Origin of the sequence: Nocardioides luteus (assembly GCF_014648595.1) — a bacterium.
Classification (GTDB): domain Bacteria; phylum Actinomycetota; class Actinomycetes; order Propionibacteriales; family Nocardioidaceae; genus Nocardioides; species Nocardioides luteus.
The window spans coordinates 37,161-81,956 of record NZ_BMRK01000019.1 but is presented as its reverse complement, the minus strand read 5'-3'; the positions used below and the strand labels follow the sequence as shown (position 1 = coordinate 81,956).

43 protein-coding genes are annotated in these 44,796 nt (G+C 69.6%); 24 read left to right on the top strand and 19 right to left on the bottom strand.

The window, feature by feature from the left end; translation table 11 throughout:
* Nucleotides 1-192: 192 nt before the first annotated feature.
* Genes map through IEY81_RS19775 form a run of 3 tightly spaced genes read right to left on the bottom strand, consistent with a single transcriptional unit; the run spans nt 193 to nt 2,688 of the window.
* The gene (map, locus tag IEY81_RS19785) at nt 193-960 is read right to left on the bottom strand and encodes a type I methionyl aminopeptidase (protein ID WP_189120207.1); all 768 of its coding nucleotides are present in this window, start codon (nt 958-960) and stop codon (nt 193-195) included.
* Nucleotides 961-997: 37 nt separating this feature from the next.
* A complete protein-coding gene (locus tag IEY81_RS19780; protein ID WP_229788015.1) occupies nt 998-2,248 on the bottom strand; it encodes an RNA polymerase sigma factor in 1,251 nt (416 codons plus the stop codon).
* Nucleotides 2,245-2,688 (bottom strand): YciI family protein, encoded by a 444-nt coding sequence (locus tag IEY81_RS19775; RefSeq protein ID WP_189120206.1) that lies wholly within the window; start codon nt 2,686-2,688, stop codon nt 2,245-2,247. The genes IEY81_RS19780 and IEY81_RS19775 overlap by 4 nt, the downstream gene beginning before the upstream one ends.
* Nucleotides 2,689-2,955: 267 nt before the next feature.
* Here IEY81_RS19775 and IEY81_RS19770 point away from each other — a divergent pair, with 267 nt between their 5' ends.
* Together IEY81_RS19770 and IEY81_RS19765 are read left to right on the top strand one after the other, a co-directional pair.
* The gene (locus IEY81_RS19770) at nt 2,956-3,807 is read left to right on the top strand and encodes an oxidoreductase (protein ID WP_189120205.1); all 852 of its coding nucleotides are present in this window, start codon (nt 2,956-2,958) and stop codon (nt 3,805-3,807) included.
* Between the two features lie 45 nt (nt 3,808-3,852).
* On the top strand, nt 3,853-4,470 hold the full coding sequence (locus tag IEY81_RS19765) for a TetR/AcrR family transcriptional regulator (RefSeq protein ID WP_189120204.1): 618 nt from the start codon (nt 3,853-3,855) through the stop codon (nt 4,468-4,470).
* A 12-nt stretch (nt 4,471-4,482) separates the two neighbouring features.
* Here the strand turns inward: IEY81_RS19765 and IEY81_RS24330 are convergent, their stop codons facing one another.
* Genes IEY81_RS24330 through IEY81_RS19750 form a run of 4 tightly spaced genes read right to left on the bottom strand, consistent with a single transcriptional unit; the run spans nt 4,483 to nt 6,888 of the window.
* Nucleotides 4,483-4,830 carry a type 2 periplasmic-binding domain-containing protein gene (locus IEY81_RS24330; protein WP_229788014.1) on the bottom strand — a complete coding sequence of 116 codons (348 nt, stop codon included), beginning with the start codon at nt 4,828-4,830 and terminating at the stop codon, nt 4,483-4,485.
* Nucleotides 4,827-5,210, bottom strand: a complete 384-nt coding sequence (locus IEY81_RS24325) for a transporter substrate-binding domain-containing protein (protein ID WP_229788013.1) — start codon at nt 5,208-5,210, stop codon at nt 4,827-4,829. The genes IEY81_RS24330 and IEY81_RS24325 overlap by 4 nt, the downstream gene beginning before the upstream one ends.
* On the bottom strand, nt 5,203-6,153 hold the full coding sequence (locus IEY81_RS19755; protein WP_189120203.1) for a D-2-hydroxyacid dehydrogenase family protein: 951 nt from the start codon (nt 6,151-6,153) through the stop codon (nt 5,203-5,205). Before IEY81_RS19755 ends, IEY81_RS24325 begins: the two co-directional genes overlap by 8 nt.
* A gap of 9 nt (nt 6,154-6,162) precedes the next feature.
* Nucleotides 6,163-6,888: a hypothetical protein gene (locus tag IEY81_RS19750; RefSeq protein WP_189120202.1), complete on the bottom strand. Its 726-nt coding sequence runs from the start codon at nt 6,886-6,888 to the stop codon at nt 6,163-6,165.
* Between the two features lie 119 nt (nt 6,889-7,007).
* Here IEY81_RS19750 and IEY81_RS19745 point away from each other — a divergent pair, with 119 nt between their 5' ends.
* The gene (locus IEY81_RS19745; RefSeq protein WP_189120201.1) at nt 7,008-7,640 is read left to right on the top strand and encodes a ClpP family protease; all 633 of its coding nucleotides are present in this window, start codon (nt 7,008-7,010) and stop codon (nt 7,638-7,640) included.
* The gene (locus IEY81_RS19740; RefSeq protein ID WP_189120200.1) at nt 7,637-8,251 is read left to right on the top strand and encodes a ClpP family protease; all 615 of its coding nucleotides are present in this window, start codon (nt 7,637-7,639) and stop codon (nt 8,249-8,251) included. Before IEY81_RS19745 ends, IEY81_RS19740 begins: the two co-directional genes overlap by 4 nt.
* Nucleotides 8,252-8,260: 9 nt before the next feature.
* Here the strand turns inward: IEY81_RS19740 and IEY81_RS19735 are convergent, their stop codons facing one another.
* Entirely contained in the window at nt 8,261-8,581 is a 321-nt protein-coding gene (locus tag IEY81_RS19735; RefSeq protein WP_189120199.1) for a helix-turn-helix domain-containing protein, read from the bottom strand.
* Between the two features lie 262 nt (nt 8,582-8,843).
* Between IEY81_RS19735 and IEY81_RS19730 the strand changes: the two genes are divergently transcribed.
* Together IEY81_RS19730 and IEY81_RS19725 are read left to right on the top strand one after the other, a co-directional pair.
* Nucleotides 8,844-9,314: a hypothetical protein gene (locus IEY81_RS19730; RefSeq protein WP_189120198.1), complete on the top strand. Its 471-nt coding sequence runs from the start codon at nt 8,844-8,846 to the stop codon at nt 9,312-9,314.
* Nucleotides 9,315-9,417: 103 nt separating this feature from the next.
* Entirely contained in the window at nt 9,418-9,915 is a 498-nt protein-coding gene (locus IEY81_RS19725) for a hypothetical protein (RefSeq protein ID WP_189120197.1), read from the top strand.
* 4 nt (nt 9,916-9,919) lie between these two features.
* Here the strand turns inward: IEY81_RS19725 and IEY81_RS19720 are convergent, their stop codons facing one another.
* Nucleotides 9,920-10,603 carry an MBL fold metallo-hydrolase gene (locus IEY81_RS19720; protein WP_189120196.1) on the bottom strand — a complete coding sequence of 228 codons (684 nt, stop codon included), beginning with the start codon at nt 10,601-10,603 and terminating at the stop codon, nt 9,920-9,922.
* Nucleotides 10,604-10,752: 149 nt separating this feature from the next.
* Here IEY81_RS19720 and uvrA point away from each other — a divergent pair, with 149 nt between their 5' ends.
* Entirely contained in the window at nt 10,753-13,719 is a 2,967-nt protein-coding gene (uvrA, locus tag IEY81_RS19715) for an excinuclease ABC subunit UvrA (protein WP_189120195.1), read from the top strand.
* Between the two features lie 22 nt (nt 13,720-13,741).
* On the top strand, nt 13,742-14,161 hold the full coding sequence (locus tag IEY81_RS19710) for a Rieske (2Fe-2S) protein (protein WP_189120194.1): 420 nt from the start codon (nt 13,742-13,744) through the stop codon (nt 14,159-14,161).
* A 194-nt stretch (nt 14,162-14,355) separates the two neighbouring features.
* Here IEY81_RS19710 and IEY81_RS19705 read toward each other — a convergent pair whose 3' ends face one another.
* Nucleotides 14,356-15,639, bottom strand: a complete 1,284-nt coding sequence (locus IEY81_RS19705) for a tetratricopeptide repeat protein (RefSeq protein WP_189120193.1) — start codon at nt 15,637-15,639, stop codon at nt 14,356-14,358.
* 60 nt (nt 15,640-15,699) lie between these two features.
* On the bottom strand, nt 15,700-16,752 hold the full coding sequence (locus IEY81_RS19700) for a LacI family DNA-binding transcriptional regulator (RefSeq protein WP_229788012.1): 1,053 nt from the start codon (nt 16,750-16,752) through the stop codon (nt 15,700-15,702).
* Nucleotides 16,753-16,931: 179 nt separating this feature from the next.
* On the opposite strand from IEY81_RS19700, the gene IEY81_RS19695 reads away from it, so the two are divergent.
* The 12 genes from IEY81_RS19695 to IEY81_RS19640 all read left to right on the top strand — a co-directional run bounded on the left by IEY81_RS19695 (nt 16,932) and on the right by IEY81_RS19640 (nt 32,430).
* Entirely contained in the window at nt 16,932-20,936 is a 4,005-nt protein-coding gene (locus IEY81_RS19695; protein WP_189120192.1) for a GH92 family glycosyl hydrolase, read from the top strand.
* A 57-nt stretch (nt 20,937-20,993) separates the two neighbouring features.
* Nucleotides 20,994-22,967, top strand: coding sequence for an excinuclease ABC subunit UvrC (uvrC, locus tag IEY81_RS19690; RefSeq protein ID WP_189120191.1), 1,974 nt, complete (start codon nt 20,994-20,996; stop codon nt 22,965-22,967).
* A gap of 3 nt (nt 22,968-22,970) precedes the next feature.
* Entirely contained in the window at nt 22,971-23,837 is an 867-nt protein-coding gene (gene rapZ, locus IEY81_RS19685; protein WP_189120190.1) for an RNase adapter RapZ, read from the top strand.
* A gap of 2 nt (nt 23,838-23,839) precedes the next feature.
* Nucleotides 23,840-24,820, top strand: coding sequence for a gluconeogenesis factor YvcK family protein (locus IEY81_RS19680; RefSeq protein WP_189120189.1), 981 nt, complete (start codon nt 23,840-23,842; stop codon nt 24,818-24,820).
* Between the two features lie 83 nt (nt 24,821-24,903).
* A complete protein-coding gene (gene whiA, locus IEY81_RS19675; protein ID WP_045547796.1) occupies nt 24,904-25,890 on the top strand; it encodes a DNA-binding protein WhiA in 987 nt (328 codons plus the stop codon).
* A 194-nt stretch (nt 25,891-26,084) separates the two neighbouring features.
* A complete protein-coding gene (gene gap, locus IEY81_RS19670; protein ID WP_189120188.1) occupies nt 26,085-27,083 on the top strand; it encodes a type I glyceraldehyde-3-phosphate dehydrogenase in 999 nt (332 codons plus the stop codon).
* A gap of 38 nt (nt 27,084-27,121) precedes the next feature.
* Nucleotides 27,122-28,345, top strand: a complete 1,224-nt coding sequence (locus IEY81_RS19665) for a phosphoglycerate kinase (RefSeq protein WP_189120187.1) — start codon at nt 27,122-27,124, stop codon at nt 28,343-28,345.
* Complete coding sequence (gene tpiA / locus IEY81_RS19660; protein WP_189120186.1) at nt 28,345-29,163, top strand: triose-phosphate isomerase; 819 nt, start codon at nt 28,345-28,347, stop codon at nt 29,161-29,163. The genes IEY81_RS19665 and tpiA overlap by 1 nt, the downstream gene beginning before the upstream one ends.
* A gap of 30 nt (nt 29,164-29,193) precedes the next feature.
* Entirely contained in the window at nt 29,194-29,424 is a 231-nt protein-coding gene (gene secG / locus IEY81_RS19655; RefSeq protein ID WP_141780171.1) for a preprotein translocase subunit SecG, read from the top strand.
* 131 nt (nt 29,425-29,555) lie between these two features.
* A complete protein-coding gene (locus tag IEY81_RS19650) occupies nt 29,556-29,915 on the top strand; it encodes an RNA polymerase-binding protein RbpA (RefSeq protein WP_008357153.1) in 360 nt (119 codons plus the stop codon).
* A gap of 164 nt (nt 29,916-30,079) precedes the next feature.
* Nucleotides 30,080-31,258, top strand: a complete 1,179-nt coding sequence (locus IEY81_RS19645) for an endonuclease (protein ID WP_189120185.1) — start codon at nt 30,080-30,082, stop codon at nt 31,256-31,258.
* A gap of 203 nt (nt 31,259-31,461) precedes the next feature.
* A complete protein-coding gene (locus IEY81_RS19640; RefSeq protein WP_189120184.1) occupies nt 31,462-32,430 on the top strand; it encodes a type IV toxin-antitoxin system AbiEi family antitoxin domain-containing protein in 969 nt (322 codons plus the stop codon).
* A gap of 133 nt (nt 32,431-32,563) precedes the next feature.
* On the opposite strand, the gene pgl is transcribed toward IEY81_RS19640, so the two are convergent.
* Genes pgl through tkt form a run of 4 tightly spaced genes read right to left on the bottom strand, consistent with a single transcriptional unit; the run spans nt 32,564 to nt 38,186 of the window.
* Nucleotides 32,564-33,301 (bottom strand): 6-phosphogluconolactonase, encoded by a 738-nt coding sequence (gene pgl, locus IEY81_RS19635; protein ID WP_189120183.1) that lies wholly within the window; start codon nt 33,299-33,301, stop codon nt 32,564-32,566.
* Nucleotides 33,298-34,968, bottom strand: coding sequence for a glucose-6-phosphate isomerase (pgi, locus tag IEY81_RS19630; RefSeq protein WP_189120182.1), 1,671 nt, complete (start codon nt 34,966-34,968; stop codon nt 33,298-33,300). The genes pgl and pgi overlap by 4 nt, the downstream gene beginning before the upstream one ends.
* A complete protein-coding gene (gene tal / locus IEY81_RS19625) occupies nt 34,965-36,071 on the bottom strand; it encodes a transaldolase (protein WP_189120181.1) in 1,107 nt (368 codons plus the stop codon). The genes pgi and tal overlap by 4 nt, the downstream gene beginning before the upstream one ends.
* Before the next feature lie 3 nt (nt 36,072-36,074).
* A complete protein-coding gene (gene tkt, locus IEY81_RS19620; RefSeq protein ID WP_268244512.1) occupies nt 36,075-38,186 on the bottom strand; it encodes a transketolase in 2,112 nt (703 codons plus the stop codon).
* Between the two features lie 171 nt (nt 38,187-38,357).
* On the opposite strand from tkt, the gene IEY81_RS19615 reads away from it, so the two are divergent.
* Nucleotides 38,358-39,296, top strand: a complete 939-nt coding sequence (locus tag IEY81_RS19615; protein WP_189120179.1) for a heme o synthase — start codon at nt 38,358-38,360, stop codon at nt 39,294-39,296.
* Nucleotides 39,297-39,524: 228 nt separating this feature from the next.
* Here IEY81_RS19615 and IEY81_RS19610 read toward each other — a convergent pair whose 3' ends face one another.
* Genes IEY81_RS19610 through IEY81_RS19600 form a run of 3 tightly spaced genes read right to left on the bottom strand, consistent with a single transcriptional unit; the run spans nt 39,525 to nt 42,179 of the window.
* Nucleotides 39,525-40,451, bottom strand: a complete 927-nt coding sequence (locus IEY81_RS19610) for a COX15/CtaA family protein (protein WP_189120178.1) — start codon at nt 40,449-40,451, stop codon at nt 39,525-39,527.
* Nucleotides 40,448-41,239 (bottom strand): ABC transporter permease, encoded by a 792-nt coding sequence (locus IEY81_RS19605; RefSeq protein WP_189120177.1) that lies wholly within the window; start codon nt 41,237-41,239, stop codon nt 40,448-40,450. The genes IEY81_RS19610 and IEY81_RS19605 overlap by 4 nt, the downstream gene beginning before the upstream one ends.
* The gene (locus IEY81_RS19600; protein WP_229788011.1) at nt 41,232-42,179 is read right to left on the bottom strand and encodes an ABC transporter ATP-binding protein; all 948 of its coding nucleotides are present in this window, start codon (nt 42,177-42,179) and stop codon (nt 41,232-41,234) included. The genes IEY81_RS19605 and IEY81_RS19600 overlap by 8 nt, the downstream gene beginning before the upstream one ends.
* Before the next feature lie 255 nt (nt 42,180-42,434).
* On the opposite strand from IEY81_RS19600, the gene IEY81_RS19595 reads away from it, so the two are divergent.
* Together IEY81_RS19595 and IEY81_RS19590 are read left to right on the top strand one after the other, a co-directional pair.
* Nucleotides 42,435-43,061 carry a VOC family protein gene (locus IEY81_RS19595; RefSeq protein ID WP_189120176.1) on the top strand — a complete coding sequence of 209 codons (627 nt, stop codon included), beginning with the start codon at nt 42,435-42,437 and terminating at the stop codon, nt 43,059-43,061.
* On the top strand, nt 43,042-43,512 hold the full coding sequence (locus IEY81_RS19590; protein ID WP_189120175.1) for a PPOX class F420-dependent oxidoreductase: 471 nt from the start codon (nt 43,042-43,044) through the stop codon (nt 43,510-43,512). Before IEY81_RS19595 ends, IEY81_RS19590 begins: the two co-directional genes overlap by 20 nt.
* A gap of 50 nt (nt 43,513-43,562) precedes the next feature.
* Here the strand turns inward: IEY81_RS19590 and IEY81_RS19585 are convergent, their stop codons facing one another.
* Entirely contained in the window at nt 43,563-44,168 is a 606-nt protein-coding gene (locus IEY81_RS19585; RefSeq protein WP_189120174.1) for a methyltransferase domain-containing protein, read from the bottom strand.
* Between the two features lie 111 nt (nt 44,169-44,279).
* Between IEY81_RS19585 and IEY81_RS19580 the strand changes: the two genes are divergently transcribed.
* A complete protein-coding gene (locus tag IEY81_RS19580; protein WP_189120173.1) occupies nt 44,280-44,657 on the top strand; it encodes a hypothetical protein in 378 nt (125 codons plus the stop codon).
* Nucleotides 44,658-44,796: the final 139 nt, after the last annotated feature.

Below are 44,796 nucleotides of genomic sequence, written 5' to 3'. Positions count from 1 at the left end.
CGTCGGCCGAGACGGCAGGTACGTCGGCCGAGACGGCAGGTACGTCGGTCGAGACGGCAGCGGGCTGCCATCTCGACCGACCGAAGCGACGTCTCGGCCGACCAAGGTGCCATCTCGGACGACAGAACTGACGTCTCGGCCGTCACAGGTGCCGTTTCGGCCACCATAACTGACGGCTCGGCGGGGGAGTGATCAGTCGCGGGCGGTGAGGATGAGGGGGCCGTCGTCGGTGACCGCGACGGTGTGCTCCATGTGGGCTCCGCGGGAGCCGTCGACGCTCCGGAGGGTCCAGCCGTCCTTGTCGGTGTAGATCTCGTCGGTGGTGTGCAGGAACCACGGCTCGATCGCGATGACCAGGCCGGGCTGCAGCTTGAAGCCGCGGCCGGGGCGGCCGTCGTTGGCGATGTGGGGGTCGCCGTGCATGGTGCGGCCGACGCCGTGGCCACCGAACTGGGTGTTGATCTTGAGGCCCTTCTCGCGCGCGACGCTGGCGATCGCGTGGGAGATGTCGCCGACCTTGTTGCCGACCCGGGCGGCGTCGATGCCGGCGGCGAGCGCCTGGGTGGTGGTCTCGATGAGGTCGAGGTCCTCCTGGCGCGGGGTGCCGACGACCACGGAGAGGGCGGAGTCGGCGACCCACCCGTCGACGCTGGCGGCGAAGTCGACGCTGAGCAGGTCGCCGTCGGCGAGCTTGTAGTCGAAGGGCAGGCCGTGCAGCACGCCGTCGTTGACCGAGGTGCACAGCACCTTGCCGAACGGCATCGCGCCGAAGCTCGGGTGGTAGTCGATGTAGCACGACTCCGCGCCGCGGTCCTTGATCATCTTGTGCGCGAGCTCGTCCAGCTCGAGCAGGTTCACACCCACGGCGGCGTGCTCGCGGAGAGCTGTCAGGACATCGGCCACGAAGCGGCCGGCAGGCTTCATCTGCTCGATCTGGGTCGGCGTGCGCAGTTCGATCACAGAGACAGCCTAGCCAGAGAACGGTTCTCAGTAGGCATCAGCAGCGCGCATCGCGCAGCGCCGCGGCCTTCGAGATCAGGAAGCGCCGCTCGGCGAGGTTGGTGGCCCGCGCCGCGGCCAGGTCGTACGCAGCGGCAGCACCGTCCAGGTCGCCCGCGAGCTCCAGCAGGTGGGCGCGCACGGCCGGCAGCCGGGGATGGTCGGCGAAGCCGGCATCCCCGTCAGCAGCGCGGTCGCGGACCAGTCCGTCGATCAGCGCGAGCGCGGGGACCGGGCCGTCGGCGTACCCGACCGCCACCGCCTTGTTGAGCGTCACGATCGGCCCGGGAGCCACCTTCTCCAGCAGCCCGTAGAGCGCGGCGATCTGCAGCCAGTCGGTCTCCTCCGCGGAGGCGGCGCGGTTGTGCAGCGCGGCGATGGCGGCCTGGATCTGGTAGGTGCCGGGACGCCCGGTGCCGACGATCGAGTCGACCAGCGAGATGCCCTCCCGGCTCGTCTCGCGACGCCACAGGCTGCGGTCCTGGTCGGCGAGCGGCACCACCGCACCGTGAGCGTCGACTCGGGCAGGCCGGCGGGCGTCGAGGAGCAGCATCAGAGCCAGCAGCCCACCGAGCTCACCATGGGCGCTCCCGGTCATCCGGGCGAGCGCGCGGTGGGCCATCCGGGTCAGCCGGATCGCCTCCGCGCACAGGTCGACCCGCTGCAGGTGCTCACCCTCGGACGCGACGTACCCCTCGTTGAAGAGCAGATAGAGCACCTTCAGCATCGCCGGGATCCGGGCGGCGAGGTCGGCGGTGCCGTCGATGCCGAGCGAGCGGCCCTTGAGCGTCGCCTTCGCCCGCGAGATCCGCTGCGCCATCGTCTTCTCCGGGACGAGGTAGGCGCGCGCGATCTCCCGGGTGGTGAGCCCGCCGACAGCCCGCAGGGTCAGCGCGACCGCCGACGCCGGAGTGAGGCTGGGGTGGCAGCACAGCAGCAGGACGTCGAGCGAGTCGTCGGCTGCGTACGTCTCCTGCCCGTCGGGCTCGGCGAGCCGGTCGGCCCGCTCGCGGTCCCGCCGGCGTGCCTCGCTGCGCTTGGCGTCGACGAGCCGGCGCACGGCGGTGGTGATCAGCCAGCCGCGGGGCTGCTCGGGTACGCCGCGCTCCGTCCAGATGCGCAGCGCCTCGATCAGGGCCTCCTGGACGGCGTCCTCGGCGGCGTCGAAGTCGCCACAGCGCCGGGTGACCACGGCGACGACCTGCGGCGTGAGGTCACGCAGCAGGTCGTCGGGGATCGACGCGCTCACTCGATGTTCGCCTCGCCGAAGGCGATGGTGTCCTCGAGCGCGGAGCCGTCGATGCCGTGGTACATCCGCCGCACCTGGATCGGCTGCTGGATCGCCCGACCGCCGGCGCCGGGCGCAGCGGAGTAGAGCCCGGCGATCTCCAGGGCGCGCTCCTCGGTCTCGGCATCGACGATCATGTAGCCGGCGACCCACTCCTTGAACTCCTGGAACGGACCGTCGGTCACGGTCTTGTCGGTGCCGTCGGAGGTCACCACGAACGCCTGGTCTGGTGGCGTCAGCGCCTCCACGGCCACCAGCTCGCCGGACTCGGTCAGCGCCTTGTTGAGCGCCTCGTAGTAGCTCATGTGAGCCTGCACCTCGTCCGGCTTCCAGCCGGCCATCCCGCCGGGAGTCTCGTCGTTGCCGCTCTGGTAGTCGAGGATCATCAGGTAGCGAGGCATGTCTTCACCTTTCCACTTCGAGCGCTCCTGGTGAGCGCCATTCGTGAAGGGAACGGAGCCGGAGGCCGGATAACTACACGCTCCGGCGACATTTTTCGACGTTGGTTTCTCGCCGCGCTGAAGGCCTACGACGAGCAGCTGCGAACCGATGCCGAGACCGCCGGGGCGGTGTCGGTGACCCGGCTCGCGTGCCTCCGCAACGGCTTACTTGACACAGCGTCGATTTTAAGTCGACACTGTGTCAAGTAAGAGACCAGTGGAGGAACGATGAAGACATTTCTGATCACCGGCGTGAGCAGCGGGCTGGGGCGCGCGTTCGCGACCGCAGCGTTGGACGCCGGCCACCGTGTCGTCGGCACGGTGCGTAGGAGCAGTGACGCGACCGACTTCGAGGCGCTCGCCGCCGACCGCGCCCACGCGCGCCTGCTCGACGTCACCGACGACGACGCGGTCGGCGCCACGATCGCCGACGTCGAGTCCACCGTCGGACCGATCGACGTGGTGATCGCGAACGCCGGCTACGGCGTCGAGGGTGTCTTCGAGGAGACGCCGCTGGCGGAGATGCGAGCGCAGTTCGCCACCAACGTCTTCGGTGTCGCGGCGACCCTGCAGGCAGCGCTGCCCTACATGCGGAAGCGTCGCAGCGGTCATCTGATGGTGGTGACCTCGATGGCCGGTCTGATGGCCGTCCCGGGGATGTCCGCCTACTGCGCCAGCAAGTTCGCGGTCGAGGGCATGCTGGAGAGCCTGCGCAAGGAGGTCGCCTCCTTCGGGATCCACGTCACCGCGATCGAGCCGGGCTCCTTCCGCACCGACTGGGCAGGCCGCTCGATGACCCGCGCGGAGCGCACCATCTCCGACTACGACGACCTGTTCGAGCCGATCCGGGCTGCGCGGCTGAAGGCCGACGGCAATCAGCTCGGCAACCCGGTCAAGGCGGCCGAGGCGGTGCTGGCGATACTGGAGGAGCCGCAGCCGCCGGCCCACCTGGTGCTGGGCTCCGACGCGCTGAGGCTGATCGGCGCGGCGCGTACGGCCGTCGACGACGACATCCGGCAGTGGGAGGAACTCTCCCGGAGCACGGACTTCGCCGACGGCGCCCAGCTCGCCGCCACGTAGGCCACCACCTAGGCCACCTCGCAGAAACGACAGTCAGGGGAGACGGTGACCAAGTCCTGGCCCTCGCGCCGAACGGCGCCGGCGGTACGCAAGGGGGACCTGCGCGAGCAGCAGATCCTGGACTCCGCCGAGGAGCTGCTGGCCACGACCGGCTATGCCGACGTCACGGTCGGTGACATCGCCGAGGCGGCCGGGATCACCCGCGGGGCGCTCTACTTCTACTTCGGCTCCAAGCAGGAGGTGCTCGCGGCGCTGGTCGCGCGCACCGCGCAGGTGCTGCGGGAGAAGTCGGCCGGTGCCGCGCGTGACGAGAGCCGGTCGGTCGAGGAGTCCATCAGCGTCGCGCTGGAGGTCACCGCCCAACTCTGGCGTGAGCACGGGCTGGTGATGCGCATGGCCGTGGACCTGGCCTCGACGGTCCCGGCCATCGACCAGGTCTGGGCCGAGGCCGCCGAGGTCTCCATCGAGGCGATCGCCGACGTCCTGCAGCGCGGCGGGGTCCCGGCCGGTACGGCCCCCACCGATGCACAGGCGCTGGCCCGGGCGCTGTGCTGGATGATCGAGCGCAGCTTCTACCAGGCGTCCAAGATCTCGACGGGTGCGCTCGACGAGGCCAGGCAGACCTGCACCGCGATCTGGCTGCAGGCCGCGACCCCGCGCTGAGCGGCGTCCGCGCTAGACGCGGCGCGGGGTCGCGACGGTGGCGTCCTGCCCGGATCGGGCCAGCGACTCGGCGATCCGTCCGTCCGACTTCAGCTCCTCGACCAGGTCCTGAAGGAAGTCCACCGTCTCCGGGCTGTGGTCCCGACCGGTCGCCACGGCCTGGCGGATCTGCATGAAGCGCGGCTCGAGCAGTCGTAGCCCGGGATCGGCGGTGACGTGCCGGGTCAGCGGCTGCCGGATCCCGGCGGCGACCTCGAGCCCGTGCTCGCGGAAGACGTCGATGCCGTCGGTGCCGCGGACCACCTCGGCGTTCCGCAGGCTGCGGGTCAGGAACAGGTCGTAGGCCGAGCCCTCCTTCACCCCGACACGTACGCTACGCCGGGACGGTCGACGTCGTCGGCGCTGCGGATCGGGGAGTCGGCGGGGACGGCGTAGACGCCTTCGATGAGGACGTACGGCTCGGTGAACTCGACCTCGGCCGCCCGCGCGGGCTCGACGGCGAGGAACGCGATGTCGGCGGCGCCGGTGCGCAGCGCCTCGAAGGACTTCCGCGCGGCGTCGAAGCACTGGAGCGAGACCGGGACGCCGAGGCGCCGCGCGACCTCTCGGGCGATGTCCACGGTGACGCCCGCCGGAGCGTCGAGGGTGCCTTGGGCGAGGACGGGGTTGCCGAGGTTGATCGAGGCGCGCAGCGTGCCGGTCGGGGCCAGCTCGGCAGCCCGGGGGAGCGGGTCAGGCATCGGACTCCTTCGGCGTGAGGGTGCGGACCGGGTCCCCGGCCAGCCAGGCGGCGATGTCCTCGACCGCGCCGCCGTAGAAGCGGCGGTAGTTGTCCTCGGTGACGTAGCCGAGGTGAGGCGTCGTGACCACGTTCGGGAGATGGCGGAGCACGTCGTCGGCCGGGAGCGGCTCGACGTCGAAGACGTCCAGGCCGGCGCCGGCGATCGTGCCGGAGCCGAGGTGAGCGACCAGCGCGTCGGTGTCGACGAGCCCGGCGCGGGAGGTGTTGACCAGGTGGGCGGTGGGCTTCATCGAGGCCAGCTCGGCGTGTCCGACGACGTGTCGGGTGGCCTCGGAGAGGACCAGGTGGAGCGAGACGATGTCACTGGTCGCGAAGAGCGTCGCCTTGTCGACCGCCCGCACCCCGACGGGCTCGGCGCGCTCGGCGGTGAGATGGGGGCTCCAGGCGATCACGTCCATCCCGAACGCCTGCCCCACGGCCGCGACCCGGCTGCCGATCTTGCCGAGCCCGACCAGGCCGAGGGTGCGTCCGTGCAGGTCGGTTCCGACGGTCCGCTGCCAGCCGTGGCCGGTGGTCTCGGTCACGAGATGGCGGGTCAGCGCGTGGATCAGCGCCCAGGTCAGCTCGACCGGCGGGTGCGGGCTCGACTCGGTGCCGCAGACCGTGACCTGCTGCCGTGCGGCGGCCGCCAGGTCGATCGAGGCGTTGCGCATCCCGGTCGTGACCAGCAGCTTCAGTGCCGACAGCCGCTCCAAGACGGCGGCCGGGAACGGCGTACGCTCCCGCATCGCGACCACGATCTCGACTCCGTCGAGCGCCTCGACGAGCGCGTCCGGTTCGAGGTGGCCGGTCAGCGAGGTGACCTCCACTCCATCGAGCGAGTCCCATGCGGCGTACGTCGTCGCCACGTCCTGATAGTCGTCCAGAATCACGCAGCGCACGACCGCAACCTATCGGCTCGGCCTACCGTTCGGCCTGCCGCGCCACAGCAGGTGACCGGGCACGAGGTCGAGGAACGTGGTGAGGTCGGCGAGACGAGCGTCCAGCTGGTCCGCTCGCGCCGGCCCGTCAACGACCATGACCAACCAGGTGCCGTCGAACTGGTAGCGCGCTCCGGTGCGGAGCAGGTGCGCGCGCATCTCGTCGTGAAGCACCGCCGTGGAGAAAGACCTGCGGGTCGTCTCCACGGCGTAGGCGCGCTCGAACGGGCCCGCGGTGCGGGAGCGCAGCCGGGACAGCGGGCCCGCCGGCCGGGGCACGGGTCGGAGGTGGAGCCACGGGTGGAGGTGGTCGAGATCGAACGCGACCACGTGGAGCCGCGCGGTCTGATGCCGGTAGACGTGAGGCTCGATCGAATGGCGCGACCATGACCGGTGCTCGTAGGAGAGGAACGACAGTCCCGCATGGGTGCCGGTGACCACATGCACCGCCCGGGGTTCAGGAGTCAGCGCGTCCATGCTTGTCGGCATCGCTTGAAAACGCGCCGGGAGATCCTCGTCCTCGACCGTGTAGGTCCAGCCACGGCTCGCGCAGAGGGCCTCGTGGGCGGCGTCCACGGAAGGACGACCCAGACGGCGAGCCTTGAGTCCCGTCGTCGTCGAGACCACGGCAGCGTAGAGGGAGTACGCGACGAGTGCAGCAGCCAGGACGTGGACGACTTCGAGGTCGGCGAGCATGGCTGAGAGTGTGCCGCAGCCTCACCGAGGGCGGAGCGATCCGCGGGATCTGCCGTGGGCAGATCTGCCCACGGCGGATTCGCTGGAATGCGGCGGACGACTGGATCAGGCTCGGCAGCATGACCCAGACACCCATCACCGCCGGGCCGCTCGACGAGCAGCTGACGGCGCGGCTGCAGAATCAACGGATCATCGTGCTCGGCCAGGAGGTCGACGACGCGATCGCCAACCGGATCTGCGCCCAGCTCCTGTTGCTGAGCGCCGAGGACCCGCACCGGGACATCTCCCTCTACATCAACTCGCCAGGTGGCTCGGTGACGGCCGGGATGGCCATCTACGACGTCATGAACCTCATCCCCAACGACGTCTCCACGCTCGGCATGGGCATGGCTGCAAGCATGGGGCAGTTCCTGCTCACCGCCGGCACCCCGGGCAAGCGCTACGTCCTGCCCCACACCGAGGTGCTGCTCCACAAGGGGTCGGCGGGCATCGGCGGCTCCGCGGCCGACATCGAGGTGCAGGCCGCTCGGTTGGCGCGGATGACCGAGCAGATGCTGCGCATCACCGCCGCCCACACCGGGCAGAGCGTCGAGCAGATCGACCAGGACTCGCTGCGGGACCGATGGTTCACCGCGGAGGAGGCCCGCGACTACGGTTTCGTCGACGCGGTGCTCGACGACGTGCAGTCGGTGACGCCGGTGCAGCAGCGCAGCGCCGCCTTCGGCCTCGCCGCGAGCGGAGGCGCGCGATGAGCTCCTATACGATCCCGTCCGTGGTGGAGAAGACCCAGCACGGCGAGCGGGCGGTCGACATCTACAGCCGCCTCCTCTCCGACCGCATCGTCTACATCGGCACCCCGATCGACGACGGCGTCGCCAACGTCGTCATCGCCCAGCTGCTCCACCTGGAGTCGGAGTCGCCCGACTCCGAGATCAACCTCTACCTCAGCTCGCCGGGCGGCGACCCGACTGCGATGTTCGGCATCTACGACACGATGCAGTTCATCCGCGCCTCGGTCGCCACCACCTGCGTCGGTCAGGCGGCCGGCTCGGCCGCGGTGCTGCTGGCGGCGGGGGAGCCGGGGCGGCGTACCGTCCTCCCGCACGCGCGGGTGGTGCTGCAGCAGCCTGGCCAGGACGGTCAGCGCGGCGACGTCACCGACCTGCAGGTCGCGGCGAAGGAGATCGGTCGGCTCCGGGCCGAGATGGACACGCTGCTCTCGCGGCACACCGGCCACGACACCGACCAGATCCACGCGGACACCGAGCGCGACCGGGTCTTCGGGGCCGAGGAGGCGGTGGCGTACGGGCTGGCGGACGCCGTGCTCGAGAGCCGCAAGCTCGCTGTGGCGCAGGCGCTCTGAGCAGGCAGGTCAGGCGGCGAGAGCCATCGGGCCAGCAGGGCGGGCGCCCGCACGAAGCGTGCGGGTGACCCGCTCGGTGAGGTCGACGAGACCGAGGCCGAGCGCGCCCCCGACGGCCTCGAGGACCTCGGAGCTGGGCTCCTTGCGACCGCGCTCGATCTCGGAGAGATACTGCGTCGAGACCCCGGCGTCACCTGCGACGTCGGCCAGCGTGCGCTCCTGGTGGGCGCGTTCCTCGCGGATCACCTGTCCCGCGGCCTCACGCCACAACGGCGCCGGCTTGTCGTCGTCCGGCGACGGGGGGCCGGGAAACCTGATCACTTCGCCCATGTCGACACCTTAGCGCCGTGGACCGCATCCGGGCGGGCGTTCGCGCCGGGCGAACAGAGCCGCGACCTGGGGTTATATCGGTCGAACGATAGATGACGTTGACTTGCCAACGAGCTTCGACACTCCGATAGTGGTCGCACAGTTTGGATCGTTGTGGGTCTACTGTGCACGACCAGAGAACTTGTCGAGTCGTTGGTATCACGGGGGAATCGTGTTGCATCGCAAGCAGATCGCTGTAGCTGGAATGGCAACCGGACTGGCCATGACAAGCATCGGGATCGGGGGTCTGATCGTCGGCAACGCGGGTGCCGAGGAGCCCGTGCAGGGCTACGTCAAGAGCGAGGGGTCGGGCGTCGACCTGATCTCACCGGTGTCGCCGGTGGCGCCGCTGGAGAAGAAGTCGACCAGGCCGACCCAGCCCATCCCGGACACCTGGGCGCCGGGCAGCGAGGCGCCGGAGGTCGTGGAGTCCGAGCCGGCTGCTCCGTGGTCCGCCTCGGAGTCCTCCGACGGCTCCATGTCGCCGGTCCCGGCCCGTCCCACCCATGTTCCCTCGACGCCGCTGCCCACCGACGAGCCGGGCAGCCCCTCGACCTCGCCGAGCGAGTCGCCCAGCGAGTCGCCGACCGAGAGCGAGAGCCCGAGCGAGGAGCCGAGCGACACCGGCTCGCCCTCGCCGACCGAGTCGCCGTCCGAGGAGCCCTCGGACCCCTCCGAGCCGCCGAGCGAGTGACCTCCAGCTCCTGCGGATGATGCCCCGGGGAGGGTAACGCCCGGGGCATCGCTGCCCTACGCTGTCCGCCACACCAGCGCGGGGCAGGTACAGGGAGCGGATTGTGCAGAGCAAGCAGGTCGCTGTCGCGGGCATCCTCACCGGCATGGTCCTGACGGGTCTCGGGGCTGTGGTCCTCGTCGGTGGGCTGGCGGAGGCCGAGGAGCCCGACCGCGACCCGTCGCCCGGTCACGAGGAGATCGGCACCGGCCTCGTCGACGTCGACCCGTTGCCGCCGCTGGCGCCGTCGGAGCCGGTAGGCGAGCCGTCGTCCGGCTCGACATCCCGTCCGGGCGGGATCGCCGTGGACGAGCATGAGGGCGAGACGTACGTCCCGGGCGAGACGAGCTCGACGGTGATCGATGAACCCGCCGGACCCAAGCGCACACGCGAGCCGGAGCCGGACGGCCCCGGAGGGTCGACACCGACGTCCGGTCCCACGCCCACGCGCGACCCGAAGCCGACGACGGAGCCCTCCGAGACCACAGAACCGACCGAGGAGCCGATCCCGACCGAGACGCCCACGGAGACGACCGATCCGCCACTGGTCGAGGTCGGCTAGCAGGTCACCAGCCGCGCTCGCGCCACTCGGCCAGGTGTGGTCGCTCCGCGCCGATCGTGGAGTCGTCGCCGTGGCCCGGGTAGAACCAGGTGTCGTCGGGGAGGGTCGCGAAGATGCGCTCCTCGACGTCGTCGAGCAGCTGGGTGAAACGTACGGGGTCCTTCTGGGTGTTGCCCACGCCGCCGGGGAAGAGGCTGTCGCCGGTCCACAGGTGCGGCGAGCCCTCGGGGTTTCGGTAGAGGAGGGCGACCGAGCCGGGCGTGTGACCGCGCAGCGCGATGACCTCCAGGGTGCACTCGCCGACGGTGACGGTGTCGCCGTGGGAGAGCGTGCGCGAGATCGGTACGCCGGTGGCCTCGGTGATCGCGGCGGCGTCGGGCTCGCCGGCGAGGGTGGTGGCGCCGGTCGTGGCGGTGACCTCGGCCAGGGCCCGGTGGTGGTCCCAGTGCTGGTGGGTGGTGACGACGGTGGCCAGCTCCTCGCCGATCAGAGGGAGGAGCGTCTCGGGCTCCGCGGCCGCGTCGACGAGGAGCTGCTGGCCGGTGCGGCGGCAGCGTAGCAGGTAGCAGTTGTTGGACATCTGCGCGTCGACGGCGACCTTGGTGACGGTCAGACCGCCGAGCTCGCGCACGTCGGCCGGGCCGCCCGGTTTCACAGCGCCTGTATAAGTGGTAGGGGCATCGCTCATGCGTCTATGCAAGCACGTCGGACACAGCCGGAAGTAAAATGTCGGTGGTCCGTGAGAGGGTGCCATCAGGGAGTCTTCCCAGCGCCGTATGCTACGAACACATGTTCGACGCGGTAGCGCGATGCGATAGCACTTGACGAGGAAAGAACGTGGCGGAGCACCAGCTGATCATCCGGGGAGCCCGGGAGCACAACCTGAAGGACGTCTCCCTCGACCTGCCTCGGGACTCGATGATCGTGTTCACCGGCCTGTCGGGGAGCGGCAAGTCGAGCCTTGCGTTCGACACCATCTTCGCCGAGGGCCAGCGACGCTATGTCGAGTCGCTCTCTGCGTACGCACGCCAGTTCCTCGGGCAGATGGACAAGCCCGACGTCGACTTCATCGAGGGGCTCTCGCCTGCGGTCTCGATCGACCAGAAGTCGACCTCGAAGAACCCACGGTCGACGGTCGGCACCATCACCGAGGTCTACGACTACCTGCGTCTGCTCTACGCCCGCGCCGGCCGGCCGCACTGCCCGGTCTGTGGCGCCCCGATCGAGCGGCAGACGCCGCAGCAGATCGTCGACCACGTGCTCACCCTGGAGGAGGGCCGCCGCTTCCAGGTGCTCAGCCCGGTGATCCGGGCCCGCAAGGGGGAGTACGTCGAGCTCTTCAGCCAGCTGCAGCAGCAGGGCTACTCGCGCGTGCGCGTCGACGGCGAGACCCACCAGCTCGATTCGCCGCCCAAGCTGGAGAAGCAGAAGAAGCACACCATCGAGGTGGTCATCGACCGGCTCGCGGTCAAGGAGTCTGCCAAGCGCCGCCTGACCGACTCGGTCGAGACCGCGCTGGAGCTGGCCGGCGGCCTGGTCGTCTTCGACTTCGTCGACACTGGTGAGCAGATGAAGTTCTCCGAGCGGATGTCGTGCCCCAACGACCATCTGCTCGACACCGACGAGCTCGAGCCGCGGTCCTTCTCGTTCAACTCGCCCTTCGGTGCGTGCCCTGCCTGCACCGGCCTCGGCACCCGGATGGAGGTCGACCCCGAGCTGGTCGTCCCCAACCCGGGCGCCACGCTCGCCGAGGGTGCCCTGCAGCCCTGGTCGCAGGCTCACGTCGCCGACTACTTCCTGCGCCTCCTGGAGGCGCTCGGTGGTGAGCTCGGCTTCGACCTCGACACCCCGTGGGAGGCGATCCCGCCTGCCGGTCAGAAGGCGATCCTCGACGGTCACGGACGCAAGGTGCACGTGGTCTCGGTCAACCGCTACGGCCGTCGCCGTGCCTACGACGCCCAGTTCGAGGGCGTACGCCGCTGGGTGGAGCGCCGCCACAAGGAGGCCGAGTCCGACACCACCCGGGAGCGCTTCGAGGGTTACATGCGCCAGGTGCCGTGCCCGACCTGCAAGGGCACCCGCCTCAAGCCCGTCTCGACCTCGGTGACGCTGGGGGAGCGGAGCGAGGGCGGCCTCAACATCGCCGAGCTGTGCGCGCTGCCGATCAACGAGGCCGCCGCGTGGCTCGACCAGGTCGAGCTCAGCGGCCGCGAGCGGCAGATCGCCGAGCAGGTGCTCAAGGAGATCCAGGCCCGGTTGCGGTTCCTTCTCGACGTCGGCCTCGACTACCTGTCGCTGGAGCGGCCCTCGGGCTCGCTCTCCGGCGGTGAGGCCCAGAGGATCCGGCTGGCGACCCAGATCGGCTCCGGGCTGGTCGGCGTCCTCTACGTCCTCGACGAGCCCTCCATCGGCCTCCACCAGCGCGACAACCACCGCTTGATCGAGACTCTCGAGCGGCTCAAGCGCCTCGGCAACACCCTCATCGTCGTCGAGCACGACGAGGACACCATCAAGGTCGCCGACTGGGTCGTCGACATCGGCCCCGGCGCCGGTGAGCACGGCGGTCAGGTGATCCACTCCGGCACCGTCGAGGAGCTGCTCGCCAATGAGCACTCGATGACCGGCCAGTATCTGGCCGGCCGACGAGAGATCGCCGTTCCGGCCGTGCGCCGCCCGCGCACCGCCGGCCGCGAGCTGACCGTGCACGGTGCCCGGGAGAACAACCTCAAGGACATCGACGTCACCTTCCCGCTGGGACTCTTCCTCGCGGTGACCGGCGTCTCCGGCTCGGGCAAGTCCACGCTCGTCAACGACATCCTCTACACCGCGCTGGCCAAGGAGTTCTACCGCTCCCGCACCGTGCCGGGCCGCCACACCAAGATCTCCGGCCTGGACAACGTCGACAAGGTGATCCACGTCGACCAGTCGCCGATCGGCCGCACCCCGCGCTCGAACCCGGCGACCTACACCGGCGTCTTCGACCACATCCGCAAGCTCTTCGCCTCCACGCCGGAGGCCAAGATGCGGGGTTACCTGCAGGGCCGGTTCTCGTTCAACGTCAAGGGCGGCCGCTGCGAGGCCTGCTCGGGTGACGGCACCATCAAGATCGAGATGAACTTCCTGCCCGACGTCTACGTCCCGTGCGAGGTCTGCCACGGCGCTCGCTACAACCGCGAGACGCTCGAGGTGCACTACAAGGGCAAGTCCATCGCCGAGGTGCTCGACATGCCGATCGAGGAGGCGGTCGACTTCTTCGCCGCCGTCCCCGCGATCGCGCGCCACATGAAGACGCTGGTCGAGGTGGGCCTGGGCTACGTGCGTCTCGGTCAGCCGGCGACCACCCTCTCCGGTGGCGAGGCCCAGCGCGTGAAGCTCTCCGCCGAGCTCCAGAAGCGGTCCACCGGCAAGACGCTCTACGTTCTCGACGAGCCCACCACCGGCCTCCACTTCGAGGACATCCGTAAGCTCATCGGGGTGCTCTCCTCGCTGGTCGACAAGGGCAACACCGTGCTGGTGATCGAGCACAACCTCGACGTCATCAAGACCGCCGACTGGATCATCGACATGGGTCCCGAGGGCGGCAACCGCGGTGGCACCGTAGTCGCGGAGGGCACCCCCGAGGCCGTCGCCGAGACCCCTGGCAGCCACACCGGAGCCTTCCTCGCCCCGCTGCTCGACGGTAAGGGTGCCGAGCAGCCGCCGGCCGAGCCGGTGAAGGCGAAGCCGGAGCCGGCCAAGAAGACGGCAGCCAAGAAGAGCGCAGCGAAGAAGAAGCCGGCGCGCAAGAAGGTCAGTGCGTCCTGACCCGGCGCCTATCCTGTACGCCATGAGTGGATCTCGAATCACCCGTCGCAAGGTCGTCGCCGGCTCCGCGGTGACCGCGGTCGGGGCACCTCTTCTGGCCGCGTGCGGTGGCGGTGACGAAGCGACCGACGGTTCTGGCGGTTCGGATTCCGGAAGCGGACCCCTGATCGCGACCAGCGAGGTACCGGTCGGTGGCGGTGTGATCGTCGCCGACCGCAACCTGGTCGCCACCCAGCCCACCGAGGGCACCTTCAAGGTGTTCTCAGCGGTGTGCCCTCATCAGGGCTGCTCGGTCACCAAGGTCACCGACGGCACCATCGACTGCCCCTGCCACGGCAGCCGTTTCTCCATCGAGGACGGCTCGGTCTCGCAGGGCCCGGCGAGGTCGCCGCTCGAGGAGGTCACCTTCGAGGTCACCGGCGGCGAGATCGTCCCCAGCTGACCGACCCCACGTCCTGCCGAGAAGTCGGCCGTGCAGGTCGAGGCGTCACGTACGCAGGCTGAGTGGGCAGTTCGCTGCCCACTCGGTCAACGCAGGTGACGCCTCGGCCAACGAGGTGACGCCTCGACCGACCGGGCTGACGTCTCGACCGACCGGGGTGACGCCTCGACCGACCGGGCTGACGCCTCGGCGGGTCAGATTCGCGCGAGCGCCTGGGCGCGCCAGAGCTCGTCGCGCGGTGAGCGGCGGCGGTCGAGGCGGGCGTCGAGCAGGACTCGTGCCTCGTCCCAGCGGTCGGCGCGGAGCAGGGCCGCGATGCGGGCCTCCTCGATGATCTCGCGCTGGGCGTCCGAGCCGCCGAGCCGGCGGATCGAGGGGGCGAGGGCGGCGAGCCGGTCGGCGGCGGCCGAGTAGTCCGCGCGTGCCATCAGGCCGAGCGCATCGGCGAGCGGGGAGACGACGGTGGCCATGGTCGGGTGTACGTGGCCGGCGGCCCAGGAGCGCAGCTCGTCGAGCGCGACGGCGTCGCCGGTGGCGAGATGGGTGACCGCGGTGTGCATGGCCAGGAACGGCGTGGCGGGGCGGGTCATGGTCTCGCGGCCGGTGACGCGTACGACCTCGGCGATGTCGGGTACGTCCTGGGCGCCTGGCGTGAGCGCCCAGCGGAACAGCAGCGACCCGGAGTCGACCAGAGCCCGGCAGCCGAGGGCGTGACCGGGCTGGAGCTGGGTCTCGTAGCGGCGGCGTACCGCTTCCATGTCTCCCAGCGAGAGCTCGTGGAGCGCGGCGTGCCAGGAGAAGTGGGAGAGCGAGTCGATCTCGGCGCCGTCACCGAGCACCCACGACGACATCCAGGCGAGACCCGCCTCGTGGTCACCGGTCTCGTAGTGGGCGTGGGCGCGGGCGTGGGCGGAGTGGCCGGCTCCGGGCTCGACGGCCAGCGACGAGCAGGAGAGCGACATCGCGTCGTCGAAGCGGCGCTGCTCCTGACGGATGAAGGCCAGCAGTCCGGCGAACCACCAGTCGTCGCCATAGGCCGGCGCCGCGCGCTCGACGATCGCCCAGGCCTCCTCGGGCACCTCGGTGGCGCCGGCGAAGGCGATGGTCGGGACAGCGGTGGAGAGCAGCAGGGCGTCGCGCGGGAAGGCCGCCAGATGGTCGATCAAGGGCCGTGGGTTGCCGCCGATGTGGGAGGCGACCGCGTGCACGTGGCTGCGCTCGCGCTCGGTCGCACGACGGGCGTGGAACTGTGCCTGCTGGAGCCGCGCGGCGACGTCGACGGGTGCGCACATCTCGTGACCGAGCAGCGCGAGCGCCGCGTGGCCGAGGGCGAAGGTCGGGTCGAGCACGATCGAGGCCGCGAACGAGGACAGCGCGCCGTCGCGAAGACGCAGCACGTCCAGCAGCCCTTGGGAGTAGGCCTTGGCAGCTTCGTCGCTGGTGGTCAGCGAGTATCCATAGCGATCACGACACGGCACATAACAATACTAGACCACTAGACTTTAAAACCCAGCCCGACTCGGCGGATTTCCCCATTGTCAGGGAGGCGGGATCTCTCCGGAGCCGCGAGCGATCAGCCGGGTGCCGATCGTGATCGTCTGGGTCGGCCCGGACGCGTCGCCGGCGGCGTCTCCCGGCGGGCCACCGGTGATCCGCTGGAAGAGCAGCCGCGCGGCGGCGGCGCCCATGGCGGCAGGGTCCTGGGCGACCACGGTGAGCCCCGGCTGGAGGAGATCGCCGAGCTCGAGATCGTCGAAGCCGACCAGCGCGAGCGAGGCCTCGCGACGGGCGAGCTCGCGGAGCACGCTGACGGTGGTGCGGCTGTTGCCGCAGAGCAGGGCGGTGGCAGGGGAGGGGCCCGCGAGCAGGCGGTCGAGCGCCGCGGCGGTGGACTCGGGATTCGGTGGAGCCTGGGTGACCAGCTCGTCGGAGAAGTCGATGCCGGCGGACTCCAGTGCCTCGCGATAGCCGCGCAGGCGCTCGCCGGCGGTGTAGATCTCCGGGGCGTCGCCGATGAAGCCGATGCGGCGGTGTCCGTGGGCGAGAAGATGGTCGACGCCGCGGCGGGTGCCGCCGGTGTTGTCGGTGAGCACCATGTCGGCCTCGATGTCGCCGGGCGGACGGTCGACGAAGACGACCGGGATGCCGGCGCGCATCTCGGGGAGCAGATAGGAGTGGCTGGCGCCGGCGGGCACCACGATGAGGCCGTCGACGCGCCGTTCGCAGAATGCGAGGGCCAGCTCGCGCTCCCGGGCGGGGTCCTCTGCCGACGAGCCCGCGAAGACCATCGTCCCGTGCTCGCGGGCGACCTCCTCGACGGCGCGGGAGAGGATCGAGTAGAACGGGTCGGCGACGTCTTCCAGGAGTAGCCCGACGGTGCCCGAACGGCCCTGGCGGAGTCCACGGGCGCCGGCGTTCGGGCGGAAGCCGAGCTCTGCGATCGACTCGAGCACGGCCGTACGCAGGGTCTCGTTGACGTTGGCCTCGCCGTTGACCACGCGTGAGACGGTCTTCAGGCTGACTCCGGCTGCCGCGGCGACGTCCTTCATGGTCGGTCGGCGCTGCTGACGGGTCGAGTCGGGTGATGCCACGTGCTCAGAGTAGACAACGAACCGCCGACGACAACGATGTCTCAGGTCACGCCGGAGTGGCGCTCGAAGTCGTCAACTGCGACAGCAAGTCGCGCGTAAATCCTTCGCAAACCCGATTGACAACGTTGTCAGGCAACGGTTCCATCTTCGATGGCCCCCATGTGAAGGAGATCACACCGATGCATCGTTGGGACGCACCCCTGAGAACCAGAGGCCGGGCTCGGCGCCTGGCCATCCTGATCGCCGCGTCGGCGGCGCTGACGATCACGATGAGCGGCACCGTGCCCGCGCTCGCGACCCCGGAGACAGAGCCGAACGCAGAGTCGACCGCGGAGCCGACCGCCCCGAAGAGCGACACTGCGGACCCTCAACGAGCCGCCGACGGCGGCGACTGGTCGACCTCCTTCGAGGAGGACGATCCGCAGCCCACCTGGGCCGATCTCGTCGACACCGACGAGGACGGCGAGCCGCGCACCGAGGGCGTGGCCGGCCCCGACCCCTCGGGCATCCCCGGCGACATCGCCGAGCACATCACCGGCGTCGGCGCCAGCGGTGAGAACTCCGGTTCCGGCGAAGGAGCGGCCGAGCTCGTCGACGGCGACATCAACACCAAGTGGCTCACCTTCGAGGCCACCGGCTGGGTGCAGATCGATCTGGACGAGCCCACCCGCGTCGTCAGGTACGCCCTCACCTCGGCCAACGACGCCGCCGAGCGTGACCCGAAGAGCTGGGTGATCCAGGGCTCCGCCGACGGCCAGACCTGGACCGACCTGGACAACCGCGCCGACCAGTCGTGGGAGGAGCGCTTCCAGACCCGAGAGTTCGAGATCGCCTCGCCGCAGGCCTTCTCCCACTACCGCATCGACATCTCAGCCAACCATGACGGCGATCTCCTCCAGCTCGCCGAGTGGCAGCTCTCCGACGGCTCCGAGCCCCCGCCGCCGCTCGAGAACATGACCAGCCATCCCGACGACGGCCCCGCCTCGGCGTACGCCGCCAAGACGAAGGTCGGCTTCACCGGCACGCACGCCTTCGAGTACGCCGGCAAGGTCACCGGCGAGAAGGGCCACTCCTACAACCGCGTCTTCGACGTCGACATCCCGGTCGGCAAGAAGACCGAGCTGTCCTACCTGGTCTTCCCCGAGTTCGTCGAGGGCGACCTGAGCTACCCGAGCACCTACACCGCCGTCGACCTGGCCTTCACCGACGGCACGCTGCTCTCCGAGCTGGGCGCGCTCGACGCGCAGGGCTACGTACTCTCCCCGGAGGGGCAGGGCGAGTCGAAGTCGCTCTACACCAACCAGTGGAACAAGAAGGCGTCCGTCATCGGCGAGGTCGCCGCCGGCCGCACGATCGACCGCATCCTGGTCGGCGTCGACGTGCCGAGCGGTCCGACGAGGTTCCGTGGCTGGTACGACGACATCGCGATCACCGCGTCTCCGGAGAAGCCGGAGGTGACCAGCCGGGTCGACTACGCGCTCACCACGCGCGGCACCCAGTCCAGCGGCGCCTTCTCGCGCGGCAACAACATCCCCGCGACCGCGGTCCCGCACGGGTTCAACTTCTGGGCGCCGATGACGGATGCGAGCTCGCTGAACTGGTTCTACCGCTACCACCAGGACAACGACGCGAAGAACCGCTCCAGCCTGCAGTCGCTGACGCTGAGCCACGAGACCAGCCCGTGGATGGGCGACCGGCAGACCTTCCAGGTGATGCCGTCGGCCGCCGAGGGCGTGCCGAACCCGGGCCGGAAGGCGCGGGCGCTCACCTTCGAGCACGAGAACGAGACCGCTCGGCCCTATTACTACGAGGTCGACTTCGACAACGGGCAGAGGGCCGAGATCGCGCCGACCGACCACGCCGCGGTCTTCCGGTTCACCTACCCAGGTGACTCCGCGAGCCTCGTCTTCGACAACGTCGACAACCGCGGCGGCCTCACCCTCGACCCCGAGGCCGGCACGCTGTCCGGCTTCACCGACACCCGCAGCGACCTGTCCAACGGCGCCAGCCGGATGTTCGTGTACGCCACCTTCGACCAGCGGGTCGCCGGCGGCGGCAAGTACGCCGAGGGGGAGCGCCCCGACGTCCAGGGCCACCTCGAGTTCGACCCCGGCGCGGACCGGACCGTGACGATGCGCATCGCCACCAGCCTGATCGGCATCGATCAGGCCAAGCGCAACCTCGAGCTCGAGGTCGCCGACGCGTCCTTCGACACGGTCAAGGACCGGGCGAAGGCGCTGTGGCAGGACAAGCTCGACGTCCTCGACATCGAGGGCGCGACCAAGGACCAGAAGACCACCGTCTACTCCAACCTCGCGCGGCTCTTCCTCTACCCCAACTCCGGCCACGAGAACACCGGCACCGCGGAGGACCCGGTCTGGAAGCACGCCATGCAGTCGACCTCCGACGACACCATCCCGCCGGGCACCACGCCCGACCACACCGGGGCGGAGATCAAGGACGGCAAGGTCTATGTGAACAACGGCTTCTGGGACACCTACCGCACCACCTGGGCCGCCTACTCGCTCTTCGAGCCGAGCCAGGCCGCGGAGATGGTCAACGGGTTCGTGCAGCAGTACAAGGACAACGGCTGGATCTCGCGCTGGTCCTCACCGGGCTACGCCAACCTGATGACCGGCACCAGCTCGGACGTCTCCTTCGCCGATGCGTACGTCAAGGGGGTGAAGGGCATCGACGCCGAGGCCGCCTACGCGGCCGCGGTGAAGAACGCCACCGTGCGTCCCCCGGGCAGCGCGAACAACTCCAACGTCGGCCGCAAGGGCCTGCAGCGCTCGCTGTTCCTCGGCTACACCCAGGCGGCCGTGAGCGAGGGCGTCTCCTGGGCGCTGGAGGGCTTCATCAACGACTACGGCATCGGCAACATGGCTGCCGAGCTCGCCGAGCGTGACGGCCTCTCGAAGGCGGAGCGCAAGCGCCTGCGCGAGGAGTCGGAGTACTTCCTCAACCGGGCCCGCAACTACGTCAACACCTTCGACGACCGGGTCGGCTTCTTCCAGGGCCGCAACGTCGACGGCACCTTCAAGAAGTCTCCGGCCGAGTACGACCCGCTGGTGTGGGGCAGCGACCACGACTACACCGAGACCGACGGCTGGAACTTCGCCTTCCACACCCCGCAGGACGGCCAGGGCCTGGCCAACCTCTACGGCGGTCGCAAGGGTCTCGCGGAGAAGCTCGACACCTTCTTCGCCACGCCGGAGACGGCCGAGCACCCCGGTTCCTACGGCGGGATCATCCACGAGATGCGCGAGGCCCGGGACGTACGCATGGGGCAGTGGGGCTTCTCCAACCAGGTCAGCCACCACATCCCGTGGATGTACAGCTACGCAGGCGAGCCCTGGAAGACGCAGGAGATCGTCCGCGAGACCCTGCGCCGGATGTACACCGGCTCCGAGATCGGCCAGGGCTATGCCGGCGACGAGGACAACGGCGAGACGTCGGCCTGGTACCTCTTCTCCTCGCTCGGTCTCTACCCCCTGCAGATGGGCAGCGAGAACCTGGTCATCGGCTCGCCGCTGTTCACCAAGGCGACCCTGCACCTCGAGGGCGGCAAGGACCTGGTGATCAAGGCGCCGAAGAACAGCCTCGAGAACATCTACGTCCAGGGCGTCGAGATCGACGGCAAGCGGTGGGACAAGACGTACGTCTCCCACCAGGAGCTCGCCGACGGCGGCACCATCGAGTTCGACATGGGTTCGAAGCCGTCGCGCTGGGGCACCTCGCCGAAGTCGGTGCCACCGTCGCTGACCACCGGGTCGAAGCCCGCGAAGCCGATCGCCGACCGCTCGGGTGCGGGCAAGGGGACGGTGACGACGAGCGGGAGCGACGGCGAGACGCTGGTCGACGACGACTCCGGGACGCAGACGACCGTCGCCGGTGACGGCTGGGTCGAGTACCGCTTCTCCGGGAAGCGGCCGCCGGTCTCCTTCTATACCCTGACCAACGGCGCAGAGGGCGGTTCCCCGAGCGGCTGGGTCGTCAAGGGGTCGAACGACGGCAAGCGGTGGAAGGTGCTCGACCGGCGCTCGGAGGAGGAGTTCGACTGGCAGCAGGCCACCCGGCCGTTCAAGCTCGGGTCGGCCTCGAAGTTCCAGCGGATCCGGATCGAGTTCACCGGCCCGGCGCAGGAGCAGATCACGCTCTCGGAGGTGGAGCTGCTCGGCTAGCTGACGCCGGGGACACGTGCCGCCGGCCTGTCGGTGCTCGCCGATAGGCTGGCGGACGTGCCCGATCCGCAGAGCTACCGCCCGAAGGCTGGCGACATCCCCACCCAGCCAGGGGTCTACCGGTTCCGCGATCCGAAGGGGCGGGTGATCTATGTCGGCAAGGCGATCAACCTGCGCCAGCGGCTCGCGAACTACTTCCAGCCGATCCCGAGCCTCCACCCGCGTACGGCGACGATGGTCACCACCGCCGCCAGCGTCGAGTGGACGACCGTCAACAACGACATCGAGGCGCTCCAGCTCGAATACACCTGGATCAAGGAGTTCGACCCGCGGTTCAACGTCAAGTACCGCGACGACAAGTCCTACCCGTGGCTGGCGGTCACCGTGGGGGAGGAGTTCCCGCGGGTGATGGTCGGCCGCGGCGCCAAGCGCAAGGGCACCCGCTACTTCGGCCCCTACGGTCACGCCTGGGCGATCCGCGAGACCGTCGACATCCTGCTGCGCGTCTTCCCGATGCGCTCGTGCTCCAACGGCGTCTTCAAGCGCTCCCAGCAGATCGGCCGGCCCTGCCTGCTCGGCTACATCGACAAGTGCACCGCTCCGTGCGTCGGCAACATCTCGCCGGAGGAGCACCGCGACATCGTCGACGACTTCTGCGACTTCATGGCCGGCCACACCTCCACCTTCATCAAGCGGATCGAGAAGGAGATGTACGCCGCCTCCGAGGCCCTCGACTTCGAGAAGGCCGCGCGGCTGCGTGACGATCTCGGCGCGATGCAGCGGGCCCTGGAGAAGCAGGCGGTCGTGCTGGGTGACGGCGCCGACGCCGACGTGATCGCGCTGGCCGAGGACCCGCTCGAGGTCGGCGTGCAGATCTTCTACGTACGCGGCGGCCGCATCAAGGGCCAGCGTGGCTGGGTCGCCGACCGGATGGACGAGGCCGACACCGCCGGCCTGGTCGAGCACTTCCTGCTGCAGCTCTACGCCGGTGAGGATGCCGCGGCGATCCCGCGTGAGATCCTGGTGCCGGCGCTGCCGTCCGACCACGAGACGCTCGAGGAGCTCCTCTCCGACGTCCGCAAGGCGAAGGTGCGGATCCGGGTGCCGCAGCGTGGCGACAAGAAGACGCTGCAGGAGACCGTCGCGAAGAACGCCCAGCAGGCCCTGGCGCTCCACAAGACCAAGCGGGCCAGCGACCTCACCACCCGCAACCGGGCGCTGGAGGAGATCCAGGAGGCGCTCGAGCTCGACGAGGTTCCGCTGCGCATCGAGTGCTACGACATCTCCCACCTGCAGGGCACCGAGATTGTGGCCAGCATGGTCGTCTTCGAGGACGGCCTGGCCCGCAAGTCCGAATACCGGCGGTTCATCATCAAGGGCCAGGACGGCTCCGACGACGTCCGGGCGATGCACGAGGTGATCACTCGAAGGTTCAAGCGGCTGCTCGATGAACAGTCGACGGCGGTCGTCTCCACCGAGGAGGGCGCCGACGGGCCCATGCTGGTCGACCCCGAGACCGGCCGGCCGCGCAAGTTCGCCTACGCCCCGGGGCTGGTCGTCGTCGACGGTGGCGCGCCCCAGGTGGCCGCCGCCCAGCGGGCCCTGGCCGAGCTCGGCATCAACGACATCCCGGTCGTCGGGCTGGCCAAGCGGCTGGAGGAGGTCTGGGTGCCCGACGAGGAGGACCCGGTCATCCTGCCGCGCTCCTCGGAGGGGCTCTACCTGCTCCAGCGGGTCCGCGACGAGGCCCACCGGTTCGCGATCACCCATCACCGGGGCCGCCGCAGCAAGTCGATGGTGGAGAGCCTGCTCGATGACGTACCCGGCCTCGGGGAGGTGCGCCGCAAGACGCTGATGAAACACTTCGGCTCGCTGAAGAAGCTGCGCGCCGCGACGGTCGAGGAGATCGCGCAGGTGCCCGGCATCGGGCCGAGCACGGCGACGGCCATCAAGACCGCTGTGGAGCAGACGGCGAAGAATGGCAAGGTGGGGGCCATCAACGTCACCACCGGCGAGATCATCGAGGAGTAGGTCATGCACAAGGGGGAGGTCGTCGTCATCACCGGCATGACCGGTGCTGGGCGGAGCACCGCCGCCAAGGAGCTGGAGGACCTCGGCTACTACGTCGTCGACAACCTGCCGCCGAGCCTGCTCTCGCAGGTGGTCGAGCGGGTCGACGCCGCCCGCGGCCCCGAGCAGCCGGTGGCAGTCGTCACGGACGTACGCTCCGGCTCGTTCTTCGCCGAGCTCGAGGAGATCCTGGCGAAGGGCGAGACCGGGCGGCGGACCACCCTGGTCTTCCTCGACGCCGCCGACGACACCCTGGTCCGGCGCCAGGAGGCCGCCCGGCGGCCACACCCGATGCAGAAGGGCAACGAGCGGCTGCTGGACGCGCTCGAGCGGGAGCGGGTCGTGCTGGCCAGCCTGCGCGGCGCCGCCGACCTGGTCATCGACACCACCCAGCTCAACGTGCACCAGCTGACCGCCCGCATCGCCGAGGCGTTCGGCACTCCCGAGCGGACGACGCTGAAGGTCTCGGTGGTGAGCTTCGGGTTCAAGTACGGCATCCCGGTCGACGCCGACTTCATGGCCGACATGCGATTCCTGCCCAATCCCCACTGGGTCCCGGAGCTGCGAGGTGGCAACGGACGCGACAATCCCGACGTCGCCTCCTACGTCTACTCGCGCCCTGGTGCGGAGGAGTTCCTGAGCGGGTATGTTCCGGTGCTCATCGGAGTGACCAAGGGCTACCTCCACGAGGGAAAGAGGTTCATGCGCGTGGCGATCGGTTGCACGGGCGGCAAGCACCGCAGCGTGGCGATGGCGGAGGAGATCTCCAGGCGTCTGCGAGACGCCGGCCTCGACGCGAAGGCGATCCACCGAGACCTCGGGCGGGAGTGAGCGTGACCGGGGCCGACCGCCCGGGGGCAGATGCCCAGGCCGTCGTCGCCCTGGGGGGAGGGCACGGACTGCACGCGTCACTGAGCGCGCTGCGACTGCTGGTCGACGACCTGACCGTCGACCAGCTCACCGCGATCGTCACGGTCGCCGACAACGGCGGCTCCAGCGGGCGGCTGAGGCGGGAGTTCGGCGTGCTGCCGCCGGGCGACCTGCGGATGGCGCTGGCCGCCCTGTGCGGCGCCGACCTCTGGGACGACACCTGGGCGCAGGTGCTCCAGCACCGGTTCGCCGGCGAGGGTGAGATGCGGGGCCACAGTCTCGGCAACCTGCTGATCGTGGGCCTGTGGGAGCAGCTCGGTGACCACGTCGAGGCGCTCGACTGGGTCGGCCGGCTGCTGGGTGCGAAGGGCCGGGTCCTGCCGATGGCGCTGGTGCCGATGGACATCGTCGCCGACGTACGCGGCCTGGTGCCGGGTGCTCCCGCGGAGCTCTCCTCGGTGCAGGGTCAGGTCGAGGTCGCCAGCACCGATGGCATCATCGAGTCGATCCGGCTGATCCCCGACAACCCGCCGGCCGCCCCCGACGCCGTGAAGGCGATCCACGAGGCGGAGTGGGTTTTCCTGGGGCCGGGCTCGTGGTTCACCTCGGTGCTCCCGCACCTGATGGTGCGGGCGCTGCGCGAGGCGCTGGTCGCCACCTCCGCGAAGATCGTGGTGGTGCTCAACCTCGGCGAGCAGCCGGGGGAGACGACCGGATTCGGGCCGGCCGAACATCTCTCGGTGCTCCTCGAGCACGCACCTGACCTGCGCATCCACACCGTGCTCGTCGACTCCTCGCTCGACGGGCTCGACGAGCTGGGGAAGGTGGCCGAGACCTGCGGTGCGCGGGTCGAGGTGGCCGACGTCGCCCTCGGCGACGGCACCCCTCGCCACGACCCGGAGCGGCTCGCCGCGGCGTACGCAAGGGTGATCGGCGCGGGCTGACCGCACGCCTCCGGCCTCATCCGGAGCGTTCCGGATGTGGATGGAATGCGAGGGTCGTTGACATCAATGAAAGACTCTCCGGCATGGCGATGACGGGACAGGTGAAGGCCGAGCTGGCCTCCACTCAGATCACCAAGACATGCTGCCGAAAGGCAGAGGTTGCCTCGACGTTGAGGTTCGCTGGGGGGATCCACATCGTGGCGGGCAGGATCGTGGTCGAGGCTGAGCTCGACACCGGTCTGGCCGCGCGGAGGCTGAAGCGAGACATCGCCGACGTCTTCGGCCACGAGGCAGAGGTGGCTCTCATCCAGGCGAGCGGTCTTCGTAAGGGCAGCCGCTACATCGTGCGCGTGGTCAAGGACGGTGAGGCGCTGGCGCGCCAGACCGGCCTGCTCGACCAGCGCGGCCGGCCGGTGCGCGGTCTGCCGCCCGCCGTGGTCTCCGGCGGGGCCTGCGACGCCGTCGCTGCCTGGCGTGGTGCGTTCCTGGCCCACGGCTCGCTCACCGAGCCGGGCCGTTCCTCCTCGATGGAGGTGACCTGCCCCGGCTCGGAGTCGGCGCTGGCCCTGGTCGGTGTCGCCCGCCGGATCGGCATCTCCGCCAAGCCCCGCGAGGTGCGCGGCGTGGACCGGGTCGTCATCCGCGACGGCGACGCGATCGGTCAGCTGCTGACCCGCCTGGGCGCTCACGAGTCGCTGATGGCCTGGGAGGAGCGCCGGATGCGCCGCGAGGTCCGCGCCACCGCCAACCGGCTGGCCAACTTCGACGACGCCAACCTGCGCCGCTCGGCCCGTGCGGCGGTCGCGGCCGGTGCTCGCGTCGAGCGTGCCCTGGAGATCCTCGGTGAGGACATCCCCGACCACCTGCGCCAGGCCGGCAAGCTCCGCCTCGAGCACAAGCAGGCCTCGCTCGAGGAGCTCGGCCAGCTGCACGACCCGGTGCTGACCAAGGACGCCATCGCGGGCCGGATCCGGCGGCTGCTGGCGATGGCCGACAAGCGTGCCGAGGAGCTCGGCATCCCCGACACCGAGGCGTCGCTCACTGCCGAGATGCTCGCCGAGGACGCCTGAGCCACCTCTGATCCACCACTGATCCAACACTGACCACCTCGACGCGCCCCGGAGCCCCGGCTCTGGGGCGCGTTGCTACTCGTCCGTCTTTTGGAACGATCCAACCCGGTCTCCCGCAGTTCGGAGGGGCTGGGTAATGTCGACGTCAGCGGGTGATCCCGCGCACAATCTTTCGACGCGAACCAGGAGTCCACGTGACAGTTCGAGTAGGCATCAACGGGTTCGGCCGGATCGGTCGCAACTTCTTCCGCGCAGTGCGCGCCTCCGACCTCGACATCGAGATCGTCGGAGTCAACGACCTCAGCGACAACGAGACCCTCGCGACGCTGCTGCGCTTCGACTCGATCCTCGGCCCGCTCGGCGCCGACGTGTCCGCCACCGAGGACGCGATCGTCGTCGACGGCCACGAGATCAAGGCGTACGCAGAGCGCGACCCGGCCAACCTGAAGTGGGCCGACCTCGGCGTCGACGTCGTGATCGAGTCCACCGGGTTCTTCACCGACGCGACCAAGGCCCGTGCCCACGTCGACTCCGGCGGTGCGAAGAAGGTCATCATCTCGGCGCCGGCGAAGAACGAGGACGCCACCATCGTCCTCGGGGTCAACGAGGACATCTACGACCCGGAGGGCCACACGGTCATCTCCAACGCTTCCTGCACCACCAACTGCCTGGCCCCGCTGGCCAACGCGCTCCACCAGGGCATCGGCATCAACCGCGGCCTGATGACCACGGTCCACTCCTACACCGCCGACCAGAACCTCCAGGACAACATCCACAAGGACCTGCGTCGTGCCCGCGCCGCCGCGCTCAACGTGGTGCCCACCTCGACCGGCGCCGCCAAGGCGATCGGCCTGGTGCTGCCCGAGCTGAAGGGCAAGCTCGACGGCTACGCGCTGCGGGTGCCGACCCCGACCGGCTCGATCGTCGACCTCTCCTTCGAGGCCTCGCGCGAGACCTCGGTCGAGGAGATCAACTCGATCATGGAGAAGGCCGCCGACGGGAAGTACCTCGTCTACTCCACCGACCCGATCGTCTCCTCCGACATCGTCACCAACCCGGCGTCCTCGATCTTCGACGCACCGCTGACGAAGGTGATCGGCAACCAGGTCAAGGTCGCCGCGTGGTACGACAACGAGTGGGGCTACTCCAACCGCCTCGGCGATCTGGCGGCATACATTGGCGCGAGCCTGTGACCGAGCGACGGCCGTCACAGGTTAGTGTCTAGCCCGTTATGTCTCTGAATCTCACGCAGCTCATCGAGCAGGGCGTCGCGGGCAAGCGAGTCCTCGTGCGCTCCGACCTGAATGTCCCGTTGGAAGGCACCACGATCACCGACGACGGTCGCATCCGTGCTTCGGTGCCGACGATCAAGAAGCTGGCCGACGCCGGTGCGAAGGTCGTCGTGGTCGCCCACCTCGGTCGCCCGAAGGGTGAGCCCGACCCGGCCTACTCGCTGGCGCCCGTGGCCACCCGTCTCGGTGAGCTGCTCGGTGCGGAGGTCGCCTTCGCGACCGACACCGTCGGCGACTCGGCGACCTCGGTCGTCGGCGGCCTCGCCGACGGTCAGGTGGCGCTGCTCGAGAACGTACGCTTCAACGCCGGCGAGACCAGCAAGGAGGACATCGAGCGGGCGAACTTCGCCAACGAGCTCGCTGCGCTCGCCGACGCCTTCGTCTCTGACGGCTTCGGCGTGGTCCACCGCAAGCAGGCCTCGGTCTACGACGTCGCGAAGCTGCTCCCGAGCGCCGAGGGCGACCTGGTCTCCACCGAGATCGACGTGCTCAAGCGGCTCACCGAGACCCCGGAGCGTCCCTACGTGGTCGTCCTCGGCGGCTCGAAGGTCTCCGACAAGCTCGGCGTGATCGACAACCTGCTCGGCAAGGCCGAGAAGCTGCTCATCGGCGGCGGCATGGTCTTCACCTTCCTCAAGGCCCAGGGCTACGAGGTCGGCGAGTCGCTGCTGGAGGAGGACCAGATCCTCACCGTGCTCGGCTACCTCGAGCGTGCCGAGGAGATCGGCGTCGAGATCCTGCTGCCGACCGACGTCGTGGTCGCCGACTCCTTCGGCGACGAGGAGTCCGCGCGGGTGGTCCCCGCCAACGCGATCCCGGCCGAGTCCCTCGGTCTCGACATCGGCCCGGAGTCGGCCGCGGCCTACGCCGCCGCGCTCGAGGGCGCCAAGACGGTCTTCTGGAACGGCCCGATGGGCGTCTTCGAGCAGCCCGCCTTCGCCGAGGGCACCCGCGCGGTCGCCCAGGCGCTGACCACGATCGACGGCCTCTCGGTCGTCGGCGGCGGTGACTCCGCCGCGGCGATCCGCCAGCTCGGCTTCTCCGACGACCAGTTCGGCCACATCTCCACCGGTGGCGGCGCGTCGCTCGAATACCTGGAGGGCAAGACGCTCCCAGGTGTCGCCGTCCTCGACGAGGTCACCCCGATCGGGGGCCTGGGCTGATGGCTGCGAAGAACGCGAAGAAGAAGCCCGAGGGGCGAACCCCGCTCATCGCCGGCAACTGGAAGATGAACCTCAACCACCAAGAAGCGGTGGTGCTGGTCCAGAAGCTCGCCTGGACGCTGTCCGACAAGCGTCACGACTTCGCGGCGGTCGAGGTGGCGGTCTTCCCGCCGTTCACCGACATCCGCTCCGTGCAGACGCTGGTCGACGGCGACAAGATGCGCATCACCTACGGCGCGCAGAACGTCTCGACCCACGAGTCCGGCGCCTACACCGGCGAGGTCTCGGCCCCGATGCTGGCCAAGCTCGGCTGCTCTTACGTGATCGTGGGCCACTCCGAGCGCCGGGAGCACTTCGGCGAGACCGACGAGACGGTCGCGCAGAAGGCCAAGATCACCCTGAAGCACAAGATGACCCCGATCGTCTGCGTCGGCGAGGGCCTCGCGGTCCGCCAGGAGGGCAACCACCTCGAGCACTGCACCGCGCAGGTCGAGGGCTCGCTGGCCGGGCTCACCGACGAGGAGGTGGCGCAGGTCGTCATCGCCTACGAGCCGGTCTGGGCGATCGGCACGGGGGAGACCGCCACCGCGCAGGACGCTCAGGAGGTCTGTGCCGGCATCCGGGAGCGCCTGGAGAAACTCTACGGAGCCGAGATCGCCGACGGCGTACGCATCCTCTACGGGGGCTCCGTGAAGCCCGCCAACGTGGCCGCGCTGATGCAGGAGGGCGACGTCGATGGAGCGCTCGTGGGCGGCGCGAGCCTCTCGGTCGAGGACTTCGCGGCGATCTCCCGCTACTACGACCTGCCAGTGCTGTAGGTTTGCCTCCCTCCAGATAGGATTTCAGACGTGGAACTTCTCTTCACCATCATCCTGGTCATCGCGAGCGCGCTGATGATCCTGCTCGTGCTGCTTCACAAGGGCCGCGGTGGCGGACTCTCCGACATGTTCGGTGGCGGCGTCTCGAGCTCGCTGGGTGGCTCTTCGGTCGTCGAGCGCAACCTCGACCGGCTGACCGTCGGCATCGGCGTCATCTGGTTCGCCTGCGTGATCGCGCTCGGCCTGCTGATGGCCTACTGAAGCATTCCCCTTCAACGCGCGCTCGATAGCGTCTAAACTTCGACGCTGGACGGAGAAACTTTGCCGTCCGATCCCCCAAAGTGGCCTCTCGGGGCTGCGAAATTTAAGTTGAGAGAGGACACCGCAGCACCATGGCAGGTGGAGGGAACGCGATTCGGGGCTCCCGAGTCGGCGCTGGGCCGATGGGTGAGGCGGAGCGCGGCGAGGCTGCGCCGCGAAAGGCCGTCACCTATTTCTGTGCCAACGCACATCGCTCGGTCATCACGTTCGCCGTCGAAGCGACGCCGCCGGACTCCTGGGACTGTCCCAAGTGTGGGCTCCCGGCCGGGCTCGACGAGGAGAACGCGCCCCCGGCGCCGAAGATCGAGCCCTACAAGACTCACCTCGCCTACGTGAAGGAGCGCCGCTCCGACGCCGAGGCCGAGGACATCCTGGAAGAGGCCATCGCCCTGCTCCGCAGCAGGCGCAAGTCCGGAGAGATTATCTTCTGACCCCCTTTTCGCCGAGTCGGCGCATCTGCCCCGCGCAGAGGCGCCGACTCGGCGCATTTGCCCCAGGCTGAGCGTGGAATCGCGTTACTCATTCTGCAAATAGCATGTAAAAGTTTGACGCGAACCCTGCCCGGCCGGGTAGTTGGCGTGCCACGATCAAGGGCATGTCCCCCCGCAGATCTCGGCTGCGTCGCATCTCGGCCAGCTTCGTCACCGTCGCCCTGGCGACCCTCACGGCGGTCGTGTTCACGACCGTCCCGGCCCAGGCGGCCACGCTCACCGTCACTCAGGCGATCTCCACTCAGGACGGCTCGACCGCGACCGTACGCGGCTATGTCGTCGGCCAGCCCACGGCAACCAGCACCGTTGTGACGAGCAGCTACCCCAGTGACTACGCCCTCGCGCTCGCGGCGGCGCCGGGGGAGACCGACACTGCCGACATGCTCTACGTACAGATCCCGAGTGCTTTCCGTTCCGCCTGGGGCCTGCAGTCCAACCCCGACCTGGTCGGGCAGCAGATCGACGTGACCGGCACCCTGACGGCGTACTTCTCCCACGCCGGGCACAAGAACGCCACCGCCTTCGCGACGGTGGGTGGTGGTTCGCCCGAAGACCCGGACCCGACCGACCCGACGGATCCGCCGACGAGCGGGGAGATCCCGAGCGGCTACTACGACGCCGCGGCCGGCAAGTCCGGCGAGCAGCTCAAGACCGCCCTCAACCAGATCATCGACAACCACACGACGCTCGCCTACTCCCAGGTCTGGGATGCGCTGAAGGCGGTCGACGAGGACCCGGACAACCCGAACAACATCCTCACCGTCTACTCGCAGCTCTCGCTGCCGAAGAGCTCCAACGGCGGCGACCCCGACCAGTGGAACCGCGAGCACACCTGGGCGAAGAGCCACGGCGACTTCGGCACCTCGGCCGGCCCCGGCACCGACATCCATCACCTGATGCCCGAGGACGTCTCGGTCAACAGCACCCGAGGCAACCTCGACTTCGACGACACCAGCGGCTCCGTCGACCAGTGCTCCGGCTGCGGCGTCGACAACGACTCCTTCGCCCCGCCGGCGGAGACCCGGGGCGACATCGCCCGGGCGATGTTCTACATGGCCGTCCGCTACGAAGGCACCGACTCCTACGTCGATCTCGAGCTCAACGACCAGGTCGGCAACGGCTCCGCCCCCTACATCGGCAAGCTCTCGGTGCTCAAGGAATGGCACACCGCCGACCCGCCCTCGGAGTTCGAGATCAACCGTAACGACGAGATCTACGCCGACTGGCAGCACAACCGCAACCCGTTCGTCGACCACCCCGAGTGGGTAGACGCGATCTGGTGACCCGAACCAGTCGACTCGGCGCATCTGCCCCCACCGGGTGCGCCGAGTCGGCGCGTCTGCCCCGGCTCAAGACGCCGAGTCGGCGCAACTGCCCCAACTGAGAGTGTCGAGTCGGCGCATCTGCCCCGAGTTGTCCACAGGGTTTTCCACAGGTGCACCGATGACGGTGGCGGGAGGTGGGAAGTGTCCTCAGACTCCAGGACATGGACCTGAACTCGATGATCTTCTACGGAACCCTCGGCGCCGATTTCCCGCTCCCGGTCGATCAGCCGTTCACCCACCGGATGGCGCGGCAAGCGGGCATCTCGCGAAGACGCCTCGGTGATCTTCTCGATGCGGGGCTGATCCGCCGCGCGGTCAAAGGCGTCTATCTGCCGACCGAGGTGGGGGACTCGCTAGCACTGCGAGCTGCGTGCCTGAGACTGGTGGCCCCGCCGGACTGTGTCGTGGTCGACCGGCATGCGGGATGGCTGCTGGGCGCCGACATGGTCCTCGCACCCGGGGAGCACATCAGCTTGCGGCCTCTCTCGCTCTACCGTCCTTCCGGGCACGGCCGTCTGCGCAACGACATCGCCAGCAGCGGCGAGCGCGACATCCGAGAGGACGAGATCGTCGAGGTCGGCGGTCTCCGGGTGACCAGCGCCGTGCGGACCGCATGGGATCTCGGCCGTGTGCCGTGGCCCGACGAGGCGATCGCCGGGATCAGCTCGATGCACCGGCTGGGGGCGTACGACACGGATGAGTTCCTCGACGGAATCGAACGGTTCCGGGGGCAGCGGTGGGTGCGGACGTTGCGCGTGATCGCACCGCTGGCAGACGGCCGGGTCGAGTCGCCACCGGAGGCGGTGCTCATGCTGCGCTGCCATCAGGCGGGGTTCCCGGTCGTACCGCAGGTCGAAGTGGTGACCGTTCAGGGCGAGTTCGTGGCCAGATTGGATCTGGGCAACGAGGAACTGCTTGCCGCGGTCGAGTACGACGGGGCGGAATGGCACAGCTCGTCCGAGCAGCAGGCTCACGACCGCGCACGACGCGAGGACGTACGGGAGGAGGGCTGGCTGGTCGAGGCTGTCACCAAGACCGATCTCTTCACCCGTCACGGGGATGCAGAGGTCCGCATCCGCCAGCTGCACCGCAAGGCGCTGCAGCGTCGCGGCGGGCGGATCGCCAGCTGACCGCTCGAGGCAGACGCGCCGACTCGGCGTCTGAGGGTGGGGCAGTTGCGCCGACTGGGCGTCTGAGGGTGGGGCAGATGCGCCGACTCGGCGTTCTACAGCGGGGCAGTTGCGCCGAGTCGGCGGGGTGGGGTCAGAGTTTTGAGGCCGCGGCTCGGTCGAGGAACCAGGTGGTCTCGGAGGTGCCGGTGACGCCGGTGGCGGGGATCTCGCTGATCGGGGCGCCGGCGTGGGCCTTGGCTACGGCGTCGGCCTTGCCTTCGCCGCTGACCAGGAACCAGACCGTCGTGGCGCGGCGGAGGGCCTCGAAGGTGAAGGTGATGCGCTCGGGCGGGGGCTTGGGGGAGTCGGTGACGCCGACGGCGATGGCGTCGGTGGCCTCGAGCTGAGGGTAGCCGGGGAAGAGGGAGGCGATGTGGCCGTCGGGGCCGACGCCGAGCATGAGGATGTCGAAGCCGCCGGAGCCGTGGCTGCGTACGTCGTCGGAGAACTTCGCCGCGGCCTCGTCGACGCTCAGGCCGGAGTCGGTGGCGGGCATCTCGTGGATGCGGTGGGCGGGTACGCCGACGGCGTCGAGGAAGGCGGCGCGCGCCTGGCCGGCATTGCGGTCGGCGGAGTCGGAGGCGACGTAGCGCTCGTCGCCGAAGAAGAACTCCACGGCGCCCCAGTCGACGCCGGACTCGGGGGCGAGCCGGGCGATCTCACGGTGGATGGCCTCGGCGATGGTGCCGCCGGTGAGTCCGATGGTCGGGACGTCGCCGCCGGCCTGCAGGTCGGCGAGACGGCTCAGGAACTCGCCGGCGACCGCGGAGGCGAGCGCCTCGGCGGTGTCGTGTACCTCGATGAGTGACTCGGGGTGACCGTCGCTCACTTGCGCTTCTCTCTGTAGTAGGCGATGAGGGATTGGGTGGAGCTGTCCTGCTGCTTGGCGACGTCCTCGTCGCCGGAGACGGCCGGGCTGATCTGCAGGGCGAGCTGCTTGCCGAGCTCGACACCCCACTGGTCGAAGGAGTCGATGCCCCACACCACGCCCTGGGTGAAGGTGATGTGCTCGTAGAGCGCGATCAGCTGACCGAGCACACCGGGGGTCAGCGACGGCGCCATGATCGAGGTGGTCGGCCGGTTGCCGGAGAAGACCCGCGCGTTGACGATCTCCTCGGCGGTGCCCTCGGCACGCACCTCCTCGGCGGTCTTGCCGAACGCGAGCGCCCGGGTCTGGGCGAAGAAGTTGGCCAGGAACAGCTCGTGGACGTCGACGTCGTCATCGCCGGCGTCGGTGTCGGTGAGCGGGTAGGCCGGATTGGCGAATGCGATGAAGTCGGCCGGGATGACCCGGGTGCCCTGGTGGATGAGCTGGTAGAACGCGTGCTGGCCGTTGGTGCCGGGCTCGCCCCAAAAGACCTCGCCGGTGTCGGTCGAGACCGGGGTGCCGTCCCAGCGCACGGACTTGCCGTTGGACTCCATCGTCAGCTGCTGGAGGTACGCAGGGAACCGGTGCAGCAGCTGCGAGTAAGGCAGCACGGCGTGGGTCTGAGCGTCGAGGAAGTTGACGTACCAGACGTTGAGGAGACCCATCAGCGCCGGGACGTTCTGCGCGAGCGGGGTCTCGGCGAAGTGCTTGTCGATCGCGTGGAACCCACCGAGGAACTCCGCGAAGCCCTCCGGGCCGATGGCGATCGCGAGGGTGGTGCCGATGGCGGAGTCGACGGAGTAGCGGCCACCGACCCAGTCCCAGAAGCCGAACGCGTTCTCCGGGTCGATGCCGAAGGCCTCGACCTTGTCCAGCGCGGTGGAGACGGCCACGAAGTGCTTGCGCACTGCGTCGGCACGGTCCACGTCGCCGCCCAGCGCGTCGAGGAGCCAGGAGCGGGCCAGACGGGCGTTGGTGAGCGTCTCCAGCGTGGAGAAGGTCTTCGAGGAGACGACGAACAGCGTGGTGGCCGGGTCGAGCCCCTTCAGCGTCATGCCGGCGTCGGTGGGGTCGATGTTGGAGATGAAACGGCACTCGATCTCCGGGTGGCGGAACGGCTCCAGCGCCTCGTAGGCCATCACCGGGCCGAGGTCGGAGCCACCGATGCCGATGTTGACGACCGTCCGGATCCGCTCACCGGTGACGCCCTTCCACTCGCCCGAGCGGACCTTGTCGGCGAAGGCGTACATCTTCGCGAGGGTCTCGTGGACGGCGGGGACGACGTCGGTGCCGTCGACGGTGAGCGAGGCGTCGGCCGGGAGGCGCAGCGCGGTGTGGAGCACCGCGCGGTCCTCGGTGACGTTGATGTGCTCGCCGGCGAGCATCGCGTCACGCCGCTCCTCCAGGCCGACCTGCTCGGCGAGGGCCAGCAGATCGGCGAGGAGGGCGTCGTCGACGAGGTCCTTGGAGAGGTCGACGTGGAGGTCGGCAGCCTCGAAGGTGAAGCGTGAGGCCCGGCCGGGATCCTCGGCGAACCACGTGCGCAGGTCCGGCTCGAAGCCGGCCCGCCGCTCGGTGAGTGCCTTCCAGGCGTCCGTCGTCGTCGCGTCGACCGGGCCTCCGCTCACTGCTTGACCGCCTCGATCTGGCCGACGACGGTGTCGACGAGCTCGGTCCAGGAGGCCTTGAACTTGTCGACGCCCTCGGTCTCCAGCACGAGGAAGACGTCATCGACGTCGACCCCGACCTCACGCAGCGAGTCGAAGACCTGAGCGGCCTCGGCACCCTTGCCGGTGACGACGTCACCCTTGACCTCGCCGTGGTCGGCGAAGGCCTCCATGGTCTTCTCCGGCATCGTGTTCACGGTGTCGGCGACGACCAGGTCGGTGACGTAGAGCGTGTCGGGGTAGTCGGGGTTCTTGACGCCCGTCGAGGCCCACAGCGGCCGCTGGGCGTTGGCGCCCTCGTCGGCCAGCGCGGTCCAGCGCTCGCTCTTGTGGACCTCCTCGAAGGCGGCGTACGCGGCGATGGCGTTGGCCACGGCCGCCTTGCCGCGCAGCTCGGTGGCCTCAGGTGTGCCGATCGCCTCGAGCCGCTTGTCGATCTCGGTGTCGACGCGGGAGACGAAGAACGAGGCGACGCTGCGGATCTTGGACAGGTCCTTGCCTGCAGCCTTGGCCTGCTCCAGGCCGGTCAGGTAGGCGTCCATGACGGCCTGGTAGCGCTCGACGGAGAAGATCAGGGTCACGTTGACCGAGATGCCCTCGGCGATCGCCGCGGTGATCGCCGGCAGGCCCTCGAGGGTGGCCGGGATCTTGATCAGCACGTTGGGACGGTCGACCGCGGCCCACAGCGCCTTCGCGGAGGCGATCGTCTTCTCGGTGTCGTTGGCCAGGTCGGGCTCGACCTCGATCGAGACGCGGCCGTCGTCCTTGGTCGCCTCGGCGACCGGCGCGAGGATGTCGCAGGCGTTGCGTACGTCCTCGGTGGTGAGGGCGAAGATGACCTCGTCGACGGACTTGCCTTCGTTGACCAGGGCGCGGACCTGCTCGTCGTAGCGCTCGCCCTTGGCGATCGCGGAGGCGAAGATGGTCGGGTTGGTGGTCACCCCGACGACGGACTTCTCCTTGACGAGATCGGCGAGGTTGCCGGTCTCGATCCGCTCTCGGGAGAGGTCGTCGAGCCAGATGGATACGCCGGCGTCGGCCAGCGCCTTGAGTCGGTCAGACATATTTCATGCTCCCTTGTTGATGGCGGCGAGGCTCTCCTTGGCGGCCGTGACGACCGCTTCGGGGGTGAAGCCGTACTCCTTGAACAACAGCGAACCGGACGCCGAGGCACCGAAGTGCTCGAGCGAGACCATCCGGCCGGCGTCGCCGACGTACTCCCGCCAGCCCTGCTTCACGCCGGCCTCGACGCTGACGCGCGCCTTGACCTGGGGCGGGATCACCGAGTCGCGGTAGTTCTGGTCCTGGGCGTCGAACCACTCCAGGCACGGCATCGAGACGACCCGGGCGCCGATGTTCTCGGCAGCCAGCGTCTCGCGCGCGGCGACCGCGTACTGGACCTCGGAACCGGTCGCGAGCAGCACCACGTCGACGTTGTCGGTGGGGGAGTCGAGGAGCACGTAGCCACCCTTGGCCACGCCTTCAGTGGTCGCGAAGCCGTCCTCGCCACGCGGGAAGGTCGGCACCGCCTGCCGGGTCAGGATGAGCGCCGAGGGGCGGTCGTGGTGCTTGAGCACCTCGAGCCAGGCCGCGGCGGTCTCGTTGGCGTCGGCAGGACGGACCACGTCGAGGTTGGGCATCGCCCGGACCGCGGCGAGGTGCTCGACCGGCTGGTGGGTCGGGCCGTCCTCGCCCAGACCGATGGAGTCGTGGGTCCAGACGTGGATCACCGAGAGGTTGGAGAGCGCCCCGACGCGTACGGCACCGCGCATGTAGTCGGAGAACTGGAAGAAGGTGCCACCGAAGACCCGGGTCGGCGAGTGGGCCGCGATGCCGTTGAGGATCGCGCCCATGCCGTGCTCGCGGATTCCGAAGTGGAGCACGCGGCCGGCGTAGGGGTCGGCCTTCCACTCGCCGGTGGAACGGTCCTCCGGCGCGAAGCTCGGGGCGTCGGAGATGGTGGTGTTGTTGGAGCCGGCGAGGTCGGCCGAGCCGCCCCACAGCTCGGGCAGCACCGGCGCGAGGGCGTTGATCACCTTGCCGGAGGCGGCGCGGGTGGCGATGCCCTTCTCGTCGGCCTCGAAGACCGGCAGGGCGTCGTCGATGCCGTCGGGGAGCTCGCCGGCCCGGAGCCGCTCGAGCAGCTTGGCGCCCTCCGGGTTGGCCTCGGCCCACTTGGCCTCCTCGGCACGCCAGGCCTTCTCGGCCTCCTCGCCGCGCTCGATGAGCGAGCGGGTGTGGGCGAGCACCTCGGGGTCGACCTCGAAGGTCTTGGCCGGGTCGAAGCCCAGGACCTTCTTCGTCGCGGCGACCTCCTCCTCACCGAGCGCCGAGCCGTGCGCAGCACCGGTGTTCTGGGCGTTGGGGGCCGGCCAGGCGATGATCGTACGCAGCACGATCAGCGACGGCTTGTCGGTGACCTCCGCCGCGGCGTTAATCGCGTCGAACAGCTTCGGCACGTCCTCGGTGTATTCGTCGCCACCGTTGGTCCAGTCGACCTCCTGGACGTGCCAGCCGTAGGCCTCGTAGCGAGCGCCGACGTCCTCGGTGAAGGCGATGTTGGTGTCGCCCTCGATCGAGATCCGGTTGGCGTCGTAGATCATCGTCAGGTTGCCGAGCTTCTGGGTGCCGGCGATCGAGCTGGCCTCGGCGCTGACGCCCTCCTGGAGGTCGCCGTCGCTGGCCATCACGTAGGTCTTGTGGTCGAACGGGCTCGGCTGGTGGGCCGGCGTGTCCGGGTCGAGCAGGCCGCGCAGGCGGCGCTGAGCCATGGCGAGGCCGACGGCGTTGGCGACACCCTGGCCGAGCGGACCGGTGGTCACCTCGATGCCGCGGGTGTGGCCGCGCTCGGGGTGGCCCGGGGTCAGCGACTGCCACTGGCGCAGGGACTCCAGGTCACCGATCTCGAGGCCGAAGCCACCGAGGTAGAGCTGGATGTAGTGGGTGATCGACGAGTGGCCGACCGAGAGCACGAACCGGTCACGGCCGAGCCAGTCGGTGTTGGCGGGGTTGTGCCGCATCACCTTCTGGAAGAGGAGGTAGGCAGCCGGCGCCAGGCTCATCGCGGTGCCAGGGTGACCGTTGCCGACCTTCTGCACGGCGTCCATCGCCAGGGCGCGGACGGTGTCCACGGCCTTGCTGTCCAGATCGGTCCACTCGAGTACAGGTTTGGTGCTCACGAGGTGCCTTTTCCAATTCGTAGAGTCCACTTGGGAAGTTCTTGGGGTGGCCGTGGGGGGCTGCCGAATCCGAGCCTACTCACGCCCCGGGTTAGACTGCGAGCCGCATGCTGTGTACTGAAGGTATGTCGCGCATGTGACGCCTCAACCCGATCGAGAAGGATCTTCTCCGTGACGCACGTCGAACAGCCGGTCCCCGACCTCGACCAGCGTAGCGACCGCGCGTCTATGCGCGATGTCATCTCGGCGTACGTCTCCTTGACGAAGCCCCGCGTGATCGAGCTGCTGCTGCTGACCACCGTGCCGGTGATGTTCTTCGCCGCGCAGGGCGTCCCGGGCGTCGGCCTGGTCGCCGCCACCGTCGTCGGCGGGATCTTCTCGGCCGGCTCGGCCTCGGTCTTCAACTGCGTCTACGACCGCGACATCGACGAGCAGATGAGGCGTACGCGACGCCGCGCTCTCCCGCGTCACGTGGTCACCCCGCGCGCGGCTCTGATCTTCGGCTCGGTCCTCGCGGCCCTGTCGGTCGTGGTGCTCGGCCTCTTCGTCAACTGGCTCTCGGCGGGTCTGTCGCTGGCCGCCAACGCGTTCTACGTCTTCGTCTACACCATGCTGCTCAAGCGGCGCACCACCCAGAACATCGTCTGGGGCGGCATCGCCGGCTGCTTCCCGACCCTGATCGGCTGGACCGCGGTCACCAACCAGGTGAGCTGGGAGCCGCTCATCCTCTTCATGGTGGTCTTCTTCTGGACCCCGCCGCACACCTGGGCGCTGGCGCTGCGCTACCGCGAGGACTACAAGCAGGTCGACGTGCCGATGCTGCCGGTGGTCAAGTCGGCCCGTCACGTCGGCGGTCAGATCGTGGCCTACTCCTGGATCATGGTCGCGACCTCGCTGCTGATGTGGCCCGTCGCCGACACCGGCTGGCTCTACCCGGTCGCCGCCATCGCTCTCGGCGTCGTCTTCCTCGTCCAGGCCCACCAGCTCCACGCCCGGGCCAAGGGCACCGAGGACCTCACCAAGATCCGCCCGATGCAGCTCTTCCACAGCAGCAACCTCTACCTGAGCCTGCTCTTCGTCGCCCTCGCGGTCGACCCGCTCCTGCGCTGACCCTGCGCCGACCCTGCGCTGGTCGAGCCGCCGGAGCCGCTGGGCGGAGGCGTGTCGAGACCAACGTCGAGACCAACACGGTCCCCTCGAACTCCGAGGGGACCGTGTTGGTCTCGATACCGCTCGCTTGCGCTCGCGGGCTCGACCAGCGAGGGGCTCGACCAGCGAGGGGGCTCGACCAGCGAGGGGGCTCGACCAGCGAGGGGGGCTCGACCAGCGCTGAATCGGTCAGACGGAGCGGGCGCGCACGGAGCACACCACGCGGGCGATCCCGGCGGAGATGAGCGCGGCGCCGAGCATGTGGAAGCCGACCAGGACGACGGGGAGGTCGGTGAGGTACTGCACCCAGCCGATCAGGCCCTGGGCGAGCTCGATGACCAGCAGGACGATCGTCACCCGGCGGACGTACGCGTGCTTGCGGCCGAGCCACAGGGTGACCAGGGTCGCGGCGACGAGCGCGTAGACCGCGTAGGCGTGGATGTGGGACATCAGCTGCGGGTCGAGTCCGGTGCGGCGGGAGTCGAGGTCGCCGGAGTGGGGGCCGGATCCGGTCACCACGGTGCCGAGCCAGAGCGTGAGCCAGCCGAGGACGAAGGTGACGATCGCGGCGATGCGTACGCTGCGGGGTGCTGCCGCGCGCCGCGGTGAGCGGAGGTCGTCGAGGAGCCAGACGCACAGGCCGACCATCCCCATCGAGGCGAGCAGATGGAGCGCGACGACGTAGGGGTTGAGCTGGGTGAGGACGGTGATGCCGCCGATGACCCCCTGCAGCGGGACACCGCAGGCGATGATGATCGCCAAGGTGCGGACGGTGCCGCCGCGCTTCCACACCGCGACGACGACCAGGATCGCGATGGCAGCCAGCACGTAGGTCAGCAGCCGGTTGCCGAACTCGATGACCCCGTTGATCCCGAGCGCCTCATGAGTCACATACGACTCCTCGGTGCACTTGGGCCACGTCGGGCAGCCGAGGCCGGAGCCGGTCAGCCGGACGACCGCACCGGTCACCACGATGCCGATGTTGGCGATCAGGTTGGCGATGGCCAGCCCGAACGCGTGGTCGCGGAGCCAGCCGAGAGCCTTGTCCTTGGCGCTGGCGTCGGGGTCGGCCGGAGGTTCGCTGGGCGCGCCGTCCTGAGCTTGTCGAAGGGTCATTCCCACTTGAAGGTCCTAGCTGTGAGGGTGGAGCCGAGGAGCGCCCAGGCGAGGAGCACCCCGACGTCCCGCCAGGCGGGAGCGCCGTCGAGGAAGGCGGTGCGTACCGCCTCTCCCAGCGCTCCCGACGGCAGCCAACGGGCGACGTCTCCATAGGCGCCGTAGGCGGTCAGCGGAAGCACCACGGCGCCCCCGGCGAGGAGGAGCAAGTAGATCAGGTTGGCAGCGGCCAGCGTCGCCTCGGCGCGCAGCACACCGGCGACGAAGAGCCCGAGCGCGGCGAAGGCCAGAGTGCCGCCGGCGATGGCCAGGAAGAAGGCGACCACCGTGCCGAAGCCGGCAGCGGGGGTCCAGCCGAGGACCTGGCCGACGCCGCCGATGATGAACAGCTGCACGAGCTGTACGCAGCCGAGCGCGAGCACCTTGCCGGCGAGCAGGCCGGTGCGGGGCAGCGGCGAGGCGCCGAGCCGCTTGATCACGCCGTAGCGCCGCTCGAACCCGGTCGCGATCGCGAGGCTGGTGAAGGACGTCGACATGATCGCGAGGGCGAGGACGCCCGGGGTCAGGATGTCGACCAGGCCGCGGTCGCTGCCGAGGTCGAGGTCGATCGCGTTGCCGGCGGTGACGCCGCCGATCAGCACCATCACCGGGATCACGACGGCGAGGAGGAGCTGCTCGCCGTTGCGGAGCATCAGCTTGGCCTCCATCAGCGCCTGGGCGACCACCTGCTGGGTGATCGGGGCACCGCCGGGCTTGGGGGTGAAGGTCCCAGTGGCCACCTCAGACATGTTCCAGCTTCTCTCCGGTGAGGTCGAGGAAGACGTCCTCGAGGCTCCTGCGGCCCAGGGTCAGCGACTCCGGGAGGACGTCGTTCTCCTCGCACCACCGGCTCACCTTGGCCAGCGTGGTCGGGTCGGCTCTGCCGGTGACCCGCATCGAACGCTCGTCGAGCAGGGTCACCTCGGTGTCCTCGCCGAGCGCCTTGCGCAGCGACTCGCGGGCCCCGGGCGGGAAGGGCTTGGTCACGACCAGACGGACCGTGGCGGTCGCGCCGCCGCGGGTCAGCTCCAGCGGGGAGCCCGAGGCGATCATCCGGCCGCGGTCGATGATGTGCACCTGGTCGGCCAGCTCCTCGGCCTCCTCCAGGTAGTGGGTGGTCAGCACGACGGTCACCCCGTCGGCGCGCAGCTCGCGGAGCAGCTCCCAGGTCGTACGCCGCCCCTGCGGGTCCATGCCCGCCGTCGGCTCGTCCACGAAGACCAGCTCAGGGCGACCGACCAGGGCCATCGCCAGGCCGAGCCGCTGCTGCTGGCCGCCGGAGAGCCGCCGGTAGGGGGTGCGGCCGCACTCGCCCAGCCCGAGCCGCTCGGCGAGCTCGTCGACGTCGAGCGGGTGGGCGTGGAGCCGGGAGATGTGCTTGAGCATCTCCATGGCGCGTACGCCACTCCAGGCGCCCTGCCCCTGCAGCATCACGCCGATGCGGGGGAGCAGCTGCTTGCGGTCGGCGATCGGGTCGAGCCCGAGCACGCGGACCGTGCCCTGCTGGGGCTTGCGGTAGCCCTCGCACGTCTCCAGCGTGGTCGTCTTCCCGGCGCCGTTGGGACCGAGCACGGCCGTGATCGAGCCTTCGGCGACGCTCAGCGTGAGCCCGTCGACTGCCGTCTTGTCGCCGTAGGCCATGCGCAGGTCGCGAACCTCGACAGCGGGCCTGGCGACGGAAGATTCCACGGCGGCAGTCTAAGAAGGCGTACGCCACCGGCCCAATCGCGTGCGGGTGATCGAGCGGATTCTTAGCCGTCTGTAAGGACGCTGGCCGCCCAACTCCCACCGAAGGACGGCCAGCGCGGAGGTGAGACGGCATGCCCCGGGACCCATGACGCGAAAATCCGGAACGGATTGTTCTGCACGCTGGACGGGCGGGAACGGTCAGCAGCGGTCAGGAATCGAGAAGCCCCGACGCGGCCGGATTCCTAGGCTCGAGGCATGTTCACTCTTGAGACCTTCACCCTCGACGTCACCGACCTCACCGACGCCCGCGCGTTCTACGAGAAGGCCTTCGGCCTCACCGACCAGATCTCGCTGCGCGAAGGCCCTGGCACCGGCTCCGGACGACCGTTCACCGTCTCGCTGGTCGTCAGCCAGCCGTCCACGGTCGACAGCCTCCTCGAGACGGCCCTCGCCGCCGGCGCGACCACGCTCAAACCCGCCGAGAAGTCGCTGTGGGGCTACGGCGCGATCCTGCAGGCGCCCGACGGCTCCATCTGGAAGCTGGCCACCTCGGCGAAGAAGGACCGCGGCCCCGCCACCCGCGAGATCGACGACATCGTCCTCCTCCTCGGCGTCGCCGACGTCAAGGCCAGCAAGCGCTTCTACGCCGAGCGCGGCCTGGGCGTGAAGCGGAGCTTCGGCGGCAAGTACGCCGAGTTCGACTCCGCTCCCGGCGCGGTCCAGCTCGCGATCTACCCCCGGCGAGCCCTGGAGAAGGAGACCGGCGTCGCGGTCGACCCGGCCGCTGCGTACGGGATCGTCCTGAACGGCGGCAGCGAGGAGTTCACCGACCCGGACGGCTTCACCTGGCAGGCTAAGGGTCATGCCACGCACGATCGCTGAGAACAAGACTGTCGACCTCGAGGGACTCCTGGAGTTCGTCCGCCCCCGTCACCAGATGGTCCTGGTGACCAGCCGAGCCGACGGCTCCCCGCAGCTCTCTCCGGTCACCGGCGGCGTCGACGACGACGGACGCATCGTGATCGCGACCTACCCCGAGCGGGCCAAGACCCGCAACGCCCGACGCCGTCCGCAGGTCAGCGTCCTGGTGCTCTCCGACGAGTGGAACGGCGCCTGGGTGCAGGTCGACGGTGAGACCGAGGTGCTCGACGCGAGGGCGGGGGAGGAGGCGTTGGACGCCTTCGTCACCTACTTCCGCAACATCTCCGGCGAGCACTCCGACTGGGCCGAGTACCGCCAGGCGATGGTCGACCAGGACAAGTCCCTCCTCCGGATCACGCCGAAGCACTGGGGTCCGGTCGCCACGGGTGGATTCCCCGCGCGCCTGGCGTAGACGGTCCGAGGGCTGTGGACCTGAGAGTGGCCTATAGGTCACTCTCAGGTTCACGACCTCCGGGAACGCTGCCAGATCCCGAGGCGGTGGCTCCACGGCAGTCGCGGGCTGAGCCGCCGCGGCTCGGTGAGGTGGACCAGGTTGAAGCCGGGGCCGAGGGCCCGGGTCATGTCCTCGGGGACGTAGGTCCACGGCGGTCCGGCCTCTTCGCTCGGGCGGTCGACGGGGAAGACTCCCGATGCGACTCGCCCGCCGGGGCGTACGACCCCGCGGGCCAGGGCGCCGACGCGGTCGCGCCAGGCGGGCGGCAGTGCACAGAAGAAGGTGTGGTCCCACATCAGGTCGACCGGCCCACCGGTCGCGGCCAGGACGAGATCGATGTCGAGCGCGTCCCCGATCACGTAGGTGAGGTCGGGGTAGTGCTCAGCGGCATGGGCGGCCGCCGTGGGCGAGACGTCGACCACAGTCGTGCGCCATCCGGCCGCGGCCAGCCCTGCCGCATCGTGGCCGCGGCCGGCGCCTGGTGCGAAGGCGGTGCCGGGCTCGCCGAGCAACGCGGCATCCTCCTCGATGTAGGCCAGGGGAGCGCCGAGGTCCCAGCCGGTGGTGCCACGGACGTACGCGCGCTCCCAGTCCGTGGGGTCGTCGTCTGTCATGGGTCACAGTCTCTCGGGTCGGGGCCACGAGCGGGAGAGCGGGGCCGCTCGGGCGTATCCGTGGTCTGCGGACGGTTACGCGCGCCCGGGCGGACCGGTACGCTTTCGAACATGAGATCGACTCGCGGCAGGTCCCGGTGGGACGTACCGCTGCCGTTCGACGTCGCTCCCGTCGCGATGCCGGCGCCCCCGAAGGAGACGCCGGCGCCGGTGCCGGAGGACGGAACGCTGATCCACCGACTCGTCGGCGGCCATCTCACCTCCCGCGGCCTGCCGCCCGGCTCCGACCTGATGATCGACCCTCGTCGGCCCAGGCGCGGTGAGGTGGCGGTCGTACGCTCCGGCGGTCGCACCCGCGTCGGCATCTTCGATCTCGAGCGCGGCCGCGCGGTGCTCCGCTCCGACCGGGGCACCCGCTGGCTGCCGCCCGACACCGTCTACGTAGGTGTCGCCGCCCTTGCGGCCCCGACCCTCGACGGGATGCCGTGAACGCCGGGTTGTGATCCCCGAGGACTTCGAGGCCGACTACATCGACGCCAGCCACTACCTGGTGCGGAGCGACAATGTGATCCTGGCCGTCAGTATCAGTCTCGGCGACCGGGAGGAGCCCACCGCTACGAAGGCCGCC

What these genes read in the sequence shown, in the direction of transcription:
- IEY81_RS19730 (WP_189120198.1), top strand. Translation starts at nt 8,844, where the DNA reads ATGACAAGCATCGGGATCGGGGGTCTGATCGTCGGCAACGCGGGTGCC.
- IEY81_RS19595 (WP_189120176.1), top strand. Translation starts at nt 42,435, where the DNA reads ATGTTCACTCTTGAGACCTTCACCCTCGACGTCACCGACCTCACCGAC.
- tpiA (WP_189120186.1), top strand. Translation starts at nt 28,345, where the DNA reads ATGGCTGCGAAGAACGCGAAGAAGAAGCCCGAGGGGCGAACCCCGCTC.
- IEY81_RS19580 (WP_189120173.1), top strand. Translation starts at nt 44,280, where the DNA reads ATGAGATCGACTCGCGGCAGGTCCCGGTGGGACGTACCGCTGCCGTTC.
- IEY81_RS19735 (WP_189120199.1), bottom strand. Translation starts at nt 8,581, where the DNA reads ATGGGCGAAGTGATCAGGTTTCCCGGCCCCCCGTCGCCGGACGACGAC.
- IEY81_RS19610 (WP_189120178.1), bottom strand. Translation starts at nt 40,451, where the DNA reads ATGACCCTTCGACAAGCTCAGGACGGCGCGCCCAGCGAACCTCCGGCC.
- rapZ (WP_189120190.1), top strand. Translation starts at nt 22,971, where the DNA reads ATGCACAAGGGGGAGGTCGTCGTCATCACCGGCATGACCGGTGCTGGG.
- IEY81_RS19770 (WP_189120205.1), top strand. Translation starts at nt 2,956, where the DNA reads ATGAAGACATTTCTGATCACCGGCGTGAGCAGCGGGCTGGGGCGCGCG.
- IEY81_RS19710 (WP_189120194.1), top strand. Translation starts at nt 13,742, where the DNA reads ATGAGTGGATCTCGAATCACCCGTCGCAAGGTCGTCGCCGGCTCCGCG.
- IEY81_RS19750 (WP_189120202.1), bottom strand. Translation starts at nt 6,888, where the DNA reads ATGCTCGCCGACCTCGAAGTCGTCCACGTCCTGGCTGCTGCACTCGTC.
- IEY81_RS19740 (WP_189120200.1), top strand. Translation starts at nt 7,637, where the DNA reads ATGAGCTCCTATACGATCCCGTCCGTGGTGGAGAAGACCCAGCACGGC.
- IEY81_RS19695 (WP_189120192.1), top strand. Translation starts at nt 16,932, where the DNA reads ATGCATCGTTGGGACGCACCCCTGAGAACCAGAGGCCGGGCTCGGCGC.
- IEY81_RS19640 (WP_189120184.1), top strand. Translation starts at nt 31,462, where the DNA reads ATGGACCTGAACTCGATGATCTTCTACGGAACCCTCGGCGCCGATTTC.
- IEY81_RS19650 (WP_008357153.1), top strand. Translation starts at nt 29,556, where the DNA reads ATGGCAGGTGGAGGGAACGCGATTCGGGGCTCCCGAGTCGGCGCTGGG.
- IEY81_RS19775 (WP_189120206.1), bottom strand. Translation starts at nt 2,688, where the DNA reads ATGCCTCGCTACCTGATGATCCTCGACTACCAGAGCGGCAACGACGAG.
- IEY81_RS24325 (WP_229788013.1), bottom strand. Translation starts at nt 5,210, where the DNA reads ATGCCTGACCCGCTCCCCCGGGCTGCCGAGCTGGCCCCGACCGGCACG.
- IEY81_RS19605 (WP_189120177.1), bottom strand. Translation starts at nt 41,239, where the DNA reads ATGTCTGAGGTGGCCACTGGGACCTTCACCCCCAAGCCCGGCGGTGCC.
- IEY81_RS19745 (WP_189120201.1), top strand. Translation starts at nt 7,008, where the DNA reads ATGACCCAGACACCCATCACCGCCGGGCCGCTCGACGAGCAGCTGACG.
- whiA (WP_045547796.1), top strand. Translation starts at nt 24,904, where the DNA reads ATGGCGATGACGGGACAGGTGAAGGCCGAGCTGGCCTCCACTCAGATC.
- IEY81_RS19590 (WP_189120175.1), top strand. Translation starts at nt 43,042, where the DNA reads ATGCCACGCACGATCGCTGAGAACAAGACTGTCGACCTCGAGGGACTC.
- IEY81_RS19645 (WP_189120185.1), top strand. Translation starts at nt 30,080, where the DNA reads ATGTCCCCCCGCAGATCTCGGCTGCGTCGCATCTCGGCCAGCTTCGTC.
- IEY81_RS19665 (WP_189120187.1), top strand. Translation starts at nt 27,122, where the DNA reads ATGTCTCTGAATCTCACGCAGCTCATCGAGCAGGGCGTCGCGGGCAAG.
- IEY81_RS19720 (WP_189120196.1), bottom strand. Translation starts at nt 10,603, where the DNA reads ATGAGCGATGCCCCTACCACTTATACAGGCGCTGTGAAACCGGGCGGC.
- IEY81_RS19585 (WP_189120174.1), bottom strand. Translation starts at nt 44,168, where the DNA reads ATGACAGACGACGACCCCACGGACTGGGAGCGCGCGTACGTCCGTGGC.
- tal (WP_189120181.1), bottom strand. Translation starts at nt 36,071, where the DNA reads ATGTCTGACCGACTCAAGGCGCTGGCCGACGCCGGCGTATCCATCTGG.